The organism is Streptomyces sp. NBC_00996 (assembly GCF_045162675.1).
Classification (GTDB): Bacteria; Actinomycetota; Actinomycetes; order Streptomycetales; family Streptomycetaceae; genus Streptomyces.
Genome location: NZ_CP108723.1, coordinates 7,615,660 through 7,673,330, shown reverse-complemented (window position 1 = coordinate 7,673,330; position 57,671 = coordinate 7,615,660). Strand labels below are relative to the sequence as shown.

The window sequence follows — 57,671 nt, the reverse complement described above, 5'->3', positions numbered from 1 at the left end:
CGGTTGTTCCTCCGACGGCGGAGGGAAGTCGGACGGCGGCGGGAGCCTGTTCCCAAGTGCCGGGAGTACGAAGCCGGGGTCGTCGCCCTCGGAGCAGGCCGCCGAGGAGACACCGCCCGCCAAGGGCTCGGTGAAGGTCGTGCGCACCGTCACCGAGGACCTCAACACCCCCTGGGGCCTGGCGCCGCTGCCCGAGGGCGGCCTGCTGGTGTCCTCGCGGGACGAGGGGACGATCACGCGGGTCGACGAGAAGACCGGCGAGAAGACGGAGCTGGGTGAGGTTCCCGGGGTGGCCCCCGCCGGAGAGGGCGGCCTCATGGGCATCGCGCTCTCCCCCGGCTACGCGTCCGACCACATGATCTACGCCTACTTCACGACGGCCTCGGACAATCGCATCGTCCGCATGCTGTACGACGAGCGGAAGCCCGCCGGGGAGCAGCTGGGCGCGCCGGACACGATCTTCAAGGGCATCCCCAAGGGGATGATCCACAACGGCGGCCGGATCGCGTTCGGCCCGGACAAGATGCTGTACGCGGGCGCGGGCGAGACGGGTGACCGGGGGCTGGCCCAGGACAAGAAGTCGCTGGGCGGCAAGATCCTGCGCATGACACCGGACGGCGAGCCGGCACCGGGCAATCCGTTCGGCGACTCGGTCGTCTACTCGTACGGGCATCGCAATGTCCAAGGCCTCGCCTGGGACGACAAACAGCGCCTGTGGGCCTCCGAGTTCGGCCAGGACACCTGGGACGAGCTCAACCAGATCAAGCCGGGTGACAACTACGGCTGGCCGGTGGTCGAGGGCAAGGGCGACAACCCCAAGTACCACAACCCGATCGCCCAGTGGCACACGGACGACGCTTCCCCCAGCGGCATCACGTACGCCGACGGCTCCATATGGATGGCGGGCCTCAAGGGCGAACGCCTGTGGCGCATCCCCTTGAACGGCACGAAGGCCTCCGCCGCCCCCGAGGCCTTCCTCACGGGCAAGTTCGGCCGCCTGCGCACGGTCGTCTCCGCGGGCGGCGACAAACTCTGGCTGACGACGAGCGAGACGGACGGACGCGGGAGCCCCGGTAAGGGAGACGACAGGATTCTGGAGCTGGAGGTGAAGTAGGAGGTGCGGTAAAGGAGGAGGCGGACGCGCGGGCCTCAGGACTCGCCGGGCTCCGGCACGGACTTCTCCGCGGTGCTCGCCCGCTTCGGCGCGCGTTCCTCCGCGGTGCCCGCCCACTCCGGCCCAGGCTCTTCCGCGTTGCTCGCCCGCTCCGGGACGGGCGCCTCCCCCACGCCGGCCTCGTCCGCGTTCGGCGGCCCCGGCTCGTGCTTCGGCAGCCGTACAACCACCTTGCCCGAGGACAGGTCTATGGGGCCGCGGCCCGGGTCGGCGTCGTTCAGGTCCACGCGGGTCAGTTCCAGGCGTTTGCGTTCGTCGTTGGTGTGCTTGCGGCCTGGTGCGAAGAGCTCCTCGAACATGTTGAACACGGTGCCTCCCTCGGCCCGGATCCCTTACGGCTCAGACCTCAGCCCACCGCCCGGGCAGCGGGGGCCTCCGGCGGGAAGAGCCGCAGCCGGTGTGCCAGGGCCGCCGCCTCCCCCCGTCCTGAGACGTCCAGCTTGGCCAAAATGTTCGAGACGTGGACGCTGGCCGTTTTCGGGGAGATGAACAGTTCCTCGGCGATCTGGCGGTTGCTGCGGCCGGCGGCGACCAGGCGGAGGACGTCGCGCTCGCGGCTGGTGAGGCCGAGCGCCAGTGCCGGGTCGACGGGGGCGAGGACGGATGATTCGGGGGCGTGGACCAGGGCGAGGCGGGCCCGCTGGGCGAGCAGCGCGACGGCGTCGGCGAGCGGGCGCGCGCCCAGATGGTCGGCGACCGCCCGGGCCAGCCGGAGGAGATCCGTGGCGCGGGCACGGTCGCTCTCGTCGGCGCCCGAGGTCAGCAGGGCCTCGGCGAGGCGGTGGCGGACGCGGGCGAGGTCGTAGGGGCGCTCCAGGGGTTCGAAGGCGGTGACCACCTCGGACCAGTGGTCCGGGCTGGTCACGCCCTCGGCGCGGCGGAGTTCGGCACGCACCCATTCCTGGTGCGCGAGCCAGATGGGTGCGCCCGTGGCGAGGGACTTCGCGGCCTTGCGGATGCGCTCCACGGTCTCGGCGCGGCCCGGTTCGGTGGCGGGCAGTCCGAGGGCGTCCGCCTCCGCGGTGGCGGCGGCGAGCAGCAGTGGCCAGCCATAGCGCTGGGTGCCGGGCGGGAAGCCCGCGTCCAGGGTCTGCTCCAGGGCGGCGCGGGCGTCGAGGAGGCGGCCCTCGGCGGCGGCGATGCCGACCGCGGTGCGCACCAGCGGCAGGGCGTGCTGCGGCGTGGGGTCGTGGGTGCCGAAGTGATCGCGGGCTGCGGCCAGTTGGCGTCCGGCCTCGGGGAGGTCGCCACGGGCGAGGGCGAGGCGCGCGAGGCGGGAGGCACCGAGGCCGGACGGCTTGCCGCTCAGTCCGATGCGCAGCGTGTTCCGCGCGGCCTGCACGGCCTCGTCCCACTGGCCGAGCGCATAGAGAGACTCCGAGAGGTTGCCCCAGACCCAGGCCTGCGTGTCCAACAGGCCGTTCTTCCGGGCGAGTTCGACGCCCTCCCGCAAGACCGGGACGGCCTCGCGGGAGCGGCCGACCGACTCCAGATGGGACGGCAGGTTGATATGCAGACGACCCACGACGAGGGAGGCGCCGTAGCGGCCCACCCACTCCTTGACCTCGTACATCTCCGCGAGCCCCGCCTCGACGTCGCCCGCGTCGACCATGAGGCCGCCGAGCGTGAGCCGGGCGTTCAGCTCGATGTCGCGGGCGCCGACCATGCGCGCGTACTCCACGGCTCGTTCGGCGGCGGACAGCGCGCCCGGGCCGGGCTCGTGGAGCATGCACCAGGCGGCGACGGTGGACAGGACCTCGGCGTGCACCTCCGACGGCGGCAGGCCGCGCACCAGGTCCTGGGCGGTGGCGAGTTCCTGCCAGCCGTCGCCGCGGGCCTGCGCCTGGACCAGCCGGGAGCGCTGGATCCAGAACCAGGCGGCGCGCAGGGCGTCGTCCTCGTCCTCCAGGAGGCGCAGCGCCTTCTTGGTGATCTTCAGGGCGCGCTCGCGCTCCCCGCACAGCCGGCCCGCGACAGCCGCCTCGGCCATCAGGTCGAGATAGCGCAGCGGCGTGGTCTCCGGGTCGCAGCCGCTGGGGGTCCCCCCACGCCGTTCAGGCAGTGGGGGAGGATAGACCTCCACGTAGTCGACGGGGCGCAGTTCGGCCCGTACGGCGTCGGGGGCGATGTCCCAAAGCTCCATCGCCCGCTCCAGGAGCCGTAGTTGCTCGGAGTGGGCGTGGCGGCAGCGCGCCTCGGCCGCGGCGTCGAGGACGGCGGGGAGGGCCTTGGCGGCGTCATGGGCGTGGTACCAGTAGCTGGCCAGGCGGGTGGACCGCTCGTCGGCCGGTACGAGTGTCGGGTCGGCCTCCAAGGCCTCCGCGTAGCGCCGGTTGAAGCGGGAGCGCTCGCCGGGCAGCAGGTCGTCGCTGACTGCCTCGCGGACCAGGGAGTGGCGGAAGCGGTAGCCGTCGCCGCCGGGCGAGGCGAGCAGGATGTTGGCGCCGACGCAGGCCCGCAGGGCCTCGATGAGGTCGTCCTCGGCGAGCCGGGCCACGGCGGCCAGCAGCGGGTACTCGACGGTGGAGCCGCCCTCGGCGACGATCCGGGCGACCCGCTGGGCGCTCTCGGACAGGCCTTCGACGCGTACGAGGAGCAGGTCGCGGAGGGAGTCCGTGAGCCCCGTACGGCAGCCCCCGCGCTCGGCGACGGCGAGTTCCTCGACGAAGAACGCGTTGCCGTCGGAGCGGGCGAAGATCTCGTCGACCTGGGCCGGGTCGGGTTCCTGGGCGAGGATTCCGGCGATCTGACGGCCGACTTCGGCGCGGCTGAAGCGGCCGAGTTCGATGCGGGTGACCGTGCGGAGGCGGTCGAGTTCGGCGAGGAGGGGGCGCAGCGGGTGGCGGCGGTGGATGTCGTCGGAGCGGTAGGTGGCGATCACGACGAGGCGGCCGCTGCGCAGCGTGCGGAAGAGATAGGCGAGCAAGTGGCGGGTGGAGGCGTCGGCCCAGTGCAGGTCTTCGAGGACGACAACGACCGTGCGGTCGGCGGCGACGCGCTCCAGGAGACGTGCGGTGAGTTCGAAGAGGCGGGCCATGCCCTCTTCGTCGTATTGCCGTCCTCGGGCCGCCTCGCCCAGTTCGGGCAGCAGCCGGGCCAGCTCCTCCTCCTGTCCTGCGGCCGCGGCGGCCAGTTCGTCCGGGAGCAGGCGGCGCAGGGCACGCAGGGCGGTGGAGAACGGTGCGAACGGCAGCCCGTCGGCACCGATCTCGACGCAGCCGCCGCAGGCGACGACGGCCCCCTCGCGAGCGGCCGTCGCCGCGAACTCCTCGAGGAGGCGGGTCTTGCCGACCCCGGCCTCGCCGCCGAGGAGCAACGCCTGCGGCTCTCCCCCGTTGCTGGACGCCCGGGAGCTGCCCGCTGCGGCGGCGCGGGCGAGCGCATCGTTCAATGTCCCCAATTCGTCGGTGCGTCCGACGAACACCGGGCTGACGGACCTGGTCTCCACAGGCCCGAGCATCGCACAGGGGTCCGACAGTGCGGCACCGGTTATCGGGAGGACGACGGTTGCTCCGGGCGGCACCGGCCCGGGACGACGGCCGACCCCCGTACGGCCGTCCTCCCGTGCCCCGGCGCTCACGCGGCGCGGGCGAACCGGTGCCGACGGGGGCGCTTGGTATGGCCCTGCCCCTCGGACTCGTGCTGGGCGGACTCGCGCGCGGCGGCGCGACGGGCGGCACGGCGGCCGTGGAGGGCCTCCTGCGCCAGTCGGTGGTTCTGGGCCTGGCGGATCAGCTCCGCGGATCGGATCCGGTGAAGCTCGTACTCGAACATCTGGTACCCCTCGTGAAGAGTCGGTTTCGGCCTCGCTCGTCTGCGATGCCTCAACCTTCGTCTCCCAGGGGGGTGCGCCACATCGGAAGAGTTCCGCATCTTGCGCACGCGAAGGGCCTTAGGGCGGCCGTAAGTGACTCGAGCCGGCCCTAAGGCCCCTCAGAGGCAGGGAGGTTCAGCTGGTGGAGGGCAGTCCGAGCAGGATGTCGGAGTACTTGGCGACCGCGAGGACCAGGCCGATGACGCCGAGCGAAACACCCGCCCAGGCAACCGACTTGATCCAGACGGCCTGCGGCTTGCCGGGGGCCCCGAAGGCGGGCCGGACCAGGACCACGACACCGACGATCATCGCGGCCAGGGCGAAGAGGCCGCCGACCAACGCCGTGGTCGCCCAGGCGTCGCCGTAGATCTCCTTGACCTGCTTGGCGACGCTCGCGCTCTGCGAGGTCTGCAGCTGGCCGACGAGCGTCTCGCGCGCGGCGGCCACGGTGCCGATCCAGCCGCCGGAGAGCGAGACGAGACCGAGCGCGGCGGAGACCACGGCCGCGGCGCCCTGGCCGACTCCGGAGGCGCCCTTCTCGGCCTCGGAGGCGTCGTCGCCCGCCTCTATCTCGTCCTCGGCCTCGTCCTGCTCCTCGGCCTCGGCCCCGGCTTCGGTGTCGCCAGGCTCGTCAGCCTTGGTCATGTCCATGGTCTTCGCAGGTCCGTCGGCCGTGGTGGCCTCCGCGGTCTCCTGGTCGCTCTTCGCCTCGGTGCCGTTCTCGTCCACGGCCTCGTCAACAGTCTTGGTTCCCATGCCCCGCACCGTACGGACGCTCTCTGAGAAGTCTCTTAATGATCGTTGTGAGCGTCACGCGCGCGTGCCTCGCGCCACTCGGGGGCGAGGAGGGACCACACCTCGAGGTCGTGCCGTACGCCTCGATACGGATGGGCCTGCCGGCGCACCCCGTCCCGGGTCATGCCCAGCCGCCGCGCCACGTTCAGGCTCGGCTCGTTCCCCGAGGCGGCGACCCATTCGATCCGGTGGATGCCACGCTGCTCGACGGCGAAGTCGATGAGCACCCGCATGGCGCGGGTGACCAGTCCACGTCCGGCGCCGGCGGGTTCCAGCCAGCAGCCGACCTCGCAGTTGCCGCTCTCCGCGTCGAAGTTCAGGAAGAGCACCCCGCCCACGAGCTTTCCGTTCAGCCACAGACCGTGAAGGGACCCGGTGTCGGCGGCGCGCATGTCGGCGTACCTCTGGAGCTGTTCCCGCGCGGACGCCACGTCCGTGGTCTTCGATCCGAAGGGGATGAACTGCTGGATGAACTCTCTCCCCCGGTCCAGATGCGCCAGGAACTCCTCGGCGTGCCACGGCTCCAGGGGGCGCAGTTCGGCTCCGTCGTCACCCAGAGATATCGCGTACATCCCGCTGCTGCTCCTTCGCCAGTACGTCCGCCACCTCGGCGTCCGTCGCAGCGGCCAGCCTCTCATGGGCGGCGCGGCACTCGGGCGGCTCGATGCTGATGCGCGGCATCCGCTTGCCGAGCCGGCTGGGCAGCCACCAGTTGGCGCCGCCCAGCATGTGCATCAGGGCGGGCACCAGGAGCGTACGCAGGACGAAGGCGTCGAGGGCGACGGCGGAGGCGAGGGCGATGCCGAACATCGCGATGACGCGGTCGCCGCTGAGTACGAAGGCGAGGAAGACCGAGATCATGATGACGGCGGCGGAGTTGATCACACGGCTGGTCTCTGCGAGGCCGACCCGGACCGCGCGCCGGTTGTCCCCGGTCTCCAGCCACTCCTCGTACATCCGGCTCACCAGGAACACCTGGTAGTCCATGGAGAGTCCGAAGAGGACCGACACCATGATCACCGGCAGGAAGGGTTCGATCGGACCCGCGCGGCCGAGGCCGAGCAGTTCGCTGCCCCAGCCCCACTGGAAGATGGCGACGACGACTCCGAAGGCGGCCGCCACGGCGGCGATGTTCATCACGGCGGCCTTGAGGGGGATGCCGATCGAGCGGAAGGCGAGCAGCAGCAGGATGCAGCCGAGCCCGATCACGACGCCCACGAAGAGCGGCAGTTTGCCGACGATGAGGTCCGCGAAGTCGTCGTAGCCGGCCGTCACACCACCTACGTGGACGTCAAGTGCGGTGTCCGCCTCCGCACGCGGCAGGACGTCGGCGCGCAGCCGGTCGACGAGAGCACTGGTCTTCTGGGACTGCGGGGCGGACTCCGGGACGACGGTGAGGTAGGCGGTGTCACCATCGGTGTTGTACGTCGCCGAGGTCACCGACGAGACGCCCTCGGCCGCCCGGAGCGTGGCGTCCAGATTGTCGAGCGCGAGTTTGTCCTCGGCGCCGCGGACCTTCGTGACGAGGGTGAGGGGCCCGTTCACGCCCGGTCCGAATCCCTCCCCGATCAGGTCGTACGCCTGTCGCGTGGTCGCCGACTTCGGGTCGTTGCCCTGGTCCGAGGTGCCCAGGTGGAGCGAGAGCGTGGGCAGGGCGAGCAGCGCCATGACGACGACGGCGACGGCGCCGAGCAGCTTGGGGTGCCGTTCCACGAAGACGGACCAGCGGGCGGCGAACCCGGTCGGGAGCTCCGGTTCGGGCCCGTGTTCGTAGAGCCTGCTCCGCTCGCGACGGCTCAACGCGCGTGGACCGATGAAGGAGAGCAGCGCCGGCAGCAAGGTCACGGAGGCCGCGACCGTGAGGACGACCGTCAAGGAGGCGGCGATCGCCACGCCGTTGAGGAAGCCGAGCCGCAGGATGAGCATGCCGAGCAGGGCGATGCAGACGGTGGCGCCCGCGAAGACGACGGCCCGGCCCGTGGTGGCGACGGCGTTCCGCGCGGCCTCGGCGACCGGGAGCCCGCGTTTCAGCCCCCGCCGGTGCCGGGTCACGATGAACAGCGCGTAGTCGATGCCGACGCCGAGCCCGATCAGCATGCCGAGCATGGGGGCGAAGTCGGCGACGGTCATGGCGTGTCCGAGGAGCACGATTCCGGCGTACGCGGTGCCGACGCCGACCAGGGCGGTGGCGATGGGCAGCAGGGAGGCGGCGAGCGAGCCGAAGGCGAGGAAGAGGACCAGGGCGGCGACGACCACGCCGACGATCTCGGCGAGATGCCCGCCCGACGACTCGGTGAGCCCCATGGCGCTGCCGCCGAGCTCGACTTGGAGCCCCTTGCTCTCGGCGGCCTTCGCGGTGTCGACGACGGCCCGGGCCTCGCCCTTGTCGATGTTCTCGGCCTGGGCGCGGAAGGTGACGGTGGCGTAGGCCGTGCGTCCGTCGGCGCTGATCCGGCCCGCGCCCCGGCCCTCGTAGGGGCTGACGACGGAGGCCACGCCGGGCAGTCCCGCGATCCGGTCGAGGGTGCGGGTCATCGTCTGTTCGACGTCGGTGGAGCGCACGGTGCCCGGTGTGGTGCGCCAGACGACGGTGTCGCTGTCGCCGCCGAGGCCCGGGAAGCCGGTCCGCAGGAGCTGGGTGGCGCGGCCCGATTCGGTTCCCGGTGCTTCGTAGTCGTTCGAGTACGCGGAGCCCGTGAGAGACGCGGCGGCGGTGATGCCACCGAAGGCGACGAGCCAGAGCAGTACGGCAACGAGGCGGTGCTGGACACACCAACGCGCGAGGGTTGCCACGGACCAGCTCCCTGGGTGATTTGAGGATCTTTATCGGGAACTGCCCGCAAAGAACACATGACTTACACGCCATCACTCTTTCAGCCGGAAGTGATCGTTTGTCTCACTCGTGGGTCTGCTCACAAGAGTGCGACCCAACTCACAGGACATTCCCGTGAACTCTGTCGCCTCGCGAGGCCACGCTCAGTCGAACTGGTCACCCACCGCCATGATCATGACCCCGGCGACCATGAGCCACAGGGCCCGCCGGGTGCGCCCTCGGGCCCCCAGCGCGGACGCGAGGGCGCAGACGGCGGCGCCCGAGGCGTAGGACACGGGTATGAGCGCGGTCGCGGAACCGGTGGAGCGCAGTGCCGACGCCGTGAGGCCGGCGAGGGTCAGCAGGGCCCCGGTTCCGGCCGCCGTCCAACGGGCCCGTCGCGCCTCCCGCGCCGGATCCTCGAAGTCGTGCGTCTCGGAGTCAGTGCTTCCACTCATGGCGCGGCAGCGTAGCGCGCACGCCTGTGCGGGTGTTGACGTGCCTGGGGGATGCATCGGAACCGATGCATCCCCCAGGGAGTTGGAAAACCTCGAAACCTCAGCCCTCGCTGACGCCCAGCTTCTCCAGGATGAGCTCCTTCACACGGGCCGCGTCGGCCTGGCCGCGGGTGGCCTTCATGACCGCGCCGACCAGGGCACCGGCCGCGGCCACCTTGCCGCCGCGGATCTTCTCCGCGACGCCGGGGTTGCCGGCGATGGCCTCGTCGACGGCGGCGGTCAGCGCGCCCTCGTCCGAGACGACCTTCAGACCGCGCTTCTCGACAACCTCGTCCGGGGTGCCCTCGCCTGCGAGCACGCCCTCGATGACCTGGCGGGCAAGCTTGTCGTTCAGGTCTCCGGACGAGACGAGCTCCGTCACCCGGGCGACCTGCGCCGCAGTGATGGGCAGGTCCTCCAGGGCCTTGCCCGACTCGTTGGCGCTGCGGGCCAGTTCGCCCATCCACCACTTGCGGGCGGAGGCGGCGTCGGCTCCGGCCTCGATCGTGGCGACGATCGGGTCGATGGCACCGGCGTTGAGGATCGACTGCATGTCGTGCGCCGAGACACCCCACTCCTCGCGGAGGCGGTTGCGACGCGCGAGCGGCTGCTCCGGCAGACCCGCGCGCAACTCCTCGACCCACTCGCGGGAGGGCGCCACCGGCACCAGGTCCGGCTCGGGGAAGTACCGGTAGTCCTCGGCCTCCTCCTTCACGCGGCCCGAGGTCGTGGACCCGGTGTCCTCGTGGAAGTGGCGGGTCTCCTGGATGATCGTGCCGCCGGAGCTCAGCACCGCGGCATGGCGCTGGATCTCGTAGCGGGCCGCACGCTCCACGGAGCGCAGGGAGTTGACGTTCTTCGTCTCGGAGCGCGTTCCGAACTTCTCGGTGCCGTTCGGGCGCAGCGACAGGTTCACGTCGCAGCGCATCTGCCCCATCTCCATGCGGGCTTCCGACACACCGAGCGCCTTGATGAGCTCGCGCAGCTCGGCGACGTACGCCCTGGCGACCTCGGGGGCGCGCTCGCCCGCGCCCTCGATGGGCTTGGTGACGATCTCGATGAGCGGGATGCCCGCGCGGTTGTAGTCGAGCAGGGAGTGCGACGCGCCGTGGATGCGGCCGGTGGCACCGCCGACGTGCGTCGACTTACCGGTGTCCTCCTCCATGTGGGCGCGCTCGATCTCCACGCGGAAGACCTCGCCGTCCTCCATCTGGACGTCCAGATAGCCGTTGAAGGCGATCGGCTCGTCGTACTGCGAGGTCTGGAAGTTCTTCGGCATGTCCGGATAGAAGTAGTTCTTCCGGGCGAAGCGGCACCACTCGGCGATCTCGCAGTGCAGCGCGAGACCGATCTTGATGGCGGACTCGACGCCGGTCGCGTTGACGACCGGGAGCGAGCCGGGCATGCCGAGGCAGGTCGGGCAGGTCTGCGAGTTGGGCTCGGCGCCCAGCTCGGTCGAACAGCCGCAGAACATCTTGGTCCTGGTGCCGAGTTCGACATGGACTTCGAGGCCCATGACGGGGTCGTACGACGCCAGCGCGTCCTCGTACGACACCAGGTCGGTCGTGGTGGTCACGGTGAAAACTTCCCTCTCAGCCCAGCAGGACGTCGTCGTCGCCCAGGCGCTTGAGCTCCCGGTAGAGGATGGCGAGGCCGGTGACGATGGCGGCGGCGGACACGGCCGCGTCGATCAGGCGCAGCGTGTCGTGCTCGGAGCGGGCCTTCTTGGCCTGCTTGGCGACACTGACGGCACCGAACGCGGTGGTCGCGATGGACAGGTACGTACCGGACTTGGACTTCTTGAAGCCCTTGGCCTTGGACAGTGCCTTACTCACAACGACGGAGCCTCCTCGAGCAGCGGGTGCCCCCACTTTTCCACGAAGGCGGCCTCTACGGCGGCGCCGACCTTGTACAGGCGGTCGTCCTTCATCGCGGGGGCGATGATCTGCAGACCGACCGGGAGGTTGTCCTCCGGCGCGAGACCGCAGGGCAGCGACATGGCCGAGTTGCCCGCCAGGTTGGTCGGGATGGTGCACAGGTCCGCGAGGTACATCGCCATCGGGTCGTCGGCGCGCTCGCCGATCGGGAAGGCGGTGGTCGGCGTGGTCGGCGAGACGATGACGTCGACCTTCTCGAACGACTTCTCGAAGTCCTGCGTGATGAGCGTACGGACCTTCTGCGCAGAGCCGTAGTACGCGTCGTAGTAGCCGGAGCTGAGCGCGTACGTGCCGAGCATGATGCGGCGCTTGACCTCGGGACCGAAGCCGGCCTCGCGGGTGTGGGCGGTGACCTCCTCGGCGGAGTGGGTGCCGTCGTCGCCGACGCGCAGGCCGTAGCGCAGACCGTCGAAGCGGGCGAGGTTGCTCGAACACTCGGACGGGGCGATCAGGTAGTACGCCGACAGCGCGAGGTCGAAGGACGGGCAGTCCAGCTCGACGATCTCGGCGCCCAGCTCCTTGAGCACGGCGACGGCCTCGTCGAAGCGCTGCACGACACCGGCCTGGTAGCCCTCGCCGCGGAACTGCTTGACGACGCCGACGCGCATGCCGGCGACGGAGCCGTTGCGCGCGGCCTCGACGACCGGCGGGACCGGGGCGTCGATGGAGGTGGAGTCGAGCGGGTCGTGCCCGGCGATCACCTCGTGCAGGAGCGCCGCGTCCAGGACCGTACGGGCGCACGGCCCGCCCTGGTCGAGGGAGCTGGAGAACGCCACCATGCCGTAACGCGAGACGGCCCCGTACGTCGGCTTGACACCGACCGTGCCGGTGACGGCCGCGGGCTGGCGGATGGAGCCGCCGGTGTCGGTGCCGATCGCGAGGGGCGACTGGAAGGAGGCGAGGGCGGCGGAGGAGCCACCGCCGGAGCCGCCGGGGATACGGGTGAGGTCCCAGGGGTTGCCCGTGGGACCGTACGCGCTGTTCTCGGTGGAGGACCCCATGGCGAACTCGTCCATGTTGGTCTTGCCGAGGATGATGACGTCGGCGGCCTTCAGCTTCTTGGTGAGGGTCGCGTCGTACGGCGGAATCCAACCCTCGAGGATCTTCGACCCGACGGTGGTCGGGATGCCCTCGGTGGTGAAGATGTCCTTGAGCGCGAGCGGCACACCGGCGAGCGGCCCGAGCTTCTCGCCCGCCTCACGCTTCGCGTCGACGGCGCGGGCCTGGGCGAGCGCCCCTTCCCGGTCGACGTGCAGGAAGGCGTGCACCTTCTCGTCGACGGCCTCGATACGGGCGAGGTGGGCCTCGGTGACCTCGACGGCGGTGAGCTCGCCTGCCGCGATCTTGGCAGCGATCTCCGCCGCCGTCAGCTTGATGATGTCCGTCATGTGATTAGTCCTCCCCCAGGATCTGCGGCACCTTGAAACGCTGCTGCTCCTGGGCCGGGGCGCCGGAGAGCGCCTGCTCGGGGGTGAGCGACGGACGGACCTCGTCCGCGCGCATGACGTTCGTCAGCGGCAGCGGATGAGAGGTCGGCGGTACGTCTTGGTCGGCGACCTCGCTGACGCGGGCGACCGCGCCGATGATGTCGTCGAGCTGGCCTGCGAAGTGGTCGAGCTCTTCGCCCTTCAGCTCCAGACGCGCCAGCCGTGCGAGGTGGGCGACCTCCTCGCGCGTGATGCCAGGCATGCAGCGATCCTCTGGGGTGAGTGAGTGTGGTTTGGGCCCAATCCTATGGCGCCGGTACGGATGCCCGCGCACGGGTTTCGTCCGGGGCTCGCCCACGCGCTCACCGCCCGTGACTCCTACCCGACAAGTGGACGTCACCTCCGGGGCCTCCCCAGCGTCGGCGCCCGCCCCTGCACGCCACCAAGGACACCCCGATCCAGCGCCTGCGGGCCGCCTCTGCCAGGTCCGCAGGCGCCCGACGGCCCGGACGTACGGAAGCTGCGGGCCTGCTGTGCCCGGTCGGCAGATACCTGGCGGTCCCGCCCTCCGAAACTGCGGGCCGTCCGTGGCCGGCCCGGACGCGCCGGACGGCTCCGACGTACGGACGCTGCAGGCCGGCTGCAACTGGTCCGCGCGCGCCCGAGGGCCCCGACGTAGGGACGCTGCGCACCTACCGCGGCTGGTCCGTGAGTGCCCGACGGCCCGGCGTCCGGACGCTGCGGACCGTCCGTGGCTGGGCGCGCAGTTCCCCGCGCCCCTTCGGGGCGCTGCAGTTCTGCCCGCTACCGGCAGCCGCCGACGGCGCGGAAGCCCGGCAGGAGAGTTCCACTTGTCGGGTGACAGTTTCGGGCGGTGCGTGGGCGGGAGAGACGAGCGAACCCCCACACCCGCGTCCGACAACGAACCGTAGGACCTACTCCGCGGCCGGCAGCGCAGCCCGCGGCCGCTGCCACCCCCGCGATCCCCGGGCGCGAAGCCACGCCGTGGTCTCCTCGGCGGGCATCGCGGCGGCGACCAGCCACCCCTGCACCGCGTCACAGCCGAGGTCCCGCAACCGCTCCCACGTCTCGTCGTCCTCGACACCCTCGGCGACGACGAGCAGCCCGAGCGAGTGCGCAAGGTCGACCGTGCAGCGCACGATCTCCGCGTCCTCCGTGTCCACGGCGAGCCGTGCGACGAACGAGCGGTCGATCTTCAGCTCACTGACCGGCAGCCGGCGCAGATGAACGAGCGAGGAGTACCCCGTACCGAAGTCGTCCAGCGACATCTTCACCCCGTGCCCGGTCAGGCCGGCCAGGGTGTCCGCGGCCCGCTGCGGGTCCTCCAGGAGTACGTGCTCCGTTATCTCCAGTTGCAACGCCCCGGCGGGAACCCCGTGCCGGGCGAGCCGCGCGGCGACCGCGCCGGCGAACCCGGGGGTGTGCACATCGCGCGGCGACACGTTCACCGCGACCGGCACGTACAGGCCCTGCGCCCGCCAGCGCGCGACCTGTCCGAGCGCCGTCTCCAGCACGTACTCGGTGAGGTGGGGCATCAGCCCGGACGACTCGGCGATGGCGATGAACTCGTCCGGCGGCACCTTGCCGCGCTCGGGATGCACCCAGCGGACCAGCGCCTCGAGGCCGGCCACCTGTCCGTCGAAGCGGACCTTCGGCTGGTAGTGCAGTTCGACGTCCCCGGCGTCGAGGGCCCGGCGCAGATCACCGAGCAGACCGAGCCGGTCGGGGGTGTTCGAGTCCCGCTTGGACTCGTACACCTCCACCCCTGTACGGTCCCGCTTCGCCTGATACATCGCCACGTCCGCCCGCCGCAGCAGCCCCTCCGCGTCCAGCGCGTGGTCGGGGAAGACGGCGAGCCCGGCGCTGGCCTCCAGGACGAGGGTGAGCCCGTCCAGGTCGAGCGGCGAGCCGAGCGCGGCGACGAGGCTGCGGGCGACCCGGGTGGCCGACGTGGTGGAGTCGGCGACCGGCAGTAAGACGGCGAACTCGTCCCCGCCGAGCCGCGCGGCCTCCGCCCCGCGCGGCAGGGCCAGCCGCAGCCGGTCGGCTATTTGGAGGAGCAGTCGGTCGCCCGCGAGATGCCCCAGCGTGTCATTCACCGAACGGAAACGGTCGAGGTCGATCAGCATCAGCGCGGAACGCGCACCAATGCGCTCGGCATCATCCAGGGCCGTCCAGGTGCGTTCGAGCAGCCACTGCCGGTTGGGCAGCCCGGTCAGCGGGTCGCGCAGCTGCTCCTCCGCCCGCGCGCGGGCGATCCACAGCGTGGAGTCGAGGGCGATCAGGGGTATCGAGAACAGCGGCAGCAGGATCGGCAGCGCGATGGCGACCACGCAGAGCAGCGGCGCGATCCCGAGCAGCGCGACCGCGAGGAGCCCCTGTCTGACCAGCGCCGTACGGGCGACGGTGGGCAGACCGCCGGTCCGCGGCGCGTGCAGGTACCAGAGCAGGGCGCGGGTCACCGCGAGATACGCGGCCGCGACCAGCGCCACCTCGGGAGCGGCGGCGAACGTCCAGGTCTCCGGGTTCCAGGGCGTCTCGACGGACGGGAACCGCCCGCACGCGGCCAGGACCAGCGCTCCGGCGCCGATGCCGAGGATGTCGACCGCGCCGTGCAGCACACCTTGGCGCCAGCGGTTGCGGCGCGCGATGCCGACCAGGACGACGACGGTCAGACTGACCATTCCCGCAGGCACCCAGCCGTACAGCAGCAGGACCGCGAGCGTGAGCGCCGCGCCGGAGCCGGTGCCGCCCCACCAGCGGGCCCTGCCGAGGGCCACCAGGTGGCCGACGATGACGCCGGTCAGCACGGCCAGCGACCAGCCGACGGTGCCCGACGGGAAGAGCGCGTGGTCGCCCCTGAACGCCCGGTAGAAGCCGGCGCCCAGGACGAACCCGGCCGCCGCGACGACCGCCGCGGGCAGCGCCGGCCAGGACACGTGCCGTTCGGGATCGTGGCCGGGCATGAGGGCGCCGCGCTCGGCAGTGAGCCTGCCGACGCCGGGAGCGGTGGGTGCCGTGAGGGATGCGGAGCCCGGCCCGTCCGTGCCGGCGTGCTCCGAAGGCCGCCCTGTCCGGAGGCCGGCCATCCATGCGCCGGTCATCCGGCGCAGGCGCAGCCGTGAGTCGGGGGCGGCGCTCTCGGTCGGTTCCATTCCCGTCCCTCTCACAGCCGGCGGTGCCCACGCCACGCGGTCCGTTGACGGCGACAACTGCCAACGGCGCCGCGTCTGAAAACCCTTCCCCTGGCTCTCGAAGAGCAGGGGATGCCCCAACCGCAGATGGGCACGGCAGGCGCACACCTCAACAGTAGGCCGCAGAAGGCTTCCACGGGCAGCGGTCGTCGACGGTTGCCCGAATGCGACCCGGCCACCCGTATGCATCTGATATGCGCCGAACGGGTGGCCTTCAACCGCTACTCCTCGATCGGAAGCGCGACTTCCGCCGCTGCGTCCGGCCCTTGTTCGAGCAGGACGGCGAAGCCCTCCTCGTTCAGAACCGGAACCTTCAACTGCATTGCCTTGTCGTACTTCGAACCAGGGTTGTCGCCCACCACGACGAAAGAGGTCTTCTTTGAGACAGAACCGGTCACTTTCGCTCCCCGGCTCTGCAGAGCCTCTTTCGCGCCGTCCCGCGTGTGGTGTTCGAGTGTGCCGGTGACGACGACGGTGAGCCCTTCGAGCGGGCGCGGCCCCTCGTCCTCGCCGGCGCCTTCCTCCTCCATCCGCACCCCGGCGGCCCGCCACTTGCGGAGGATCTCGCGGTGCCAGTCCTCGGCGAACCACTCCTTGAGCGAGGCCGCGATGATCGGTCCCACGCCCTCGGTGGTGGCGAGCTCCTCCTCGGTGGCCTGCTCGATCCTGTCGATGGAGCGGAACTCGCGCGCCAGCGCCTCGGCCGCGACCGGCCCGACATGACGGATCGACAGACCCGTGAGGATGCGGGCGAGCGGACGGTCCTTGGCGGCCGCGATGTTGTCCAGCATCGCGATCGCGTTCTTCTTGGGCTCGCCCTGCTGGTTGGCGAAGACCGTGGCGATCTTCTCCTCGCCGGTCTTCGGGTCGCGCTTGGGCAGACCGCTGTCCTGGTCGAGGACGTATGCCTTGATGGGCAGCAACTGCTCGATGGTGAGGTCGAAGAGATCGCCCTCGTCCATCAGCGGCGGCTCGGCCGGCTCCAGCGGCTTGGTGAGGGCCGCCGCGGCGACGTACCCGAACTGCTCGATGTCCAGTGCCTTGCGGCCCGCGAGGTAGAAGAGCCGCTCGCGCAACTGAGCCGGGCACGCGCGCGCGTTCGGGCAGCGCAGGTCGACGTCGCCCTCCTTCATGGGCCGCAGTGCCGTACCGCACTCGGGGCATTCGGCCGGCATCACGAACTCCTGCTCGCTGCCGTCGCGCAGGTCGACGACCGGGCCGAGGATCTCGGGGATGACGTCACCGGCCTTGCGCAGCACGACCGTGTCGCCGATGAGGACACCCTTGGCCTTCACCACGTCCTGGTTGTGCAGGGTGGCGAACTCGACCTCGGAGCCCGCGACCGTGACCGGTTCGACCTGTGCGTACGGCGTGACCCGGCCCGTACGCCCCACGCCGACGCGGATGTTGATCAGCTTGGTGTTGACCTCCTCGGGCGCGTACTTCCAGGCGATCGCCCAGCGCGGCGCGCGCGAGGTGGAGCCGAGCCGTCCCTGGAGCGGGATCTCGTCGAGCTTGACGACCACGCCGTCGATCTCGTGCTCCACGGAGTGGCGGTTCTCCCCGTAGTACGCGATGAACTCCCGTACGCCCTCGAGGTCGTCGACGACCTTGGCGTACCGCGTGGTCGGCAGGCCCCACGAGTGCAGCAACTCGTACGCCTCGGAGAGACGGGTGAGGCCCTCGAAACCTTCCAGGGCTCCGATGCCGTGGACGACCATGTGCAGCGGGCGGGTCGCGGTGACGCGCGGGTCCTTCTGGCGCAGGGAACCCGCCGCCGCGTTGCGCGGGTTGGCGAAGGGCTTGTCGCCGGCCTCCACCAGGCGGGCGTTGAGCTCCTCGAACTTCTCCATCGGGAAGTAGACCTCGCCGCGGATCTCCACGAGGTCCGGGACGCGGTCGCCCTTCAGACGGTCCGGAATCTCCGCGACCGTACGGACATTGGGGGTGATGTCCTCGCCTGTGCGGCCGTCGCCGCGGGTCGCCGCGCGGGTGAGGCGGCCGTGCTCGTAGGTGAGGTTGACCGCGAGGCCGTCGACCTTCAACTCGCACAGGAAGTGGTGGTCGGAGGTGCCCACTTCCTTGGCGACGCGCTCGGCCCAGGCGGCCAGCTCCAGGTCGCTGAAGGCGTTGTCGAGGGAGAGCATGCGCGAGCGGTGCTGGACGGCCGTGAACTCCGTCGCGTACGCCCCCGCGACCTTCTGGGTCGGCGAGTCGGGAGTGCGCAGCTCGGGGTACTCCCCCTCCAGCGCCTCCAGGGAACGCAGGAGCTTGTCGAACTCCGCGTCACTGATGACCGGGGCGTCCTTCACGTAGTACCGGAAGCGGTGCTCCTCGATCTGCTCAGCGAGCTGCGCGTGCTTCTCCCGTGCCTCGGCGGGCACCGTCGTCTCCGCTTGCTTGTCGCCGGCCACCGTGTTGTCCTCCCGTTACTCTGGGTTGTCCGCGAGGGATCTCGCCGCCCGGACGCAGTGGGCGAGTGCCTTGCGTGCGAAGTCGGGGGAAGCCCCCGCGAGCCCGCACGACGGAGTGACCGTGACCGCCTCCGCGAGAAGTCCCGGATGCAGCCCCAGCCTGCGCCACAGCGTCCTGACACCCATGACGCTACCGGCAGGGTCTGACAACGGGCCGTCCACGCCGGGGACGACACCGGCGAAGAGCCGCGTACCGCCTTCCACGGCCTCACCGATCGCGTCGTCGTCACGCTCGGTGAGGAGTGAGAAGTCGAAGGAGATCGCCGCCGCGCCCGCCCGGCGCAGGAGAGCGAACGGCACGTCCGGTGCGCATGAGTGGACCACGACCGGGCCTTCACCGTGAACCCCGACGACGTCGCGGAGCGTGGACTCGACGAGCTGCCGGTCGACGGCGCGGTGCGTGCGATAGCCGCTGGCGGATTTGACCTGCCCGCGCAGTACGGCGATGAGGGACGGCTCGTCGAGCTGGAGGACGACCTGGGCGCCGGGCACGCGCCGGCGCACCTCGTCGAGATGCAGGCGCAGTCCCTCGGCGAGCGACCCGGTGAGGTCCCGGCACGCACCGGCGTCGGAGAGGGCCACCTCGCCGTTCCTCAACTCCAGCGCGGCGGCGAGCGTCCACGGACCGACGGCCTGCACCTTCAGCGGTCCCTCGTACCCCTGCGTGAACTCCTCCAGCGCGTCGAGGTCCTCGCCCAGCCACGACCTGGCCCGCTTGGTGTCCCGCCCGGGCCGGTCCCCGATCCGCCAGCCGCTGGGCTCCACGCGCGCGTACAGTTCGACCAGCATCCCGGCGGTCCGCCCGATCATGTCCGCGCCGGGCCCGCGGGCGGGCAGCTCGGGCAGATACGGGAAGTCCTCGAAGGACCCCGTGACCGTCTTGGCGGCCTCCCGGGCATCCCCACCGGGCATGGACCCGACCCCGGTGGCCGGACCGAACCTGAACTCGCTGTTTTCGCTCACCCCGGAAGCGTACGTAACCGTTCCTAGTGCCGCGTCAGCCAAGGTTCGCCCGTAGTTCCGCGAGGCCGTCCCGGTCGAAGACCTCACCCAGGACCGGGCGCTCGGCGAGCGGGCCGCCGTCGTCCCCGTGCTGCAGGATCACCGCGGCCTCGGTGCGCCCCCAGGCCTCCTCCAGCCACGTGCGGATCTCGTCACCGCCCGTCCCTTCGTCCATCCACCACAGCGTCACCGCCCCGGTCGCACCGTCAGGTCGTTGACCTCCGCGTCGCGCGGCAGGTCGATGGCCATCAGGATCGTGGTCGCCACGGACTCCGGGTCGATCCACTTCGAGGCGTCGTACGGCTTGCCCTCCTGCTGGTGGACCTTGGCCTGCATGGGGCTTGCCGTGCGGCCCGGGTAGACGGAGGTGACGCGGACACCGTTCGCGTGTTCCTCGTGGCGGAGAGAGTCCGCCAGGGCCTTCAGGCCGTGCTTGGAGGCGGCGTACGCGGACCAGTCGGCGTGGGCGCTGAGGCCGGCACCGGAGTTGACGAAGATCACGTGGCCCTGGGCGACGCGGAGTTGGGGCAGGAAGTGGCGGGTCAGCTCGGCGGGGGCGATCAGGTTGACGTTGAGCTGATGGCGCCAGGCCTTCGGGGTCAGCTCGCCGACCGGGCCCAGGTCGACGACGCCCGCGATGTGCAGAAGGGAGTCGACGCGGTCGGGGAGCGTCTGGTGCGAGAACGCCCAGGAGAGCCTGTCCGGGTCCGCCAGGTCGCCCACCAGGGTCTTCGCCCCGGGGAACTCGGTCGCCAGCTCCTTCGCGCGGCCGGCGTCGCGCGCGTGCAGCACGAGTTCGTCCCCGCGCGCGTGAAGGCGGCGGGCGAGAGCCGCGCCGATGCCGGAACCCGCCCCGGTGATCACATGTGTAGCCATGCCCGCCATGCTCGCATCACTGGGTGCCGTGACTCTCCTCCAGGTAGGCCAGCGCGCCCACCGGCTCCTCGGCGAAGAAGACCAGGTCGGTGAGGGGCCTGGGCAGAAAACCCTCGTCCTCCATGCGCCGGAACTGCGCCTTCAGGCCGTCGTAGAAGCCCGCCGTGTTGAGCAGGACGACCGGCTTCTCCGTCTTCCCGTGCTTCTTCAGCTCCAGGATCTCGGTCGCCTCGTCCAGCGTCCCGGTGCCGCCCACCATGATCACGACGGCATCGGCCTTCTCCAGAAGCAGCGCCTTGCTCCCCCACTGCCTTAAGGGCGTGGGGGGACCCCCACGGCGAGGTCACGCGCGATGACCATCTCGTCGGCGCCGGTGCGGGCCTTGGCCGCCAGGAAGTCCACCGAGACGCCCAGCAGCCGCCCGCCCGCCTCCTGCACACCGTCGGCGACCACCTTCATCAGACCGACGTCCGAACCGCCCCACACCAGCGTGTGGCCCCCCTTGCCGAGGAGTTCGGCGAAGTCGCGGGCGGGGCGTGTGTAACGGTCGTCGAGGTCGGCGGCGGAAAGGAAGGCGCAGATATTCATGCACTTACCGTACGGGGGAAGAACTACCGTCCCGGCGGTGCTGTCCAGGTATGGCTGATGGACACACGATCACGATCGAGCAGGGTTCGGAGCAGGTCCGCGTGGTGCACGACGGGCAGGTCCTCGCCGAGAGCCGCCGCCCTCTGCTGCTGCGTGAGACGGGCCTTCCCGTGCGGTACTACCTGCCGCCCGAGGACGTCCGACTCGACCTGCTGACACCCTCGGACACCCACACGTACTGCCCGTTCAAGGGAACGGCCTCCTACTGGTCGCTGCCCGACGCGCCGGACCTGGTCTGGTACTACCCCGAGCCCAAGCCGGATGTCGCGCAGATCAAGGACCACCTCTGCTTCTACGAAGTGGAAGTGGCCTGACCGACGATTCCAGACCGATGAGTTCCGGCGCGCGCGGCAGTCTTCACCGTCATGGACAAGAAGACCATCTCGCGCGACGGGACTCCCATCGCGTACGAACGTCACGGTGACGGCCCGGCGGTCGTCCTGGTCGGCGGCGCCATGTGCACGGGCGCCACGCTGGCGCCCCTGGCGGTGGCCCTGTCCGACCGCTTCGGCGCCGTCACGTACGACCGGCGGGGGCGCGGCGACAGCGGCGACACCGCGCCCTTCGCGGTGGCCCGTGAGGTCGAGGACATCGCGGCCCTGATCGAGGCGTCCGGGGGAAGCGCGGCGCTCTACGGCATCTCGTCGGGCGGCGCACTGGCCCTTCAGGCGGCGGCGAGCGGGCTGCCCGTGAGCAAAGTCGCCGTCTACGAAACGCCGTTCGCCGTCGACGAGGGCGGTGGCAGGGAGCGCCGGGAGTACACGCAGCGGCTGACCGAGCTCCTCGGCGAGGACCGGCGCGGGGATGCAGTCGAGCTCTTCATGGCGCTCGTCGGCACTCCCCCGGAGATGATCGCGGGGGCCCGCCAGTCCCCGGCCTGGCCGCACATGGAGACGATCGCACCCACGCTGGCGTACGACAACGCGGCGATGGGCGACGGCCTGGTGCCCCGGGACCTGCTGGCCTCGGTCACCGTGCCGGTGCTCTCCCTCGCCGGTGGCGCGAGCCCCGAGTGGCTGCGTGAGGCGGCCCGTGCCGTCGCGGACACGGTGCCCGAGGGGGCATACCGCATGCTGGACGGCCAGACACACATGGTGGACCCGCAGGCCCTCGCGCCGCTCCTGAAGGAGTTCTTCGGCGAGGCCGCCCGGCGCAGGAGTCCGACGAAGCCGGCGGAGCAGGCCGGAGAGGCCGGAGAGGCCGGCTAGTACTACAGCCGGACTTCGCGCGGGCCGTCGCCGACAGCACTCGCGTTCCGAGTCGGCGGGCCGGGATTCTGCCTGGTGAGCGTCGCGAGAGTGACCTTGCAGCTGACGAATGGTCAGTTCTGAATGCCTTCGGTGACGCCGCTGACCTGCGCGAACGCGGAAGTCCGGCTGTAGTACTAGACGGCCGCCTTCGCGCGCGTGGTCGTCGCGATCGTCGCCGAGCCGACCACACGCGTGCCCTCGTACAGGACGATCGCCTGGCCGGGGGCGACGCCGCGGACCGGCTCCGTGAAGGCGACCTCCAGAGAGCCGTCGACGAGCTCCGCCGTCACCGTCGTCTCGCCACCGTGGGCCCGGAGTTGGGCGGTGTACGTGCCGGGACCGGTCGGGGCCGCGCCGCACCAGCGGGGCTTGATGGCCGTCAGCGCGCTCACATCGAGGGACGCCGCGGGGCCGACCGTCACCGTGTTGTCGACCGGCGAGATGTCCAGGACGTAGCGCGGCTTGCCGTCGGCGGCGGGGGTGCCGATGCGCAGCCCCTTGCGCTGGCCGATCGTGAAGCCGTACGCGCCCTCGTGGGTGCCCAGCTTCGCGCCGGACTCGTCGAGGATCTCGCCCTCGGACTTGCCGAGCCGACCCGCCAGGAAGCCCTGGGTGTCGCCGTCGGCGATGAAGCAGATGTCGTGCGAGTCGGGCTTCTTGGCGACGGCGAGGCCACGGCGCTCGGCCTCGGCGCGGATCTCGTCCTTGGTGGTGACCGTGTCGCCGAGCGGGAACAGCGCGTGGGCGAGCTGGCGGTCGTCGAGGACCCCGAGGACGTACGACTGGTCCTTGGCCATGTCGGATGCGCGGTGCAGCTCGCGCGTGCCGTCCTCGCGGACGATCACCTGCGCGTAGTGGCCGGTACAGACCGCGTCGAAGCCGAGCGCGAGCGCCTTGTCGAGCAGGGCGGCGAACTTGATCTTCTCGTTGCAACGCAGGCACGGGTTCGGGGTGCGTCCCGCCTCGTACTCGGCGATGAAGTCCTCGACCACGTCCTCGCGAAAGCGCTCGGCGAGGTCCCACACGTAGAAGGGGATGCCGATGACGTCCGCCGCGCGGCGGGCGTCGCGCGAGTCCTCGATGGTGCAGCAGCCGCGCGCGCCGGTCCGGAACGATTGCGGGTTGGCGGAGAGCGCGAGGTGTACGCCCGTCACGTCGTGGCCTGCTTCCGCCGCGCGGGCGGCGGCTACGGCGGAGTCCACTCCACCCGACATGGCGGCGAGGACGCGGAGGGGGCGCTGCGAGGTCTCAGTCATAACCCCTCCAGAGTACGGGGCCGTGGGAACTGGAGCCCGCGAGTATCCGTTGACGATCGCATGGGGGAGAAAAAGGGCGGGGACAGCGACCGGCGCATCGGACGCCGGGCGCTGCTCATCGGCGGTGCGGCGGCCGCCGTGGGCACGGCCGCGCTGGCGCGGGACGAGCTCGGACATCTGTGGTGGCGGCTGCCCGGCGTGGAGAAGCCGCGGGTGGCGGGGGCGGTCGACTTCCGTGGCGCCCAGTGGGTGGCGGCGTCGTCGGCGAACTGGCGGCGCGCGGACCGGCCCGACGACTACGCGATAGACCGGGTGATCATCCATGTCACCCAGGGCGACTTCAAGAGCGCGGTGAAGGTCTTCCAGGACCCGGGGCACCGCGCCGCCGCCCACTACATCGTCCGCAAGGACGGCCACATCACGCAGATGATCCGCGAGCTGGACGTGGCGTTCCACGCGGGCAACCGGGAGTACAACGAGCGGAGTGTGGGCATCGAGCACGAGGGGTTCGTGGAGCGGGCCTCGTCGTTCACGGACGCGATGTACGCGGCCTCGGCGCGGCTGACGGCCGGGATATGCGGGCGGTACGACATCCCCGTCGACCGCGATCACGTCATCGGGCACGTGGAGGTGCCGGGCACGGACCACACCGATCCCGGGCCGTACTGGGACTGGGACCGGTACATACGGCTCGTCCGTGAAGCACATACGGCGAAGGCCTGACCCTCGCGCCGGATGGCCCTGGCACGAAGGCCCGGCCCCCGCGCCAGGGCCTGTCTTTCGGATCACGCCTGGGCCGTGGGGCTCGGCACGCTCATCTGCCGCGTTGTCGTCACTCGCCGACTCCCCCACGCTGGGCTTCGCTCGCGCGGGGGGACCCCATCGCGTCGACTCCCTCCTCAGCCTTGCACCTGCACGCACCAAGCCCCGCTCACCGGCAGTGGTGAGGCGCCGCAACCCGAAGTCGGAGTGCCCCCGAAAGACAGGCCCTAACTGAGCCCCGCCGTGCGCGCCCGTTCCACCGCCGGGCCGATCGCCTTCGCCACCGCCTCGACGTCGGCCTCCGTGGAGGTGTGACCGAGGGAGAAGCGGAGGGTGCCGCGGGCGAGGTCGGGGTCGGTGCCGGTGGCGAGGAGGACATGGCTGGGCTGGGCCACGCCCGCCGTGCACGCCGAGCCCGTGGAGCACTCGATTCCCTGTGCGTCCAGCAGAAGCAGCAGGGAGTCGCCCTCGCAGCCGGGGAAGGTGAAGTGCGCGTTGGCGGGCAGGCGGCCTCCGGCTGCCGGGTCGCCGCCGAGGATCGCGTCGGGCACGGCCTTGCGTACGGCCTCGACCAGGTCGTCGCGCAGGGAGCCGATCTCGCGGGCGAACCACTCGCGCTGCTCGACGGCGAGCCGACCCGCGACGGCGAAGGACGCGATCGCGGGCACGTCGAGCGTGCCGGAGCGGACGTGACGCTCCTGGCCGCCACCGTGCAGCACGGGTACGGGGCTGTACTCGCGGCCGAGCAGCAGCGCACCGATGCCGTACGGGCCGCCGACCTTGTGGCCGGACACGGTCATCGCGGCCAGACCCGAGGCGGCGAAGTCGACGGGGACCTGCCCGAAGGCCTGGACGGCGTCGGAGTGCAGCGGGACGCCGAACTCGGCAGCGACGTCGGCCAGTTCACGGACCGGCAGCACGGTGCCGATCTCGTTGTTGGCCCACATCACCGTGGCGAGGGCGACGTCGTCGGGGTTGCGGGCGATGGCCTCGCGCAGGGCGTCGGGGTGGACGCGGCCGTAGGCGTCGACGGGCAGGTACTCGACCGTGGCGCCCTCGTGTTCACCGAGCCAGTGGACGGCGTCGAGGACGGCGTGGTGCTCGACGGGGCTCGCGAGGACGCGGGTGCGGGCCGGGTCGACGTCCCTGCGGGACCAGTACAGGCCCTTCACCGCGAGGTTGTCGGCCTCCGTGCCGCCGGAGGTGAAGACCACCTCGCTGGGGCGTGCGCCGAGGGCGTCCGCCAAGGTCTCGCGGGCTTCCTCGACGGTTCGCCTGGCTCGGCGGCCGGCTGCGTGCAGGGAGGAGGCGTTGCCCGTGATGCTCAGCTGGGCGGTCAGTGCCTCTACCGCCTCGGGGAGCATGGGGGTGGTCGCGGCGTGGTCGAGGTAAGCCATGGTGGGCCCGATTCTACGGGCCCGCTCTGCACGGCCTCGGCCCCCACCCGGGGTGAGGCTCGGCCGGCTCGCACCCTGCGGTGTGTCCGCCTGACCGGCGCTGGGGCTGGACCTCTTCGCGAGGCACCCGGCACGGCCCACCCTCCCCCTGGCGCTCGGCTTCGCTCGAGCGGGGGACCCCCATCGCCTGCGGACGATTGCCCACAGCGGTGGCAGCGGTAGCGGCAGTCGGCCGCCACCCCCGGCTCTCGTTCCTGGAAGTTCCTAGAAGTTCCAGGACACCGTGCTGTCGAACTGCATGAAGGCCACCAGGACGACCAGGTCGGCGATGCCGAGGCCCAGGCCGAGGAAGGCGCGGCCGCGACGGGTCGTGCCGCGCCAGAGGGCGACGGAGGCGAGGGCGATGGCGATGGGGCCCAGGAAGACGTTGAGGACCAGGAGGCCGAGGAGGCCGAGGATGAAGGAGGCGACGGCCATGCCGTCGGCGTCCCGGGCGGCGGTCCGGCGGGCGGGGGTAGCGGTGAGTTCCATGATGTGGGTCAGCTCCCAACGGTCGGTTGGTTGACGAATGGCACCAACGGTCGGTTGGTGAAGGTATGACGCCGACGGTCAGTTGGTGGAGGTGTGGCGCCGACGGGCATGGCGCTCGCGGACCGCGAAGACGGCGAGCCAGATGCCGATGACAGCGGCGACGACGAGGGTGACGGGCAGCGGCGCGTGGGCCACGGAGCCCATGACGACACCCAGCAGCAGAAGGGCGGCGACGAGGAACAGCATGAGATGCCTCTCGTGGAAGTCTCGATGTCCCGACCCCGGGAACCGATGCCTCGACGGTGAGGCCCGATTGTTTCGGGGACTTGACGGCTCAGTGAACGGTTGTAGTAACACTTGTTCACTGACTCTTGAGTCTAGCGCGTCGCCCGGCTTTCCAATTACAGAGAACAGTTGTTAACTGCATGGTATGAGTCACACTCTCGGCATCCGACAGGCCCAGAAGCAGAAGACCCGACAGGCGCTCCTGGACGCGGCGTTGGGACTCCTGGAGGAGCAGAGCCTGAGCAGCCTGGGTCTGCGCGAGGTCACCCGCGCCGTCGGAGTCGCCCCGACCGCCTTCTACCGGCACTTCCGCTCCACGGCGGATCTCGGCGTGGCGCTGGTCGAGGAGGCACTGGGCAGCCTGCACCCGATGATCGAGGACACGGTGTCCGCGGCCGGGGACAGCGACGAACGCATCGCGCGCGCCGTCGACCTGATCGCCCGCCATGTCGAGACATATCCGGCGCACGTGCGCTTCATCGCGCGCGAGCGGCACGGCGGCGTCCAGCCGGTGCGGGAGGCGATCAGGGAGCAACTGGCCCGGTTCGCCGAGGAGGTGAAGGTCGCGCTGGCCGAACACCCCGAGTCGAAGGGGTGGAGCGACGACGATCTGCTGATGCTCGCGGGCCTGTACGTCGACCACATGCTGATGGCGGCCTCCGCGTTCCTGGAGGCGCTGGAGGGGACCGATCAGGACCGGGAGCGGGTGGCCTGCGTGACGAGCCGCCAGATGCGGCTGATCAGCATCGGCCGCCACAACTGGCTGGGGTGACACACCCGTTCACCGAGCGCGTCACCCCTTCGAGCGCCGACCTGGGTCAGCCCTGGGCAGCCTGCTGCCCCTGCTGCCCCTGACCCTGCCGGCCGCCGGGGCCGCCGCCACAGCCGCCCCGACCGCCGCCCATGCCGCCTCCGGGACCACCGCTCGGCATGCCCGGGGGGTTGCCGGACGGCGCCTTCCCGGTCGGCATGTTCGACGGCGTCCCGGACGCGCCTGCCGACGGCATCCCGGACGGCGCACCGCTGGGACGACCGGACGGGCCCCCGCTCGGCATGCCGGACGGCCGCTGACAGTTCTGGCCGGAGGTGCCGCTGTTCGAGGACGACGAGGAGTCGCCCGAGCCGCAGGCCGCGAGCAGCGGCGAGAGCGCCAGCAGGGCAACGGCGGGGACAAGTCGCGCACGACGATTCATTGGGGTAACTCCCAGTCAGGTCACGAGTCCGGTTCATGAAAGCCGGATGAGCGGGGGCCAGAGCACCAGATCCACGTTGGGCCGCGCTGTGCCGAAGCTGTGCCTTGCTGTGGATCAACGGCCCCGCGCGGGGCTCAATCCCCCTCGTACACCGCGCTGATGGCAGCGGCGGCCCCCGCCAGCTCCGCCCGTACCTCCGGTGGCTCCAGGACCTCCACCGTGTCCCCGAAGGCCAGCAACGTGCGGGCTTCGCCGATGAAGCCGTACGACAGCCGGGCAAGGGCCCATTCGCCCGCGCCGTCGTCCTCGGGCAACGCCGAGAGCGAGGAGGCGTTGAGACGCAGGAACATGTCGAGGCGGGAGCGCTGTACCCGAACTGTGACATCGAGACCGCCCGGACGCTCCTCGACCTGACGCCGCAACACCTCCCAGACGTCACCGAGTTCGACGCCCCGACGCCGCTTCACGGGGTCCGGCAGAACGGTGGCCGTCCGCACCCGGTCGGCACGGAACAGCCGGGGCCTGCCGCGCCGGTCGGCGACCAGGTACCAGACGCCTGCCTTGGACACGAGCCCGTACGGGTCGACGGTGTACGTGCTGGGCTCGGCATCCCCGCTGTGCCGGTAGCGCAGCCGCAGCCGGCGGTCGCTGAAGACCGCGTCCTGCAGCACCTCCAGGTCGACAGCCGGTTGCGGACCGCCTTTCCAGCGCGTCGCGTCGACCAGGATGCGGCGACTGGTGACCTCGGCGGCGGGCCGGTGCGGCGCGGGGAGCGCGGCCATCACCTTGCGCAGCGCCGAGCCGAGCGCCGCGTCCAGGCCGAGCGCGGCGTGGGCGCCCTGCGCGGCCAGGATGAACAGCGCGCGGGACTCGTCGGCGGTCAGCCCCGTGACGTCCGTACGGAATCCGGCGAGCAGTTCGATGCCGCCGTGCCGCCCGCGCTCGGCGTAGACCGGGACACCGGAGGCGGACAGCGCCTCGACGTCCCGGTAGACGGTTCGCACCGACACCTCGAGGCGGTCGGCGAGTTCGCGCGCGGGGACACGGCCGCGGGTCTGCAGGAGCAGCAGGATCGAGAGCAGGCGGTCGGACTTCACGCCCCCAGAATCGCGCCCGCCGAAGGGCTGGGCAAATGTTGACGGAAACTGTCAGGTTATGCGGCGAACGTGGGGGCACACCGACACCCGGAAGAGGTCCGCCATGAACGCCATGAACTCCCCGCACACCATCGACCCCCGCCCCCTGTACACCCGCACCGCCGAGCAGATCGCCGCGCTGGTCAAGACGGTACGACCGGAACAGCTCAGCGCTCCGACTCCGTGCGCCGACTTCGACGTACGGACCCTGCTCTCGCACATCGTCGGCGGCACCCGCCGTATCGCGGTGATCGGCGAGGGCGGCGACGGGCTCGCCGTACGCCCGTTCGCGGACGAGGTCGGGAACGAAGACTGGCCGGCCGCGTACGACGACGCCAGGACGCGGGTCCTGAAGGCCTGGGCGGACGACGCCCGGATGGACGCCCCGGTGCGCGTGCCGTGGGGCGAGGCACCCGGCCGCAACGCGCTCTCCGGGTACGTCATGGAGGCCGTCACCCACACCTGGGACCTGTCCGAGAGCCTCGGCCGGCCGTGGGAACTCGACCCGGAACTGGCCGAGTTCGCACTCGAGATCGCCCACCGCGTACTGCCCGACGGGCAGCGCGACGACGAGGAGCTGCCGTTCGACCCGGCGGTGCCGGCCCCCGAAGGGGCCGACGCCTACGGACGGTTGGCGGCCTGGCTCGGCCGCCGGCCGCTCCTCACCGTGTAAGGACAGGAGCCGGGACTCAGCCGAGCCTGGCTCGCGCGAGCTGGCGGGACTGCGCGACCAGCCGGTCCGCGCTGTCCCACACCTCGGCGTCCTCCTCCAGGAAGCCGCCGGCGAGGTTGCGGGTGGTGATCGACACCCGCAGCGGGCCGGGTGCCGGACGGGCGCGCACATGCACCGTCAGCTCGACGGTCGGCACCCAGCCGGACAGACCGATCTCGAAGGCGGTCGGCGGCAGGGCGTCGACCGCGAGGAGCAGCGAGAGGGGGTCCGCGTCGCGGCCGTCGGCGAGCCCGAACCAGGACCGCATCTCGCCCTTCCCGGACGGCGCGCCGAGCGCCCAGCCCAGGGTCGACGGGTCGAGCTTGAGGAACAGCCGGTCGGCGATGGCCGAGCTGCCGGGGACCGGAGCGGGCGCGTCCTGCGGTCCGAAACACTGGTCCATCGGCGGGATCGCGGGCGGTTTCGCGGTCGTACGGACGTCGTCGGGCAGGGTGTCGAGATCGCCGTACGAGGCGAGGACGCGGATCCGCTCGACCTCGCGGCCCTCGTCGTCGCACTGGAAGAGCGACGCCTGGCCGGTCGAGAGCGTCCGCCCCGTGCGGACGACGTCGGTGCGGACGACCGCCGGTCCCGGCTGGGACGCGGTCAGGTAGTGCGCCGAGATGGTGAACGGGTCGGAGTGCGGCAGGGCGTCCGCGAGCGCGCGGCCCAGGACGGCCAGCAGGTAGCCGCCGTTGACGGCGCTGATGATCGTCCACCCGGCGGAGAGGTCGATGTCGTAGACGCCGGGTTCGCGCAGGGTGACCGCGGTGTCGCGGTCGAACTCACTGTCGCCGATCGTGGCCCGCAGGGCCTGTACCGAAGCTGCTTCTGGCATGCCTGAACGGTACAACAAGAAATTACTAAGCGGTAGCTTTTTCTGATGCGGCGAGGTGATACCCCTCGGCATCCCGGGTGAGGGTTAGGCAATTTCTTGGTAAATGTCCGTTATGGACCGTGACCAATCGCCCGCGTCTCTCCTCTGAGTTGACATGAGCCTCACCGGGACGCCGTTCCTCTTCTTCGCGATCGCGCTGTTCGCCCTCGCCCTCGTCCTGGCCCTCTGGTCCCGAGTCCGCGGTCCCGCGCCCGTACGCAGCGCCGCCAGGCTGCTGATGCTGCTGTTCACCCAGGGCACCGCGGTCACCCTCGTCTTCGTCCTCGTCAACAACGCCAACACCCTGTACGACAACTGGGCCGACCTCCTCGGCACGGGCGACCACGTCCAGCAGGCCGCCGACCTCGGCAGGGACGGCACCGGCGGGATCGCCCTCAAGCAGCTGCCGAAGGTCCGGCAGACGTTCACCCAGGCCGATGGTCCCGGCATGCACCAGGCGGGCGGGGTCCGCGTCACCCAGCTCAGGGGCCAGGTGTCGGGGGTGAACGCTGAGGTCTACGTCTGGCTGCCGCCGCAGTACCACGAAGCCGCCTACCGACACCGGAGGTTCCCCGTCGTGGAGCTGCTGCCGGGCTACCCGGGCTCGGCCAAGGCCTGGTTCGGTTCACTGAAGGTGCACGAGCAACTGCTGCCGATGATGCGTGCCGGCCAGGTGGCCCCGTTCATCCTGGTCGCGCCGCGCACCACGCTGCTGGCCAAGGTGGACACGGGCTGCGCGAACATCCCGGGCACCGTGAACGCCGACAGCTGGCTCAGCATCGACGTGCCGAAGATGGTGACGGACAACTTCCGCGCCGAGGCGGCTCCCGATGGCTGGGCGACCGCCGGCTACTCGGCGGGGGCGCACTGTGCGACGAAGCTGGCCGTCGCCCACCCCGACCGCTACCGGGCGGCGGCGAGTCTGTCCGGCTACAACGACCCGATGGGCGAGCGGAAGTCCCTCGCCGCGCAGAGCCTGGCGCTGCGCCGACAGAACAACCCCTACCTGCTGCTGCGCGCCTACCGCACTCCGCCGCGGGTCGCGCTCTACTTCTCCGGCGAGTCCGGAGACGGCTACCAGGCGGGCGCGGCGCTCCAGCAGATCGCGAAGCCGCCGACGACCGTGGACGTGGTGCTGCTGCCGAGGAGCGCGGGCGGCCACGACATGGGGCTGTGGCGGCCACAGGTCCCGGAGGTGTTCCGCTGGCTGACCCAGCAGATCGGCACCGGGGCCGAGGGAGCCAGGACGGCTACGGAGTCTCCGGCTCAGTCGCCGTCGAGCGACGGTGCCAGGCACGCGGCGCTCGCCAGTGGTACCGCATCGCGAGCAGCCTCAGGACGAAGGCGGTGACCACCGCGAGCCCGCTGGTGAAGGGGGACAGCACGTCGTAGCGGATGCACAGCACGACCATCGTGGCGCCCACCATCGCGGGCACCGCGTACAGGTCGCGGTCCCAGCGCAGCAGGGAGGGCACCTCGTTGGCGAGCACGTCGCGCAGCACACCGCCGCCGACCGCGGTGGCGAGACCCAGGGCGGCCGACTGGGGCAGACCGAGCCCGTACTCGTACGCCTTCGTGGTGCCCGCGACGCAGAAGAGGCCGAGCCCGGCCGCGTCGAAGACGTTGACGGCGACCTGGATCCGCTCGACCTCCGGGTGGAGGAAGAAGACGAGCAGAGCGGCGAGCAGCGGAGTGCTGAAGTAGCCGAGGTCGGTGAACGCGGCCGGGGGCACGGCCCCGATCATCACGTCCCGGAACAGTCCTCCGCCCAGCGCCGTGACCTCGGCGAGTACGGCGATGCCGAAGACGTCGAAGTTCTTGCGGACGGCCAGCAGAGCGCCGGAGATCGCGAAGACGAAGATCCCGACGAGGTCGAGCACATGCTGGACGGAGGGGGTGAACAGTTCCTGAAGCACCCGAACATTCTCACCCGCCGACGGCCGTGCACCTTACAAAGCAAGGCTCGCGGCAGATCTTGCGGCCTACACCACGGGCTTGCCGGTCGTGTAGATCCAGGTCTGGAACAGGTCGTCCAGCTGCCGGCCCGAGATCTTCTCGGCGAGCCGGACGAAGTCCGCGGTGTTCGCGTTGCCGTAGCGGTGCAGCTTCGTCCAGGCGGGCAGCAGCTTGAAGAAGGCGGTGTCGCCGATGCGCTCGCGCAGCATCTGGAGCGTCATCGCGCCGCGCTGGTAGACCGCGGAGGCGAACATGGTGTCGCGCTGCGGGTCGGCGACCGTGATCTGCCAGAAGGCGGAGTCCGCGGGCCGCGCGTTGTACCCGGCCACGAACGAGTCGTGCGCCGAGCGGATGCCCTTGTGCTCGGACCACAGCCACTGGGCGTAGGTCGCGAAGCCCTCGTTCAGCCAGATGTCCTTCCAGCGCTCCACCGAGACGGAGTCGCCGAACCACTGGTGGGCCAGCTCGTGCACGATGGTCGACTCCGAGCGCACGGCGGAGTACGCGGGCTTCGACTGGACCTCCAGCGAGAAGCCGGCCTCCGGCATGTCGTCGACGATCGCGCCGGTCTCCTCGAACGGGTAGGGCCCGAAGACCTGCGACCAGTAGTCGGTGGCCTCGGCCGTGACGCCGTACACGTCGACGCTGTTGCTGTTGGCCAGCACCGGGTCGATGGCGACGTAGATGGGCGTCCCGGCGGGGGTCTTTCCGGACTTCACGTCGAACTTGCCGATGGTCGCGGTCGCGAGATAGGTGGCCATGGGCCTGCTCTCGCGCCAGTGCGTGACGGTCTGACCGCCCTTGCCGTACGTCGATATGAGGCGGCCGTTGGAGACACCGGTCAAGCCCTTCGGGGCCTTGATGCGGATGTCGTACGTGGCCTTGTCGGACGGGTGGTCGCTGGACGGGAACCAGGTGGAGGCGGCGTTGGGTTCACAGGCGACGAAGACGCCGTCGGTGGTCTTCATCCACCCGTAGTCGGAGCCGAAGATGATGGGGCCGTTGAGGGCTTCGGGGACACCGCCGTAGGTGACGGTCACCGTGAAGGTCCTGCCCTTGGGCAGGGCACCGCGCGGGGTGATGTGGATCTCGTCGCCCGACCGCGTGAAGTCGGCGCGTCTGCCGTTCACTTCGACCCTCGTGACGTCCAGCTTCTGGAGGTCCAGGTCGAAGGCGGAGAGGTTCTGGGTCGCGCGGGCCGTGAGAGTCGTACGGCCGTCGAGACGGTCGGTGTCCGGGTTGTACGCCACATCGAGGTCGTAGTGGCGGGCGTCGAAGCCGCCGTTGCCGAGCTGCGGGAAGTAGGGGTCGCCGATGCCGTCTGCGCCCGGGGTCGGGGCGGAGGAGGCGGCGATGAGGAGGAAGGAGGCCGCCGCGGTCGCGAGGGCTCCTAAACGTGCCGAACGGGAGAGTGCCATGAGCGTCCCTTTCGAACGTGTTCCGAACTATCGGACACGCGAGACTCTGCACTCTCCCGCACGAGCATGTTCATGACTTTGCCAAGTCGTCATGGCCTACGTGCCGGTTGACTCCTGACGATCGGCTTCCGCCGCATCGGCCTTCGTCTCCGCGGCTTCGGTCTCGGCCTCGGCGGAGCTACCGGCCTCGGTGGCTTCGGCCTCGGTGGCTTCGGCCTCGGCGGCTTCGGTCTCCGCTTCCGCGGCGTCGTCAGCTTCCTCGGCTTCGGCCTCTTCGGCTTCGGCCTCGGCAGGCGTCTCCTCGTCGGCAGCGGCCTCTGCGACCACCGGCTCGGCGGCCTCCGGCTCCGGAGTCTCCTCGGACGTCTCGGGCTCCGCCGCAGAGGACTGCGCCGGAATCACCAGCTCCACCGCTTCCCTCGCCGCCGACAGCAGCACCGTGTCCTGCGGCGCCTGGTCCTCGGCGTTCTCCGGGTGGTGGCAGGCGACCTGCTGACCGGGCTTCAGCTCGAGCAGCGGGGGCTCGGTCGTCCTGCAGATCTCCGTGGCCTTCCAGCACCGCGTGTGGAAGCGGCAGCCACTCGGCGGCGAGATCGGCGAGGGCACGTCGCCCTTGAGCAGGATCCGCTCGCTCTTGGCACCCCGGCGCTTGGGGTCCGGCACCGGCACGGCCGACATCAGGGCCTTGGTGTACGGGTGCATCGGCGCCTCGTACAGCGAGGTGCGGTCGGCGAGTTCGACGATCTTGCCAAGGTACATCACCGCGATGCGGTCCGAGACATGGCGCACGACGGAGAGGTCGTGCGCGATGATCACGTACGTCAGACCGAGCTCGGACTGCAGGTCGTCCATCAGGTTCACGACCTGCGCCTGGATCGACACGTCCAGCGCGGAGACCGGCTCGTCCGCCACGACCAGCTTCGGCTTCAGGGCGAGCGCGCGGGCGATGCCGATGCGCTGGCGCTGACCGCCGGAGAACTCGTGCGGGTAGCGGTTGAAGTGCTCGGGGCTCAGGCCCACCAGCTCCAGGAGCCGCTGGACCTCCTTCTTCACGCCGCCCTCGGGCTCCACGCCCTGGAGCCGGAAGGGCGCCGAGACGATCGAGCCGATGGTGTGCCGGGGGTTCAGCGACCCGTACGGGTCCTGGAAGATCATCTGGATGTCCCGGCGCAGCGGGCGCATCTTCCCCACGCTGAGCGAGGTGATGTCCTTGCCCTCGAACTCGATGGTGCCGCCGGTCGGGTCCTGGAGGCGGGTGATGACCCGGCCCATGGTCGACTTGCCGCAGCCCGACTCGCCGACGACGCCCAGGGTTTCGCCCTTGCGGACCTCGAAGTCGATGCCGTCGACCGCCTTCACCGCGGCGACCTGGCGCTGGAGAACGCCCTTCCGGATGGGGAAGTGCTTCTTCAGCCCCTGGACCCGGAGCAGTACCTCGCGGTCGCCCGAGCCCTTCGCGGAGTCCGCGCGGTCCTCGGGGGCCGCTGCCTGCTGCGGGACCACCGCGTCGGCGGCGCCCGTTTTCTTCGTCTCACTCACAGCTTCGGCGCAATCTCTTCGGTCCAGATCCGCGTACGGTCCTCCTGCGAGAGGTGGCAGGCGGTGTAGTGCCCGCTGCCGACCAGCTGCAGTTCGGGGCGCACGGTACGGGTGACGTCGCCCTTGGGCAGGTCCGCGTACGGGCAGCGCGGGTGGAAGGCGCAGCCCGAGGGGACGTTGATGAGGCTCGGCGGCTGGCCCTTGACCGGGATGAGCCGGTCGGAGGTCTCCCGGTCGATGCGCGGCATCGAGCCGAGCAGGCCCCAGGTGTACGGGTGCTGTGGCTGCTCGAAGATCGTGTCGACGCTGCCGCGCTCCACGCACCGGCCGCCGTACATCACGAGGACCTCGTCGGCGATCTCGGCGACCACGCCGAGGTCGTGGGTGATGAGGACGACGGCGGAGCCGAACTCCTTCTGCAGATCCCGGATGAGGTCGAGGATCTGCGCCTGGACCGTCACGTCGAGGGCGGTCGTCGGCTCGTCCGCGATGAGCAGCTCGGGGTTGTTGACCAGTGCCATCGCGATCATCGCGCGCTGGCGCATACCGCCGGAGAACTCGTGCGGGTAGCTGTCGGCGCGCTTGGCGGGCTCGGGGATGCCGACCCGGTCGAGCATCTCGATGGCCCGCTTGCGCGCGGTCTTCTTGTCGACCTTGTGGTGGACGCGGTACGCCTCGACGATCTGGTTGCCGATCGTGTAGTACGGGTGCATCGCCGAGAGCGGGTCCTGGAAGATCATCGCCATCTCGCGGCCGCGCAACTTGCGCACCTCGTCCGGGTCGGCGTTCACCAGTTCCTTGCCGCCCAGCCAGATCTCGCCGGACATCTGGACGTTCTTGCCGCGCGCGCCGAGCCGGTGCAGGCCCATGATCGCCAGCGAGGTGACGGACTTGCCGGAACCCGACTCACCCACGATGGAGAGGGTCTTGCCCTTCTCCACCGAGAAGCTGAGCCCGTCGACGGACTTGACCAGGCCGTCGTCGGTCGGGAAGTGCACCTTGAGGTCGCGCACTTCGAGGAAGGCGCTCGGCGCGTCCGACGGGGCGGAGACGGGCTCGCCGACCGCGGCGCCGGTCTTGGACAGTTCGGTCACGAGAGCCTCACCCGCGGGTCGGCGGCGGCGTACAGCAGGTCCACCAGGAGATTTGCGATGACGACGAAGAAGGCGGCGAGGAGGGTCACGCCGAGAATGGGGGGCAGGTCGTTGTCGGTGATGCCGTCGACCGCGTACTCACCGACGCCGTGCAGCGAGAACACGGTCTCGGTGATCACGGCACCGCCGAGCAGCAGGCCGAGGTCCATGCCGAAGACCGTGATGATCGGGGTGAGGGCAGCGCGCAGTCCGTGCCGGACCACCACGTTGCGCTCGCGCAGGCCCTTGGCGCGGGCCGTGCGGATGAAGTCCTCGTTCATCGTCTCCAGCATGCCCGAGCGGGTGAGCCGCGCGTAGATGGCGGAGTACAGGAGGGCGAGAGAACACCACGCGGGGAAGAGGGTGTTGGCCCACTGTGCGGGATTCTCGGTGAACGGGACGTAGGTGCGGCCGAAGATCGGCCACTGGTAGGTGAAGAGCAGCAACGCCAGGTTGCCCGTGAAGAACATGGGCAGCGAGACACCGGCGAGCGCGACGCCCATGAAGGTGCGGTCGAAGATCGAGCGCGGCTTCAGAGCGGAGATGACGCCGACCACCACACCGGAGACCAGCCACAGGACGGCGGCCCCCGCGGCCAGCGAGAGAGTCACCGGAAGGCGGGAGGTGAGCTGCGGCCAGACAGCCTGGTGGGTCTTGAAGGAGTACCCGAAGCAGGGCGCGTCGCAGTGCGCCGTGGTGGGGCCCAGGTCATAGGTGGCGCCGCCCACGATCCCCTTGATGAAGTGCCAGTACTGGACATAGACGGGCTGGTCCAGACCGAGGTTGTGCTTGACCGCGAGGATGTCGGCCTTCGACGGGCTCTTCCCGATGTACTGCTGCGCCAACTGGTCGGCGGTCTGGCCGGCCAGTCTGGGCAGCAGGAAGAAGATGGCGAAGGTGACCGCGGAGACGACCAACAGCAGGATCGCTGCCGCTGCCGTCCGACGGAGGATGTACGAGATCACGGGGATCGGCGCTGGTGCCCGCGGGCCGCGAAGCCCACGGGCACCAATGCCTTCACCTGCCTTCCGGGGCTGCTACTTCTTCGTGGTGCCGATGTTGAGGTAGTCGTACTGACCACTGAAGGCCGCCGAGGACACCAGGTTGGTGGCGTACTTCGGGCGGGCCAGCAGAACCTTGAAGTAGGTCAGCGGGACGAGGACGGCGTCATCCATCGTCTTCTTGTCGATCTCGGTGTAGAGGCTGTTGCGCTCAGTGTCGTCCTGAGTGCCGATCGCCTTCTCGAGAAGGGCGTTGACGTCCTTGTTGTCGTACTGCGACAGGTTGGTGTTACCCGAGGCGCCGATCGCGCTGCCGTTCAGGATCTGCTGGAGGAAGCCGTAGCCGGAAGGCCAGTCGGCACCCCACTGCATCATGATCAGGCCGATGTTCTGCTTCTCGGTGAACTTCGGGACACCCGCGTAGTCGGTGAAGTACTTGCCCGACGGGTACTGCTTCAGGCTGGCGTTGATGCCGACCTTCTTCAGCGAGTTGATGATCGCGGTGGCCGCGTCGATCTCCTGCGGGCGGTCACTGCGCGCGGAGATGTTGGTGCTGATGGTCGACTTGCCGCAGGCCTTCAGCTGCTCCTTGGCCTTGGCCGCGTCACCCTTGTTGCCGGCGGACGCGTAGACGTCCGACTTGGCGTAGCCCGGGATGTCCGGCGGGAGGACGGTGGAGGCGACGTCACCACGGATCGGGCCGCCCTCGGCGGTCTGCACCGAGACCTTGTCGATCGCGAACTGCACGGCCTTGCGGCACTCGACCTTGTCGAACGGCTTCACCTTGGTGTTGATCGCCATGTAGACGAGACGGCCACCGTAGGTGTTGTCGGTGTCGGCCTTCTTGTCGGCGGAGGCGAGCACCTGCGCCTGCGTGGCGGCCTGGACACCGGTACCGCCCAGGTCGATCGCGTCGCCGGCCAGGACGTCCTTGTCGATCGTCTCGGCGTTGACCTTCAGGTTGACGACGATCTTGTCCGGGTACTGCTTGCGCAGCGGGTCGGTCTTCGCATCCCAGTTCTCGTTGCGCACGAGGACGGCCTGCTTGCCCTCGGAGTAGCTCTGGAACTTGTACGAGCCCGAGGACACGATGTTCTTGACGTAGTCGACGCCGTTGTCCTTGGCCTGCGGGACCGGAGCGGTCTGCGGCGTCGCGACCAGGTAGTCGAACTCCTGGAACGCGGTCTTCAGGTGGAAGACGACCGTGGTGTCGTCGGGGGTCTCGATCGACGACAGGCCCTTGGCGCTCTTGTCCTTGTAGGGGCCCTTGTACTTGTCGCCGCCCACGAGGAACTGCTGGAAGTAGTTCGGACCGAGGGAGAGCACGTCACGCGCGAAGTTGGAGCGCTCGACCGCGTACTTGACGTCCTTCGACGTGATCGCCGAGCCGTCCTGGTACTTCAGACCGGTACGCAGCTTGTACGTCCAGGTCTTGCCGCCGTCGCTCGGGACGCCCTTGCTCGCGGCGAGGTCCGGGACGAGGGTGTTGCCCTTCTCGCCGGCGCCGGGCTGGAACGTCATCAGCGGGCGAGCGTACAGCCGGCTGAGGTTGTACATGTACGCGTAGTACGTGTTGCCGGGGTCGAAGGAGTCCGGGACATCGGAGTACTCGTAAGTGACCGTGCCCCCCTTCTTCGTGGAGGCGTTGACAACATCCTTGGTCGCTGCGTTGGCCCCAGCTGATTTGGTGTTGTCGTCGTTCTTGTTGTCATCGGCCTTGCTGCAGCCTGCGACGAGCAGGCTCGCGGAGCCGATGGCCGCAACTGCGGCCAGCGCTGACCTTCGCATGATGGGCGGGTTCCCCTCCATTGTCGGAAACTTGATGGGCTCTCGGGTGCGGCCGGCCTCAGCGGCTGCGCGGGTCGAGAGCGTCGCGGAGACCGTCGCCGAGCAGGTTGAACGCCAGGACGGTCACGAAGATGGCGAGGCCGGGCACGATCATGAACTGCGGGTCGACCTCGTAGAAGGTGACCGCCTCCCTGAGCATGCCGCCCCAGGACGCCTGCGGGGGCTGGATGCCGACCCCGAGGAAGCTCAGGGACGCCTCGAAGAGGATGTTGGTCGGGATGAGCAGCGTCGAGTAGACGATGATCGGGCCGACCAGGTTGGGCAGCAGCTCCCGGAAGAGGATGTACGGGCCCTTGGCGCCCATGCCCCGGGAGGCGTCCACGAATTCCCGCTCGCGCAGGGCCAGGGTCTGGCCTCGCACGATCCGGCCCAGGTAGGGCCAGTTGAAGAAGCCGATGACGAAGATCAGCACGCTCAGGTGGAGCGGAAGCCCTTCGAGGCCGAACGCACCGCCCTGCAGGGTGGCGGAGATGGCGATCGCGAAGAGCAGGAGGGGGAAGGCGAGGAAGGTGTCCATCAGGCGGCTGATGATGGAGTCGACCCGGCCGCCGTAGTAGCCCGCGACGACGCCCATGATCGCGCCGATCACGTTCGACAGGATCGTGGCGCCGAAGGCGACCACCAGCGACACCCAGGAGCCCTCCAGGACGCGGGTGGCGATGTCGCGCCCGAACTTCGGGTCGACACCCAGCGGGTGGTCCGCGCTCATCCCGCCGAGGCCGCCCTTGGGCAGCGAGGTGTTGGGATCGATCAGCTCCTGGTGGAACGCGTTCGGGTCCAGCCCGAACATCGCCTGGATGGGCCGCGCGAGCACGGCCACCAGGATGAGCAGGACGACGATGACACCGCCGGCGACCGCCACCCTGTCGCGCTTGAAGCGCGTCCAGGCGATCTGTCCCAGGGAACGGCCCTCGATCTGCCCCTTGTCGACACCGGCAAGCACGGCCTCCGGCTGTGCTTCCGATGCCGCCCCGGTGGTCTCGATCGGTGCGGTCACAGTGACCCGACCCCTCTGACCGGTGGTGACCGGCCTACGCCCGCCGCTGTCTGCGGCTTGGTTCACTTGCAAGCCGGGAGGGACCGCAGATGGTGCGGAGTGGTTTCCCGGCTGATCCTTCGACTTGCACTCGCTCACAGGATCGAAGACCCCATGTCTGAGTGGGGAGTCTTCAGTGCCCGCACGATCACGTGCCAGGCCTGATGGAGAAAGTATGCGCAACCGTGATGCGGTTAAGGGGATTCCGTTATCCGAACAGTGGGTAACGCGGGCCGGACAGGGGGCAGTTGGGTCGAAAGGCCCCGCGAAGCACTCTTTCGGCACGCATCGCCCTCAAAGCGGACATTCAGCTCTTACATCCACTCCCGCGCAGGTCAGCTGCGAGGCGCGGGCGGCGCGACTCGGGCGCAGGAGGTCATGATGACAGCCGGGCCCGATCCGGGACCCCCGGGCCCCGGTCCCGCGGTCAGTAGCCGCCGCGGGCCGGTGGATAGCCGTAGCCGCCCGCCATCGGTGCCTGCACCGGAGCCGCGTGCGCCTCGCGGTCGTAGAACGGCCGGGCGTTGGCCCGCAGCCACATCGCCACCGGGTCGTACTCGTCGGACATCGCGACGGTCGAGACGGGGAGTCCGTCCGGGACCGCGCCGATGGACTGCTGCATCATCGCGCGCACCGAGTCGACGGCGGGCGGCGAAGTGTCGTACACGTCAAGGCCGATGGCCAGATACGGCGCCCCGAGCGCAGGCTGCACCCAGGCGCGGCGCAGCGAGCGCACGGCCGGGGTGCGGTGCGCGTTCTGCGAGAGGAGGGCGTAGAACTGCGGGATCTCGATGCCCGGTTCGGAGAGCCGGAGCGGGCCCGCGGGCTGGCGCTCCAGGCCGGCGGCGATGCGGCGCAGGTCCAGCCAGGGGATGCCGACGCCGCCGCCCGGGGCGTGCGGATTGAGCCAGAGGCCGAAGTGGTCGGGGTACAGGGTACGGGCGACGTCGAGGCCGTCGACGACCTCGTACGAGCGGTTCCAGCCGCTGGCCGAGAGCTCCTGGGCGGAGGTGACACAGGGCGCGTAACCGAAGCCGTCCACCTCCATGTTCCCGTACTGGGCGTCCGGGGAACCGGCCTGGCCGTGCCAGAGCAGCATCCAGATCTGGCCGGACGGCGGGGTCGCGAGCGCGCGAAGGAGCGCCTCGTAGGCGTCGTAGCGCCCGGGCGTCACCTGGCGCAGCATGTGCTCGACCTGCCCGGCCGCGGTGCTGCTGGCGCTCACCTGTACCGCCCCTTCGAGAAGTTGCCCCGGATATGAAACCAGCTTAAGTGGAGCCGCCTGCAGGAACCGCCCAAGAGCCCGGGGCTTCCTGCATCTCGTGGCTGCGGGTCATCGTGGTCGACCGCGCCCACGCCACGGAGCCGCACGATGCCACAGCCGGCGCCCCTGACGGGGCGCTCCTAGTGGCCGTGTTGATAAAAGGGCCGCACCTGGGCGCGCAGCCATTCACCCACCGGGTCCTGGGCCACGTCCAGGAGGACGAGGTTCACCGGCCACTGCACCGCGACCCTGCCCAGTGCGCGGCCCAGTGCCTCCATGGGCAGCGCCCGCAGGTCGCCCTCCCACTGGGAGAGTTCCACGCCGATGAACATGACCGGGTCGGCGGTCTCGATGGCGGCCAGGCAGCGGCGGGCGGTCAGCACGACGCCGGTCTCGGCGAACTCGGCGGAGGCGGCCGACAGGAAGTCCACCGGGTCCTCCTGCCAGTCGGGCTCGAACAGCCGCACCCGGCCGCCGCTCGCGGGCCCGTCCAGCGGGGTCCGTCCGGCCCGGCACAGCTCGGCGACGGCGAGCGGCGGCAGCGGTACGCCGACCACGCCGTCCGGGTTGACCGCGATGCCTACCTGCGGGGGCAGCCCGCGGGCGAACTCGACGGCGGGCGCGATCGTGTACGACATGAGGCCGCCGGTGACCTGGCGGAACTGCTCCTCGGAGCTGAAGACAGGGACGTACGCCTGGCCCTCGATCTCCAGGGTGGGCAGGTCGAGCGGGCCGGACTGCGGACCGCCGCCGTTCGGCAGGGGCACCCAGACGAAGCTGCGGCCGAGGACCTCGACGATGCGGGCACCCGCCGAGGGCACGCCGAGGGAGGCCGACAGCACCTCCTCCAGTTCGTTGCCTGGCCATCCGCCGTGCGGATGGGGGTGCGCCTGTGCCGGGAAGTCGGGGAAGTCCATCTGTCTACCGCCTGCTGTGAACCGCTGTTCGGGTGCTCCGGTGTTCCGGCTGGCTAGGTTAGTGGGCTCGTACGGCCATCTCGTACGTCTGTTTCGTACGAGAGGGTCGCCGTCGGCTCGTACGGTCCTTCAGCCGCCGAAGTCGATCCGGCGCAGCACGTCCGCCGCGTCCCGGTCGATGAGGACCGCCGAGCCGCAGCCCTCCGGCAGGTCGCCCTTCTCCACGGAGCGCAGCAGCCGGGCGACCGCGCCGCGGTGGCGCGCGAACGCGTATCGCGACACGCCGCGGCCGCGCTCGCGCTGGCCCTCGAGGGCGGTTCCCGGTGTGACGTCGAGCAGCAGCAGGTGCAGCGCGCCGCCCCGGCGCCGGGCCTCGCGGGCGAGCCAGCGGCGCACCCAGGCCTGCGTACCGCAGTCATGCACGACGACTCCGGCACCGGAGCGCAGGGCGCGGCGCAGTCCGGCGTAGTGCGCGACGCGGACCAGGGGGCGGTAGACCGCGTACGGCAGCCATCGGATCATCCGCTCGTCCCAGCGGTCGCGGGTGTCCTGGGAGTCGATGCGCGCGCCCGTGACGGCCCGGCGCATCAGCGTCGACTTGCCGCTGCCCGGCAGCCCGGTGACCACGACGAGGTCGTACGCACCGAAGTGCAGCCCGTGCGGGCTGTGTCCCGCGCGGTCCCTGAGGTCGCGGACGACGGCCGTCGGCAGCGGGCCGCACGCCTCCCGGGCCGGGGCGGCGGGCTGCTCGGGCAGCGCGATGCCCGAGGTCGTGGCGTACGCGGTGGTGCTGTTCACCGTGATCGTCCTCCCCTTGGGTCTGGAGTCCCATCCCCGTCGAGTGTAAAGAGAAGGTAATGCGCGGTGCTTCTTGTTTGCGTACTCGGACTGCCACAGACCGGTCACAGATGCGGACTGCCGGGATCGGACGGCGCGTGCAATGATGTGCGCGCCAACTGCATACCGGCCGCTTGAATCCGCGCGGGAGAGTTCCCGGTCACGTACCACGTGCCGGGGCGCCGAAGGAGCAAGTCCCTCCCTTGAATCTCTCAGGCCCCGTTACCGCGCGGGCGAGGCACATCTGAAAAGCGGGCCGCTGACCAGTGGCTCCACCCAAGGTGCAAGTCAGGACCACCGTTTCGCGGGGTCGTGATGAACCTCTCAGGTTCCGATGACAGATGGGGAGGAACGACCTCGCCGTCATGCCTTGGGAGCCCCACCGATGAGCAGCAACGCACCCCGTCACACCGCGCTCGATGCCCTGCATCGTTCGCTGGGCGCGACGATGACCGACTTCGCAGGCTGGGACATGCCCCTGCGCTACGGCTCCGAGCGCGACGAGCACCTCGCCGTCCGTACGAAGGCCGGTCTCTTCGACCTCTCGCACATGGGCGAGATCACCGTCTCCGGCCCGCAGGCGGCCGAGCTCCTGAACCACGCCCTCGTCGGCAACATCGCCTCCGTCGGCGTGGGCCGCGCCCGCTACACCATGATCTGCCAGGCGGACGGTGGCATCCTCGACGACCTGATCGTGTACCGGCTGGCCGACACCGCTTACATGGTCGTCGCCAACGCCTCCAACGCGCAGGTCGTGCTGGACGCCTTGGTGGAGCGTGCCGCGGGCTTCGACGCGTCGGTGCGCGACGACCGTGACGCGTACGCGCTGATCGCCGTGCAGGGCCCCGAGTCCCCCGGCATCCTCAAGTCGCTCACCGACTCCGATCTGGACGGCCTCAAGTACTACGCGGGTCTGCCCGGCACGGTCGCGGGCGTCCCGGCACTGATCGCGCGCACCGGCTACACCGGCGAGGACGGCTTCGAGCTGTTCGTGAAGCCGGAGCACGCCGTCGAGCTGTGGCAGGCACTGACGAAGGCCGGCGAGGGCGTCGGCCTGGTCCCCTGCGGTCTGTCCTGCCGCGACACGCTGCGCCTGGAAGCGGGCATGCCGCTGTACGGACATGAGCTGAACACCTCGCTGACCCCCTTCGACGCCGGGCTCGGGCGGGTCGTGAAGTTCGAGAAGGAGGGCGACTTCGTGGGGCGTACCGCCCTGCAGGCCGCCGCCGAGCGCGCCGCCGAGAACCCGCCGCGGGTGCTCGTCGGCCTGATCGCCGAGGGCCGTCGCGTCCCGCGCGCCGGGTACCAGGTCGTCGCCGAGGGCAAGGTGATCGGCGAGATCACCTCCGGCGCCCCCTCCCCCACGCTGGGCAAGCCCATCGCGATGGCGTACGTCGACGCCGCGCACGCCGCTCCGGGCACGGCCGGGGTCGGTGTGGACATCCGGGGCAGCCACGAGCCGTACGAGGTCGTGGCGCTGCCGTTCTACAAGCGTCAGAAGTAGAGACTGAGCGCGGTCCACAAGGAGCCAAAAGCGACACCGCGCGCTTCTTCCCTGCTCATCGGCAGGTCCAGCAGTCCCCCATTCACCAGCACTGACCCGCGTACAGGAGAATTCAGGCCATGAGCAACCCCCAGCAGCTGCGCTACAGCAAGGAGCACGAGTGGCTGTCGGTCGCCGAGGACGGCGTCTCGACGGTCGGCATCACCGAGTTCGCGGCCAACGCGCTCGGCGATGTCGTCTACGCCCAGCTTCCGGAGGTCGGTTCCACGGTGACCGCGGGTGAGTCCTGCGGCGAGCTGGAGTCGACGAAGTCGGTCAGCGACCTGTACTCCCCGGTCAACGGCGAGATCACCGAGATCAACGAAGACGTGGTCAACGACCCGTCGCTGGTGAACTCCGCGCCCTTCGAGGGCGGCTGGCTGTTCAAGGTGCGCGTCGCCAAGGAGCCGGCCGACCTGCTCTCCGCCGATGAGTACACCGCCTTTTCCGCCGGCTGAGAGGTCGTAGAACATGTCGCTTCTGAACATGCCCCTGCACGAGCTGGACCCGGACGTCGCCGCCGCCGTCGACGCCGAGCTGCACCGCCAGCAGTCCACCCTGGAGATGATCGCCTCGGAGAACTTCGCTCCGGTCGCGGTCATGGAGGCCCAGGGCTCCGTCCTGACCAACAAGTACGCCGAGGGCTATCCCGGCCGCCGCTACTACGGCGGCTGCGAGCACGTCGACGTGGTCGAGCAGATCGCCATCGACCGCATCAAGGCGCTCTTCGGCGCCGAGCACGCCAATGTGCAGCCCCACTCGGGCGCCCAGGCCAACGCTGCCGCGATGTTCGCGCTGCTCAAGCCGGGCGACACCATCATGGGTCTGAACCTCGCGCACGGCGGGCACCTGACCCACGGTATGAAGATCAACTTCTCCGGCAAGCTCTACAACGTGGTCGCGTACCACGTGAACGACCAGACCGGTCAGGTCGACATGGCCGAGGTCGAGCGCCTCGCCAAGGAGTCCAGGCCGAAGCTGATCGTGGCGGGCTGGTCGGCGTACCCGCGCCGGCTGGACTTCGCCGAGTTCCGCCGGATCGCGGACGAGGTCGGCGCGTACCTCATGGTCGACATGGCGCACTTCGCCGGCCTGGTGGCGGCGGGCCTGCACCCGAACCCGGTGCCGCACGCCCACGTCGTCACGACCACCACCCACAAGACGCTGGGCGGCCCGCGCGGTGGCGTGATCCTTTCGACGGCCGAGCTGGCCAAGAAGATCAACTCCGCGGTCTTCCCGGGTCAGCAGGGTGGTCCGCTGGAGCACGTGATCGCCGCCAAGGCCGTCTCCTTCAAGGTCGCTGCCTCGGACGACTTCAAGGAGCGCCAGCAGCGCACCCTCGACGGCGCCCGGATCCTGGCCGAGCGCCTGGTCCAGGACGACGTCAAGGCCGTCGGTGTGGACGTCCTGTCCGGTGGCACGGACGTACACCTGGTCCTGGTCGACCTGCGCAACTCCGAGCTGGACGGGCAGCAGGCCGAGGACCGCCTCCACGAGGTCGGCATCACGGTCAACCGCAACGCCATCCCGAACGACCCGCGCCCGCCGATGGTCACCTCCGGTCTGCGCATCGGCACGCCCGCCCTCGCCACCCGCGGCTTCCAGGCCGAGGACTTCACCGAGGTCGCGGACATCATCGCCGAGGCGCTGAAGCCGTCCTACGACGCGCGGGCCCTCAAGACCCGGGTGTCCGCTCTGGCCGACAAGCACCCGCTGTACCCCGGCCTGAAGTAATTTCGTACGCTTTCTGTCGTACGTTTTGGTTCGTACGGTTCCTTTCGTACGAACGTCCGGGGCACCGCGCACACTGGATACCGAGCGCGGTGCCCCGCCCCATGCACCACCTCCGCCCGACAACGGCGTCAGGCGAAACCCACCAAGGAGTTCCCGTGGCCATCTCGGTCTTCGACCTGTTCTCGATCGGCATCGGCCCGTCCAGCTCCCACACGGTGGGGCCGATGCGAGCGGCACGCATGTTCGCCCGCCGACTGCGCAACGAGGGGCTGCTGGCCCCGGTGACCTCCATACGCGCCGAGCTCTACGGCTCGCTGGGCGCGACCGGGCACGGGCACGGCACCCCCAAGGCGGTGCTGCTCGGCCTGGAGGGCGCGTCACCGCGGACGGTCGACGTGGAGAGGGCCGACGAGCGGGTCGAGCAGATCAAGTCCTCGGGGCGCATCAACCTGCTCGGCGAGCACGAGATCGACTTCTCCTTCGACGGCGACCTGATCCTGCACCGCCGCAAGGCGCTGCCGTACCACGCGAACGGCATGACGATCTTCGCGTACGACACCTCCGGTGAGCTCGTGCTGGAGAAGACGTACTACTCCGTGGGCGGCGGCTTCGTGGTCGACGAGGACGCGGTCGGCGAGGACCGCATCAAGCTGGACGACACGGTCCTGAAGTACCCCTTCCGCACCGGCGACGAGCTGCTGCGGCTGACCCGCGAGACAGGCCTGTCGATCTCGGCCCTGATGCTGGAGAACGAGCGGGCCTGGCGCACCGAGGAGGAGATCCGCGAGGGGCTCCTCGGCATCTGGCGCGTGATGCAGGCGTGCGTGTCGCGCGGCATGTCCCGCGAGGGCATCCTGCCCGGCGGCCTCAAGGTCCGCCGCCGCGCCGCCGTCTCGGCCCGCCAGTTGCGCGCCGACGGCGACCCGCTGGCCCACGCGATGGAGTGGATCACGCTCTACGCCATGGCCGTGAACGAGGAGAACGCGGCGGGCGGCCGCGTGGTCACCGCCCCCACCAACGGCGCCGCGGGCATCATCCCGGCGGTGCTGCACTACTACATCAACTTCGTGCCGGGTGCCGACGAGGACGGCGTGGTCCGCTTCCTGCTGGCCGCGGGCGCCATCGGCATGCTCTTCAAGGAGAACGCGTCCATCTCCGGCGCCGAGGTCGGCTGCCAGGGCGAGGTCGGCTCCGCCTGCTCGATGGCCGCCGGCGCCCTCGCCGAGGTCCTGGGCGGCAGCCCCGAACAGGTCGAGAACGCCGCCGAGATCGGCATGGAGCACAACCTCGGTCTGACCTGCGACCCGGTCGGCGGCCTCGTCCAGATCCCCTGCATCGAGCGCAACGGCATGGCGTCCGTGAAGGCCGTGACCGCCGCCAGGATGGCCATGCGCGGCGACGGCTCCCACAAGGTCTCCCTCGACAAGGTCATCAAGACCATGAAGGAAACCGGCGCCGACATGAGCGTCAAGTACAAGGAGACGGCGCGGGGCGGGCTCGCGGTGAACATCATCGAGTGCTAGGAAAACAGGCCCTGACCAGTGCGTTCGTGTCTTTCGGCGCTGTCGGGGCCTTCCCTGCTTACCCGGTGGAAAGTCCCTTGGACGTCCCCGGGACAGACGTGAAAGTCCCTGAAAAGTCCCTGGGGAATCCCTGAGCTGCCAGGCACCACTGAGGTCAGGAGGCCTGCCCGGAGGCCAGTTCCTCGAACGCCGAGCGCGCGGTGGCGAGGAACGCCGGGACACTGGGCCGCAGTTCGGACCTGCGCAGCCAGGTCGTCGTGACCTCGGTCCGCGAGGCGCCGCCTGTCAGCGGCATCGCCGTCACCTCGCCCCGTGCGGCGGATCCGGCGATTCGGGCAGCGGGGCACTGCCCATGCCCGCGGCCATGTTGGAAGTCCGCGCCCTGCTCGCCGTGCATGGAGTTGTAGAACTTCGATTCGGGGTCCTCCACCCACCAGTCGTCGTCGGTGACCCGGTGGTAGGGCATGGCGGTGCCCCCGGCCTCCATACCGAAGCCCTCGGTGATGGTGTAGGTGCCGGTCGGGGTGGTGTAGGTGCCCTGCCTGCGGGTCGCCCCGCCGGTCACGCCGTTGGAGCCGACCCGCCCCGCGCCCGTGCTGAACTGTGCCTTCCAGCCGGAGGAGCCTTTGGCCCAGGCGGTGACGGTGGCGTAACGGACGTCGCCGCCAGTGCGCCGAGGACGAGGACGGCGCTCAGAACCCGCCAGGGAAGGATCTGCAGGTTGTGCTCCTTGCAGGGATCGGATGACGAACGACGAGCGGACACGAGGAGACGGGCGCCATGACGGGCACCTCTCGCAGACTCCCCCGCGGGCAGCACGAACAACGGACGTCGCGGCCGGCCGGTCACCCCGCCCGGTTCCCCGAGGACCGGGCCACGGTCCGCGGGACGGTGCGCTCGGCGCCTGACCGACTGATGCTGCGTCCGCCGGACGCGGCTGCCTGCCCGTTCGCGGTCGTGGCCGGACACCGGACGTGGGCCGGGCCCTGCCTGGTGGAGGGCCCGGCCCACGTGCTGGTGTGCCGCTGTGGGTTACGGGGTGAGGGTCTGGCCGAGGTGGGCGCCCGCGGGGGTGCCCAGGGTGGTGCGGCCGTAGTAGACGCCACCGCTCATGTCGATGCCGGAGCTGCCGGAGTCCAGCTGGAGGATGGTGCCGTCGTAGCTGTTCTCGCCCTCGGCGCCGATGGCGAAGTCGGCGCGGCCCCAGCCGGAGAGGTCCTGCAGGACGACGGCGGAGCCGAACTTGTCGTCGGGCTCGGTCGCGCCGGGGACGCCGGAGGTGTCCTGGCTGATCGCCTTGGCGCCGGAGCCGGTCAGACCGCTGGAGGAGCCGCGCAGCAGTTCGGTCATGCCCGCGTTGGACTGGTTGGTGCCGCTGCGGGTGATGTCCTCGCCCGGCAGGCCAGCCAGGACGTCCGCGTAGCCGTCGTCGTTGAAGTCGCCGACGGACACGGAGGCGCCCATCGCGTCGCCGGCCTCGGCGGCCCCCGGGACCCCGCTGGTGTCCTGGTGGATCGTCTTCATGCCGGTGGTGGTGAAGCCGGTCGACGTGCCGGGGACCATCGTGACCTGGCCGCCCGCATGGGCGCCGGACTCGGCGGTGTAGGGCTGGCCGATGACGATGTCGTCGTAGCCGTTGCCGTTGACGTCACCCGCGGCAATGGACCGGCCGCCCTTGACGGACAGGACGCTGACCTTGACCAGGCCGGAGGAGGTGCCCTTGAACCAGGTGACGCGGCCGGTGCCGGACTGGTCGCGGTAGTTGAGGGCCACGTCCGCATACCCGTCACGGTTGAAGTCGCCGGTGGCGGCATCCAGGTAGGCGACCGAGCCGGTGGCACTGGTCAGCTTGCCGTACTGGGTGGCGCCACCGGTCAGGTGGGCGTTCCAGCTGCCGCTGTTGCCGGTGCCCGCCGAGAAGACGTCCGCCTTGCCGTCGGCGTTGAAGTCGCCGACCGTGACGGCCGCACCGAGGTGGGCGCCGCTCATCGTCACGCCCGACGTGCCGTAGATGTAGCCGGAGTTCAGCCCCGGCCCGTACAGCACGGTGACCGCGCCGCGGTCCGCGTGGCCGGAGGTGTCGTCCTCGCCGGGCGCGCCGATCGCGAGGTCGGCGTACCCGTCGCCGTTGGCATCGCCCCACGCGGTGGACGCGCCGAAGCTGTCCCCGGACTCGGAGGAGCCGGGCACGCCCGGGCTGGACTGGGTGAGTTTGATCTCGCCCGCGGCGACCGGGCCGTCGGTGCCGCCCGGCACCACGACGGCCTCACCGGAGCTGCTGCCTTCCCGCGGCACGCCCGCGACCAGGTCGTTGATGCCGTCCCGGTTGAAGTCGGCGGTCGCCATCGCGGAGCCTGCGCCCGCGCTCGCGGCGAAGCGGCGGATCTCGCCGAGCCTGGCGTACATGGCGTCGCCGGGGCACTCGGTGGCGTACGCGTCGCGGTGGCCGGAGATCTGGTTGAGGGTGGCCTGCTGGCCCTTCTTCCAGACGCCGGTGTCCTCCATGGCGGTCAGCGTGACCGTGCCCTTCGGGTCACCGCCGTACTGGCCCAGCTTCCAGGCGGCGAGGCGGGCCACCGACTCCAGCGTGGCGCGGGTCGGCCGGCCCGCCGCGATGCCCTTGGCCGTGTCGCCCTGGAAGTCGCCGAGGACGGCGATGCCGGCCGAGTAGCTGTTGAAGCCGTAGGTGTGCGCGCCCATCACCGGCAGGTCGACGCCGCCCGCGCGGCCCTCGAAGATCTGGCCGCACTTGTCGACCAGGAAGTTGTAGCCGATGTCGTTCCAGCCGTTGACCTGCACGTGGTACGCCATGATGCCGCGCACGATCGACGCGGACTGGGCGCAGCTGTAGCTGTTGGTGCCGACCGTGTGGTGCACGAAGACGGCCTGGACCTTGTCGATGTACGAGGGCGGGTCGTCGACCATCGACTCGTCGGCGCCCCACAGCGCCCGGCTGAGGATGGGGGGTTCGGTGACGGTGGACGGCGGCGCGGTCGGCTTGATCTCACTCGGCGACGGCGAAACGGAGTCACTCGGGGACGCGGTCTCGGTGGGCGACGTGGAGTCGGCCGGCGTGGCGGAGTCCGACGGGGACGCGGAGCCGGAGGCCGAAGGCGCGTCGACAGCGGTGGGCGACGCGGACGCGGAGTCCGTGGCACCAGGGGTGGCGTCCTCGGCGTACGCGGCGGGCTCCACCTCGGTGTCAACGGCCCTGGACTCGCCGTTGGTCACCACGCCAGGGTCGACCAGGTTGACCTGAAGCCCCTTGGGCAAAGCGGCGGTCGCGGTGCCGTCCTGGGCGACGAGCTGCACCTGGACACCGTCGGACGGACCGACCCAGATCGGCTCGGAGGACCCGCGCATACCGGGCTTCACATCCTCCGGCGGGTCCTCGTCCAGGTCCAGGTTCTGCCAGTCGCTCCACTGGCCGGTGTCGAGACCGCGGGTGCGCACCTGCGCGGTGCCGTCGATCTTCTTGGCGCCGCCGTTCCAGGAGACACCGAGCATCGAGAACTGCTCGGTGCCGGTCTGCGGCAGCGTGCGCCTGCCGTTGCCGGTGCCCTTCAGCGCGAGGTCGTAGACCTTGACCGGCCGCTTGGCCCGGCCCGCCGCGCCGTGATCGCCGGACGGGCTGGCCAGGGCGTACGTCGCCACGCCCCCGCCTCCCAGGACCACGGCACCGATGGTCAGCCAGGCTCTTCGTTCAGGCTCAGCGGTCTGTAAGCGTGCGACGTGCGGCGATTCAAGATGTAATCCACCTCGTAGAAAAGTCACGTAAGGCACACCTGTCGCTCAGGTGGCCTGCCTTCACCCAGCGCACAGCACCCGCGGAACATCACCGCCGGGCCGGGCCAAGTGACGCAGGTCACTGCTACTGATCGGGTTGGCCGGCCGGCTCGTCCGGTGCGGGCAGTGAGCCCGTGCAGGTGGCGCGGCCGAAGTGGCCGGTGGCGGTGGCGCTTTGGATGTAGTGGCCGCGGATGGTGAGGGTGCAGCGGGCCTGGCCGCCGTTGTCGCCGAGGGTGATGCTGACGATGGGGTCCCGGCCGAGGGGAACTTCCACGCTCTTGTGCCACGGCAGGGCGGCGGCTTTGACGACGGTGGCTTTTCCGGTGGCGCTGCGGGCCTGGTAGCTGATGTCGGCGGTGCCGGTGATCTCGTAGGTGACCGCGGCGGTGGGGGGCCGGTGCTCCGGCTTGCCGCCGCTGGGGCCGGTGTTGAGCACGCCATACAGGACGAGTCCGGCGCAGGCGGCCAGCATCGCACCGCCGGCGATCAGGCCGGCACGGTCCGCACGCCCTCGGCTCGGTGGCCTGGCGGTCGCCGGTGTGGCATCGCCCGGTTCCGCCTGCCGCTGCCCGTCCGCCGCCCGCCCAGCGGCGGGGGCTTGCGCGGGCCCTGTGTCATCTGCGGATTTCGAGCCCGCACGCGTGTCGGCCAGATCCTGATCTGTGCGGATGTCCGGTTCTCCGGCGTCGGGCCGGGGCGTTTTGGATTCCCGGGTTGTGCCGCCCATGAATTATCCCCCTTGGAAATATTGACGTTCGGGATATCGGCGCTCGGGTGGGAGCCCGGCGGTTATACACGATGCCGCGCGCCGCTGGCCGGCGACCGGAAATATCGGATATCCGGCGGGCCCGGATTGGCCTCAAGTGCCCGTAAAGAGCGTCAAGCGACCGCAATATGCGGTCGCTTGACACTGCGTCGGCGAACTGGCTAGAAATCCGGCGCCGCTGCGCATGACTTCTCGATCCGGCAGACAGGGGCGGGTTTTCGGCGGCGTGTTTAGTCCACGACGCATGAGGAAAGGCTTGGCGTGAGACCCAGATTGGGCAGGCTCATAGCGTGCCTGGTGGTATCCGCGGTGACGAGTACCGCGCTGCCCCAGGTCGCTTATGCCGCACCCGCCTCGGACGGTGACGACAAGGGAATCGTCGACACCGTCAAGGGTTGGTTCGCGGATGATAGCAAGGGAAACGAAAAGCCGCCGTCGCATGACGAATTGGGGATTGCCGACCGGCAGAAACTGCCGAAGGGCAAGAACGCCCCGAAGGCCGTGCGGGTCAAGGAGCTGACGGGCAAGCGCACGGCGTCTGCGCGGTTCTGGCAGATGTCGGACGGCAGCGTCCAGGCGGAGCTGTCGGCGGTGCCGACGTCCTTCCGGTCCGGGTCGGGCAAGAAGGCGACCTGGAAGCCGATCGACACGACGGTCCGCGAGAGCGGGGCGCAGGGCTTCGAGTTCGCCAACACGACGAACGAGGGCCGGAGCTGGTTCGGTGCGGACGCGGACCGGCTGGTGCGTTTCCAGTCGCCGTCCGGCCGCTCGGTCACCCTCGGCCTCGACGGTGCGGACGGCTCGCTGAAGCCGAAGGCCAAGGGTTCCACGGTCACGTACGAGGATGTGGCGCACGGCGCGGACCTCGCGTACGCCGTCGGTCCGGGCCGGGTGAAGGAGAACATCACCCTGGCCGAACGCCCGGACGGACCGCTGAAGTTCACCTTCACCCTGGACACGGCCGGGCTGACCCCGAAGGCGCGCAAGGACGGCTCGATCGCGCTGTACGGCGAGCTGCCGCACACGCCCGAGCTGGTGATCCCGGCGCCCTACATGACGGACGCGAAGAAGGCCGACAAGTCGGTCTTCGGGGAGACGTACAGCACCAAGGTCAGCCAGAAGCTCACCAAGGACGGTAAGTCCTGGAAGCTGACCGTCACGCCGGACGCGAAGTGGCTGGCGTCGAAGGAGCGTCAGTACCCGGTGGTCATCGACCCGACGATCACGATCGCGCCCTCGCCGGCCGACTCCCAGGACACCATGGTCCTCTCCGACCAGGCGTCGACGAACTTCAACACCACCTGGAAGCTGTCGGCCGGCAAGACCGACACAGGCACCGCCCGGTCGCTGATCAAGTTCCCGCTGAGCGAGATCCCCTCGGGCACGACGATCGACTCGGCGCGCCTGGAGATGTACTTCGACCAGGCGCACACCACCAACGCCAACGACGTCACCATCGGCGCCTACCGGGCGACCGGCGCATGGGACGAGTCGACGGCGACCTGGTCCAACGCCAGTTCCCTGGTGGGCGAGTTGTCCGGCACCAGCGTGCAGGTGGACGACGGCGACGCGGGCACCACGGCCGCGTCCGGCTCCTGGCCGGCCTCCGGCTCGACGCTGACGCAGTACGCGATCGGCGGCGACTACCGCTACAACAAGGACACCGTCGCCGGGGACACCTACACCTGGCAGCCGGAGATCAAGGACGCGGGCACTTACAAGGTCGAGGCGCACTACGTGGCGGCGACCGACCGGGCGACCAACGCGCCGTACACGGTGACGTCGAAGAACGGCACCGCGACCTACACGGTGAACCAGCAGTCGGGCACCAACGGGGTGTGGGCCGCGCTGAACGGCGGTTCGCAGATCAGCTTCGCCAAGGGCACGGCGGGCAAGGTCGTCCTGGGCGACGGCCCGGCGTCCTCGACCACGGCGGTGATCGCGGACGCGGTCCGCTTCACCAACCCGGCGTCCATCGTGAAGAACACCGGCGAGTACAATCAGTGGCACAAGTTCCCCGTCACCGACACCGTCCAGCAGTGGCTGGACGGCACGTCGACGAACAACGGCTTCGTGCTCAAGGCCACCGACGAGTCGTCCACCGCCCCGACCGGCGGCCCCCGCTACGAGTCCGGTGACGGCGACTACGGCGGCGAGACCTCCACGATCCCGCGGCTGACGGTCACCTACGGCAAGGTCGGCACCACGCTGAACTCGCCGACCGTGATCCACTCCACCGGCCCGGAGCTGAGCTGAGCTGGAAGGCGTACACCAACACCACCGGCGACCCCGGCTACGACATCGCCGAGTACCAGCTGCACCGCTCCACGCAGCAGACGTTCACGCCGTCCGCGGCCACCCTGGTCGCCCCGGTCGACAAGTCGGCGACGGCCTACACCGACACCACCGCGACCCCGACTCCGGACTCCTCCTCGGCGGAGATCGGGCGGTCGTACTACTACCAGCTCGCGGTGAAGACGAAGAACGGCCAGCTGCTCGGCTCGCCGACCCGCATCGTGGGCGTGCCCAAGGCGGGCCGCACCATGCGGCTCATCCAGGGCACGTCGGGCGTCACCGACACGACCCTGGCCTCCGGGCAGCCGGCCACCAACCAGGACGCCATCCAGTCGTTCGGCGTGGGACAGAAGTGGCTGGAGGCGGGCAACGACTCCACCACCTACGGCAAGGCGCGCGCGGCGCTGAAGTTCGACACCGGCGCCATTCCGACGACGGCGACGGTGCTGGAGTCGCGGCTGTTCATGTGGGGCGCGGAGACCACCACCGGCACCAACGGCGCGATCTACGAACTGCACGGGCTGAACCGGGACTTCGACGAGACGACGGCGACCTGGAACAACGCGTCGTCAAGTACGGCGTGGACGACGGCGGGCGGCGACTTCTCGGGCACCGTGTCCGACACGGTCGGCTCGGTGTCGGAGGTGGGCCGTCACTGGTGGGACGCGACCTCGCTGACCCAGGGGTGGACCACGACACCGTCCAGCAATCAGGGCGCCCTGGTCAAGGTGAAGGACGAGTCCTCCACCGGCCCGCAGGAGCGCACCCTGTTCCTGGCCTCGGAGGCGGCCGACCCGCAGCTCGGCCCGCTCCTGCGCGTGATCTACGTCGACTCGACGACCGCGGACACGTACTACGCTCCGACCACCCCGTCCCGCATGACCCCGAACTCCACCTACACGGTGGACTTCACGGTCACCAACACCACCAGTTCCGCTTGGGCGGCGGGTGAGCGGGAGCTGTCGTACACCTGGGAGCTGCCGGACGGCACCGACGTGACGACGGGCGGCAACCAGCTGTCCACGGCGATCCCGGCCCTGAATCCCGGCCAGTCGGCGACGATCCAGGCGCAGGTCGCCACACCGATCAACTCCGACGCGGGCAACAAGCGCACCGACTATGTGCTCGGCTGGGACGTCAGGAAGGTCTCCGACGGCAGCTGGCTGTCGGTGACGAACACCTCGATCCAGCCGCTGAAGCAGAACGTGGCAGTGGAGGACCCGACCTCCGACACCCTCGGCCTGGAGAAGTTCTACTCCTACACCGGGAAGAACACGGGCGCCGGCTCGACGGTCATGAACAACCTGGCGTCGGGCAACACGGTCTGGTCGTACAACGCGTTCACGAACCCGGGCCGTGGTCTGAGCACCTTCGCCCGCTTCTCGTACAACTCGCTGGACACGTCCGACACGGTGCTGGGTGCGGGCTGGTCCGGACAGGCCGCCGGTCCCATCCGCCTCGGCGCGCCGCTGGACTTCCACCCCAACCCCAACCCGACGGAGATCCGTCTCCCGGACGGCGACGGGACCACGCACGTCTTCACCAAGCAGCAGGACGGGTCGTGGAAGGCCCCGGCCGGCGTCCACTACAAGGTCACGATGAAGACGGGCCTGGACTGCACACCGGACAAGGACCCGGTCCCGGACGCGTGGACGCTGCTGCGCCCGGACGGCACGCGGTTCCTCTTCGGCTGCGACGGCTACCTGACGTCCACGGTCGACAAGAACGGCAACACGCAAACGTTCACGTACGAGGAGCGCAAGTCCAACAACAAGCCGACCAAGTTCCTCACGTACATCACCGACCCGGCGGGCCGGCAGTCCCTCACGGTCGACTACTACAAGAAGGGCGACGCGTCGTACGACTACATCGACGACACGGGCGCCAAGGCCACCGGCAGCAACCTGACCAACTCCAAGATCTACGACCACGTGAAGTCCATGACGGACATCTCGGGCCGCAAGGTCTCCTTCTTCTACACGACGAAGGGCCTGCTGGGGCAGTTCACCGACGGTGACGGCTCGTCCCAGCCGAAGGTCTTCAAGTTCACCTACGACGCCACCCAGGGCAACAAGAACGTCAAGCTGGTCAAGGCGGCGGACCCGCGCGGTCATGCGACGCAGTTGGCGTACTACGCCCCGCAGACGGGTGACGACCCGAAGTACCACTGGTGGACGAAGACGATCACGGACCGTCTGCAGGGGGACACGGGCTTCGCGTACGCGGCGGACACGGCGAACACGAAGTTCACCGACACCACGGTCACCGACGCCGAGACGCACGCCACGAAGTACGTGACGGACGACTTCGGACGTGCCGTCCAGACGACCAACGCCAAGTCCCAGACATCAAAGACGAGTTGGGACGCCGACAACAACGTCACCTACCTGGAGGAGGACAACAGCGCCAAGACCGCGTACTGCTACGACCAGAAGACGGGCTACCCGCTCTGGCAGCGCGACGCGGAGAACAACACGGCGGGGGTACCGGACCAGGCGACCACCTGTGTGTCGGACACCTCCAAGTGGCCGGCCAACGCGGCCAAGTACGAGTACCAGACGCGCGCCGACGGCTTCTCGGCCGACCTGTTCCGCAAGACCTCCCCGGAGGGCCGCGCCTGGCAGTTCGAGTACGACAGCTTCGGCAACCTGAAGACGGTCACAGACCCCAAGGGCGTCGTGGCCGGTGACGGTACGTACACCACGTCGTACGAGTACGACTCCTACGGCGAGTTGACCAAGGCGACCGACGCCAACGGCAACCCGACTACCAACAAGGACTTCGGTCCCACGGGTTACCCGGCGACGATCACCGACGCGCTGGGCAAGTCGAGCTCGTACGTGTACGGCGAGCGCGGCCAGGTCACCCAGGTGACCGATGCGCTGGGCAAGAAGACCACGCAGACGTACGACACCTTCGGGCGTCCGCTGGCGGCCACGGTGCCCAGGGACCAGGACGCGGGCGTCTTCATCACCACCCCAGCTCCGGTGTACGACGCGAAC

At 70.1% G+C, this 57,671-nt stretch carries 47 protein-coding genes, 2 pseudogenes and 1 riboswitch (2 of these 50 only partly in view); of the genes and pseudogenes, 13 read left to right on the top strand and 36 right to left on the bottom strand.

Features of this window, described 5'->3' with window-relative positions; translation table 11 throughout:
* Positions 1–1,114, top strand: partial view of a PQQ-dependent sugar dehydrogenase gene (locus OG390_RS35995; RefSeq protein WP_406173705.1) — the 3' portion only. Its footprint begins 59 nt before the window's first position; the window shows 1,114 of its 1,173 coding nt (coding positions 60–1,173); its start codon lies beyond the left edge, outside the window; its stop codon occupies positions 1,112–1,114.
* Between the two features lie 35 nt (positions 1,115–1,149).
* On the opposite strand, the gene OG390_RS35990 is transcribed toward OG390_RS35995, so the two are convergent.
* The 17 genes and pseudogenes from OG390_RS35990 to OG390_RS35910 form a co-directional block, all read right to left on the bottom strand.
* Positions 1,150–1,482, bottom strand: coding sequence for a DUF6191 domain-containing protein (locus tag OG390_RS35990; protein ID WP_406173703.1), 333 nt, complete (start codon positions 1,480–1,482; stop codon positions 1,150–1,152).
* Positions 1,483–1,520: 38 nt separating this feature from the next.
* Entirely contained in the window at positions 1,521–4,634 is a 3,114-nt protein-coding gene (locus OG390_RS35985; RefSeq protein ID WP_406173702.1) for an AAA family ATPase, read from the bottom strand.
* A 116-nt stretch (positions 4,635–4,750) separates the two neighbouring features.
* Entirely contained in the window at positions 4,751–4,948 is a 198-nt protein-coding gene (locus OG390_RS35980; protein WP_406173700.1) for a hypothetical protein, read from the bottom strand.
* 175 nt (positions 4,949–5,123) lie between these two features.
* Positions 5,124–5,744 (bottom strand): hypothetical protein, encoded by a 621-nt coding sequence (locus OG390_RS35975; protein WP_406173699.1) that lies wholly within the window; start codon positions 5,742–5,744, stop codon positions 5,124–5,126.
* A gap of 35 nt (positions 5,745–5,779) precedes the next feature.
* Complete coding sequence (locus tag OG390_RS35970) at positions 5,780–6,355, bottom strand: GNAT family N-acetyltransferase (protein ID WP_406173697.1); 576 nt, start codon at positions 6,353–6,355, stop codon at positions 5,780–5,782.
* A complete protein-coding gene (locus OG390_RS35965) occupies positions 6,333–8,576 on the bottom strand; it encodes an MMPL family transporter (RefSeq protein ID WP_406173695.1) in 2,244 nt (747 codons plus the stop codon). Before OG390_RS35965 ends, OG390_RS35970 begins: the two co-directional genes overlap by 23 nt.
* Positions 8,577–8,759: 183 nt before the next feature.
* Entirely contained in the window at positions 8,760–9,053 is a 294-nt protein-coding gene (locus tag OG390_RS35960; RefSeq protein WP_406173693.1) for a hypothetical protein, read from the bottom strand.
* Positions 9,054–9,153: 100 nt separating this feature from the next.
* Positions 9,154–10,668, bottom strand: coding sequence for an Asp-tRNA(Asn)/Glu-tRNA(Gln) amidotransferase subunit GatB (gene gatB, locus OG390_RS35955; RefSeq protein ID WP_399081280.1), 1,515 nt, complete (start codon positions 10,666–10,668; stop codon positions 9,154–9,156).
* 16 nt (positions 10,669–10,684) lie between these two features.
* Entirely contained in the window at positions 10,685–10,927 is a 243-nt protein-coding gene (locus OG390_RS35950; protein ID WP_189188880.1) for a hypothetical protein, read from the bottom strand.
* A complete protein-coding gene (gatA, locus tag OG390_RS35945) occupies positions 10,924–12,417 on the bottom strand; it encodes an Asp-tRNA(Asn)/Glu-tRNA(Gln) amidotransferase subunit GatA (protein WP_406173690.1) in 1,494 nt (497 codons plus the stop codon). Before gatA ends, OG390_RS35950 begins: the two co-directional genes overlap by 4 nt.
* 4 nt (positions 12,418–12,421) lie before the next feature.
* On the bottom strand, positions 12,422–12,718 hold the full coding sequence (gene gatC, locus OG390_RS35940; RefSeq protein WP_015036350.1) for an Asp-tRNA(Asn)/Glu-tRNA(Gln) amidotransferase subunit GatC: 297 nt from the start codon (positions 12,716–12,718) through the stop codon (positions 12,422–12,424).
* A 673-nt stretch (positions 12,719–13,391) separates the two neighbouring features.
* Positions 13,392–15,443, bottom strand: coding sequence for a putative bifunctional diguanylate cyclase/phosphodiesterase (locus tag OG390_RS35935; RefSeq protein ID WP_406178053.1), 2,052 nt, complete (start codon positions 15,441–15,443; stop codon positions 13,392–13,394).
* Positions 15,444–15,892: 449 nt separating this feature from the next.
* Complete coding sequence (gene ligA / locus OG390_RS35930) at positions 15,893–18,085, bottom strand: NAD-dependent DNA ligase LigA (RefSeq protein ID WP_406173688.1); 2,193 nt, start codon at positions 18,083–18,085, stop codon at positions 15,893–15,895.
* A gap of 15 nt (positions 18,086–18,100) precedes the next feature.
* Positions 18,101–19,108, bottom strand: coding sequence for a methionine synthase (locus OG390_RS35925; protein ID WP_406173686.1), 1,008 nt, complete (start codon positions 19,106–19,108; stop codon positions 18,101–18,103).
* Between the two features lie 34 nt (positions 19,109–19,142).
* A complete protein-coding gene (locus OG390_RS35920) occupies positions 19,143–19,322 on the bottom strand; it encodes a hypothetical protein (protein WP_406173684.1) in 180 nt (59 codons plus the stop codon).
* Positions 19,323–19,333: 11 nt separating this feature from the next.
* Positions 19,334–20,032, bottom strand: coding sequence for an SDR family oxidoreductase (locus OG390_RS35915; RefSeq protein WP_406173682.1), 699 nt, complete (start codon positions 20,030–20,032; stop codon positions 19,334–19,336).
* 7 nt (positions 20,033–20,039) lie between these two features.
* Positions 20,040–20,611 (bottom strand): annotated as a pseudogene (locus OG390_RS35910) (LOG family protein).
* A gap of 50 nt (positions 20,612–20,661) precedes the next feature.
* On the opposite strand from OG390_RS35910, the gene OG390_RS35905 reads away from it, so the two are divergent.
* Positions 20,662–20,985 (top strand): DUF427 domain-containing protein, encoded by a 324-nt coding sequence (locus tag OG390_RS35905; RefSeq protein WP_406173680.1) that lies wholly within the window; start codon positions 20,662–20,664, stop codon positions 20,983–20,985.
* Positions 20,986–21,036: 51 nt separating this feature from the next.
* The gene (locus OG390_RS35900; protein ID WP_406173679.1) at positions 21,037–21,879 is read left to right on the top strand and encodes an alpha/beta fold hydrolase; all 843 of its coding nucleotides are present in this window, start codon (positions 21,037–21,039) and stop codon (positions 21,877–21,879) included.
* A gap of 176 nt (positions 21,880–22,055) precedes the next feature.
* On the opposite strand, the gene mnmA is transcribed toward OG390_RS35900, so the two are convergent.
* Positions 22,056–23,177 carry a tRNA 2-thiouridine(34) synthase MnmA gene (gene mnmA, locus OG390_RS35895; protein ID WP_406173678.1) on the bottom strand — a complete coding sequence of 374 codons (1,122 nt, stop codon included), beginning with the start codon at positions 23,175–23,177 and terminating at the stop codon, positions 22,056–22,058.
* A gap of 60 nt (positions 23,178–23,237) precedes the next feature.
* Between mnmA and OG390_RS35890 the strand changes: the two genes are divergently transcribed.
* The gene (locus OG390_RS35890; RefSeq protein WP_406173676.1) at positions 23,238–23,900 is read left to right on the top strand and encodes an N-acetylmuramoyl-L-alanine amidase; all 663 of its coding nucleotides are present in this window, start codon (positions 23,238–23,240) and stop codon (positions 23,898–23,900) included.
* Positions 23,901–24,166: 266 nt separating this feature from the next.
* On the opposite strand, the gene OG390_RS35885 is transcribed toward OG390_RS35890, so the two are convergent.
* From OG390_RS35885 to OG390_RS35875, 3 genes are all read right to left on the bottom strand, one after another.
* The gene (locus OG390_RS35885) at positions 24,167–25,336 is read right to left on the bottom strand and encodes a cysteine desulfurase family protein (protein ID WP_406173674.1); all 1,170 of its coding nucleotides are present in this window, start codon (positions 25,334–25,336) and stop codon (positions 24,167–24,169) included.
* 264 nt (positions 25,337–25,600) lie between these two features.
* The gene (locus OG390_RS35880; RefSeq protein WP_406173672.1) at positions 25,601–25,867 is read right to left on the bottom strand and encodes a DUF4190 domain-containing protein; all 267 of its coding nucleotides are present in this window, start codon (positions 25,865–25,867) and stop codon (positions 25,601–25,603) included.
* A gap of 78 nt (positions 25,868–25,945) precedes the next feature.
* Positions 25,946–26,113 carry a hypothetical protein gene (locus tag OG390_RS35875; RefSeq protein ID WP_399081309.1) on the bottom strand — a complete coding sequence of 56 codons (168 nt, stop codon included), beginning with the start codon at positions 26,111–26,113 and terminating at the stop codon, positions 25,946–25,948.
* A gap of 184 nt (positions 26,114–26,297) precedes the next feature.
* Between OG390_RS35875 and OG390_RS35870 the strand changes: the two genes are divergently transcribed.
* Complete coding sequence (locus OG390_RS35870) at positions 26,298–26,924, top strand: TetR family transcriptional regulator (protein WP_406173670.1); 627 nt, start codon at positions 26,298–26,300, stop codon at positions 26,922–26,924.
* Positions 26,925–27,082: 158 nt separating this feature from the next.
* Positions 27,083–27,223, top strand: coding sequence for a hypothetical protein (locus tag OG390_RS35865; protein ID WP_406173668.1), 141 nt, complete (start codon positions 27,083–27,085; stop codon positions 27,221–27,223).
* A gap of 256 nt (positions 27,224–27,479) precedes the next feature.
* Here OG390_RS35865 and OG390_RS35860 read toward each other — a convergent pair whose 3' ends face one another.
* Complete coding sequence (locus OG390_RS35860; protein ID WP_406173667.1) at positions 27,480–28,442, bottom strand: helix-turn-helix transcriptional regulator; 963 nt, start codon at positions 28,440–28,442, stop codon at positions 27,480–27,482.
* Positions 28,443–28,554: 112 nt separating this feature from the next.
* On the opposite strand from OG390_RS35860, the gene OG390_RS35855 reads away from it, so the two are divergent.
* A complete protein-coding gene (locus OG390_RS35855) occupies positions 28,555–29,154 on the top strand; it encodes a TIGR03086 family metal-binding protein (protein ID WP_406178051.1) in 600 nt (199 codons plus the stop codon).
* Between the two features lie 16 nt (positions 29,155–29,170).
* Here the strand turns inward: OG390_RS35855 and OG390_RS35850 are convergent, their stop codons facing one another.
* Positions 29,171–30,031 (bottom strand): thioesterase family protein, encoded by an 861-nt coding sequence (locus tag OG390_RS35850; protein WP_406173665.1) that lies wholly within the window; start codon positions 30,029–30,031, stop codon positions 29,171–29,173.
* Between the two features lie 154 nt (positions 30,032–30,185).
* Between OG390_RS35850 and OG390_RS35845 the strand changes: the two genes are divergently transcribed.
* Positions 30,186–31,421 carry an alpha/beta hydrolase gene (locus OG390_RS35845; RefSeq protein WP_406173663.1) on the top strand — a complete coding sequence of 412 codons (1,236 nt, stop codon included), beginning with the start codon at positions 30,186–30,188 and terminating at the stop codon, positions 31,419–31,421.
* Here OG390_RS35845 and OG390_RS35840 read toward each other — a convergent pair.
* From OG390_RS35840 to OG390_RS35795, 10 genes are all read right to left on the bottom strand, one after another.
* Entirely contained in the window at positions 31,321–31,986 is a 666-nt protein-coding gene (locus tag OG390_RS35840) for a trimeric intracellular cation channel family protein (protein WP_406173661.1), read from the bottom strand. The two genes, OG390_RS35845 and OG390_RS35840, sit on opposite strands and share 101 nt — an antisense overlap.
* A gap of 66 nt (positions 31,987–32,052) precedes the next feature.
* On the bottom strand, positions 32,053–33,444 hold the full coding sequence (locus OG390_RS35835; RefSeq protein ID WP_406173659.1) for a M1 family metallopeptidase: 1,392 nt from the start codon (positions 33,442–33,444) through the stop codon (positions 32,053–32,055).
* A gap of 96 nt (positions 33,445–33,540) precedes the next feature.
* A complete protein-coding gene (locus tag OG390_RS35830; RefSeq protein WP_406173657.1) occupies positions 33,541–34,983 on the bottom strand; it encodes an ABC transporter ATP-binding protein in 1,443 nt (480 codons plus the stop codon).
* Positions 34,980–36,077 carry an ABC transporter ATP-binding protein gene (locus OG390_RS35825; protein ID WP_406173655.1) on the bottom strand — a complete coding sequence of 366 codons (1,098 nt, stop codon included), beginning with the start codon at positions 36,075–36,077 and terminating at the stop codon, positions 34,980–34,982. The genes OG390_RS35830 and OG390_RS35825 overlap by 4 nt, the downstream gene beginning before the upstream one ends.
* Positions 36,074–37,081, bottom strand: coding sequence for an ABC transporter permease (locus OG390_RS35820; RefSeq protein WP_406173653.1), 1,008 nt, complete (start codon positions 37,079–37,081; stop codon positions 36,074–36,076). Before OG390_RS35820 ends, OG390_RS35825 begins: the two co-directional genes overlap by 4 nt.
* 72 nt (positions 37,082–37,153) lie before the next feature.
* Positions 37,154–38,926, bottom strand: coding sequence for an ABC transporter substrate-binding protein (locus OG390_RS35815; protein WP_406173651.1), 1,773 nt, complete (start codon positions 38,924–38,926; stop codon positions 37,154–37,156).
* A 37-nt stretch (positions 38,927–38,963) separates the two neighbouring features.
* The gene (locus OG390_RS35810) at positions 38,964–39,962 is read right to left on the bottom strand and encodes an ABC transporter permease (RefSeq protein WP_406173649.1); all 999 of its coding nucleotides are present in this window, start codon (positions 39,960–39,962) and stop codon (positions 38,964–38,966) included.
* Positions 39,963–40,428: 466 nt separating this feature from the next.
* A complete protein-coding gene (locus OG390_RS35805) occupies positions 40,429–41,226 on the bottom strand; it encodes an enhanced serine sensitivity protein SseB C-terminal domain-containing protein (RefSeq protein WP_406173647.1) in 798 nt (265 codons plus the stop codon).
* 179 nt (positions 41,227–41,405) lie between these two features.
* Positions 41,406–42,182 (bottom strand): enhanced serine sensitivity protein SseB, encoded by a 777-nt coding sequence (locus OG390_RS35800; protein ID WP_406173645.1) that lies wholly within the window; start codon positions 42,180–42,182, stop codon positions 41,406–41,408.
* A gap of 129 nt (positions 42,183–42,311) precedes the next feature.
* The gene (locus OG390_RS35795) at positions 42,312–42,986 is read right to left on the bottom strand and encodes an AAA family ATPase (protein WP_406178049.1); all 675 of its coding nucleotides are present in this window, start codon (positions 42,984–42,986) and stop codon (positions 42,312–42,314) included.
* Positions 42,987–43,154: 168 nt separating this feature from the next.
* Positions 43,155–43,257, top strand: a riboswitch (glycine riboswitch).
* 147 nt (positions 43,258–43,404) lie between these two features.
* Between OG390_RS35795 and gcvT the strand changes: the two genes are divergently transcribed.
* The 4 genes from gcvT (at position 43,405) to OG390_RS35775 (ending at position 47,819) form a co-directional block, all read left to right on the top strand.
* Positions 43,405–44,523 carry a glycine cleavage system aminomethyltransferase GcvT gene (gene gcvT, locus OG390_RS35790; RefSeq protein ID WP_406173643.1) on the top strand — a complete coding sequence of 373 codons (1,119 nt, stop codon included), beginning with the start codon at positions 43,405–43,407 and terminating at the stop codon, positions 44,521–44,523.
* Positions 44,524–44,642: 119 nt separating this feature from the next.
* The gene (gcvH, locus tag OG390_RS35785; protein WP_406173641.1) at positions 44,643–45,020 is read left to right on the top strand and encodes a glycine cleavage system protein GcvH; all 378 of its coding nucleotides are present in this window, start codon (positions 44,643–44,645) and stop codon (positions 45,018–45,020) included.
* A 13-nt stretch (positions 45,021–45,033) separates the two neighbouring features.
* The gene (glyA, locus tag OG390_RS35780) at positions 45,034–46,296 is read left to right on the top strand and encodes a serine hydroxymethyltransferase (protein WP_406173639.1); all 1,263 of its coding nucleotides are present in this window, start codon (positions 45,034–45,036) and stop codon (positions 46,294–46,296) included.
* A gap of 155 nt (positions 46,297–46,451) precedes the next feature.
* Positions 46,452–47,819: an L-serine ammonia-lyase gene (locus OG390_RS35775; protein ID WP_406173637.1), complete on the top strand. Its 1,368-nt coding sequence runs from the start codon at positions 46,452–46,454 to the stop codon at positions 47,817–47,819.
* A 154-nt stretch (positions 47,820–47,973) separates the two neighbouring features.
* Here OG390_RS35775 and OG390_RS35770 read toward each other — a convergent pair whose 3' ends face one another.
* The 3 genes from OG390_RS35770 to OG390_RS35760 all read right to left on the bottom strand — a co-directional run bounded on the left by OG390_RS35770 (position 47,974) and on the right by OG390_RS35760 (position 52,335).
* Complete coding sequence (locus OG390_RS35770) at positions 47,974–48,384, bottom strand: hypothetical protein (RefSeq protein WP_406173635.1); 411 nt, start codon at positions 48,382–48,384, stop codon at positions 47,974–47,976.
* Between the two features lie 467 nt (positions 48,385–48,851).
* The gene (locus OG390_RS35765) at positions 48,852–51,473 is read right to left on the bottom strand and encodes an FG-GAP-like repeat-containing protein (RefSeq protein ID WP_406173634.1); all 2,622 of its coding nucleotides are present in this window, start codon (positions 51,471–51,473) and stop codon (positions 48,852–48,854) included.
* Positions 51,474–51,690: 217 nt separating this feature from the next.
* Positions 51,691–52,335, bottom strand: a complete 645-nt coding sequence (locus OG390_RS35760) for a hypothetical protein (RefSeq protein WP_406173632.1) — start codon at positions 52,333–52,335, stop codon at positions 51,691–51,693.
* 1,299 nt (positions 52,336–53,634) lie between these two features.
* On the opposite strand from OG390_RS35760, the pseudogene OG390_RS35755 reads away from it, so the two are divergent.
* Positions 53,635–57,671, top strand: a pseudogene (locus OG390_RS35755) (DNRLRE domain-containing protein) (its annotated part continues 2,898 nt past the right edge of the window); the annotation flags it as partial.

What these genes read in the sequence shown, in the direction of transcription:
- OG390_RS35865 (WP_406173668.1), top strand. Translation starts at nt 27,083, where the DNA reads ATGCCCGGGGGGTTGCCGGACGGCGCCTTCCCGGTCGGCATGTTCGAC.
- OG390_RS35875 (WP_399081309.1), bottom strand. Translation starts at nt 26,113, where the DNA reads ATGCTGTTCCTCGTCGCCGCCCTTCTGCTGCTGGGTGTCGTCATGGGC.
- glyA (WP_406173639.1), top strand. Translation starts at nt 45,034, where the DNA reads ATGTCGCTTCTGAACATGCCCCTGCACGAGCTGGACCCGGACGTCGCC.
- OG390_RS35985 (WP_406173702.1), bottom strand. Translation starts at nt 4,634, where the DNA reads ATGCTCGGGCCTGTGGAGACCAGGTCCGTCAGCCCGGTGTTCGTCGGA.
- OG390_RS35960 (WP_406173693.1), bottom strand. Translation starts at nt 9,053, where the DNA reads ATGAGTGGAAGCACTGACTCCGAGACGCACGACTTCGAGGATCCGGCG.
- OG390_RS35800 (WP_406173645.1), bottom strand. Translation starts at nt 42,182, where the DNA reads ATGGACTTCCCCGACTTCCCGGCACAGGCGCACCCCCATCCGCACGGC.
- OG390_RS35890 (WP_406173676.1), top strand. Translation starts at nt 23,238, where the DNA reads ATGGGGGAGAAAAAGGGCGGGGACAGCGACCGGCGCATCGGACGCCGG.
- OG390_RS35980 (WP_406173700.1), bottom strand. Translation starts at nt 4,948, where the DNA reads ATGTTCGAGTACGAGCTTCACCGGATCCGATCCGCGGAGCTGATCCGC.
- OG390_RS35760 (WP_406173632.1), bottom strand. Translation starts at nt 52,335, where the DNA reads ATGGGCGGCACAACCCGGGAATCCAAAACGCCCCGGCCCGACGCCGGA.
- OG390_RS35850 (WP_406173665.1), bottom strand. Translation starts at nt 30,031, where the DNA reads ATGCCAGAAGCAGCTTCGGTACAGGCCCTGCGGGCCACGATCGGCGAC.
- OG390_RS35900 (WP_406173679.1), top strand. Translation starts at nt 21,037, where the DNA reads ATGGACAAGAAGACCATCTCGCGCGACGGGACTCCCATCGCGTACGAA.
- OG390_RS35920 (WP_406173684.1), bottom strand. Translation starts at nt 19,322, where the DNA reads ATGGACGAAGGGACGGGCGGTGACGAGATCCGCACGTGGCTGGAGGAG.
- OG390_RS35970 (WP_406173697.1), bottom strand. Translation starts at nt 6,355, where the DNA reads ATGTACGCGATATCTCTGGGTGACGACGGAGCCGAACTGCGCCCCCTG.
- OG390_RS35855 (WP_406178051.1), top strand. Translation starts at nt 28,555, where the DNA reads ATGAACTCCCCGCACACCATCGACCCCCGCCCCCTGTACACCCGCACC.
- OG390_RS35870 (WP_406173670.1), top strand. Translation starts at nt 26,298, where the DNA reads ATGAGTCACACTCTCGGCATCCGACAGGCCCAGAAGCAGAAGACCCGA.
- OG390_RS35885 (WP_406173674.1), bottom strand. Translation starts at nt 25,336, where the DNA reads ATGGCTTACCTCGACCACGCCGCGACCACCCCCATGCTCCCCGAGGCG.
- OG390_RS35905 (WP_406173680.1), top strand. Translation starts at nt 20,662, where the DNA reads ATGGCTGATGGACACACGATCACGATCGAGCAGGGTTCGGAGCAGGTC.
- OG390_RS35835 (WP_406173659.1), bottom strand. Translation starts at nt 33,444, where the DNA reads ATGGCACTCTCCCGTTCGGCACGTTTAGGAGCCCTCGCGACCGCGGCG.
- gcvT (WP_406173643.1), top strand. Translation starts at nt 43,405, where the DNA reads ATGAGCAGCAACGCACCCCGTCACACCGCGCTCGATGCCCTGCATCGT.
- OG390_RS35815 (WP_406173651.1), bottom strand. Translation starts at nt 38,926, where the DNA reads ATGGAGGGGAACCCGCCCATCATGCGAAGGTCAGCGCTGGCCGCAGTT.
- OG390_RS35915 (WP_406173682.1), bottom strand. Translation starts at nt 20,032, where the DNA reads ATGGCGGGCATGGCTACACATGTGATCACCGGGGCGGGTTCCGGCATC.
- OG390_RS35880 (WP_406173672.1), bottom strand. Translation starts at nt 25,867, where the DNA reads ATGGAACTCACCGCTACCCCCGCCCGCCGGACCGCCGCCCGGGACGCC.
- OG390_RS35845 (WP_406173663.1), top strand. Translation starts at nt 30,186, where the DNA reads ATGAGCCTCACCGGGACGCCGTTCCTCTTCTTCGCGATCGCGCTGTTC.
- OG390_RS35975 (WP_406173699.1), bottom strand. Translation starts at nt 5,744, where the DNA reads ATGGGAACCAAGACTGTTGACGAGGCCGTGGACGAGAACGGCACCGAG.
- mnmA (WP_406173678.1), bottom strand. Translation starts at nt 23,177, where the DNA reads ATGACTGAGACCTCGCAGCGCCCCCTCCGCGTCCTCGCCGCCATGTCG.
- OG390_RS35935 (WP_406178053.1), bottom strand. Translation starts at nt 15,443, where the DNA reads ATGCCCGGCCACGATCCCGAACGGCACGTGTCCTGGCCGGCGCTGCCC.
- gatA (WP_406173690.1), bottom strand. Translation starts at nt 12,417, where the DNA reads ATGACGGACATCATCAAGCTGACGGCGGCGGAGATCGCTGCCAAGATC.
- gatC (WP_015036350.1), bottom strand. Translation starts at nt 12,718, where the DNA reads ATGCCTGGCATCACGCGCGAGGAGGTCGCCCACCTCGCACGGCTGGCG.
- gcvH (WP_406173641.1), top strand. Translation starts at nt 44,643, where the DNA reads ATGAGCAACCCCCAGCAGCTGCGCTACAGCAAGGAGCACGAGTGGCTG.